Source organism: Acetobacter cerevisiae, assembly GCF_001580535.1.
GTDB lineage: Bacteria > Pseudomonadota > Alphaproteobacteria > Acetobacterales > Acetobacteraceae > Acetobacter > Acetobacter cerevisiae.
The window spans coordinates 1-41890 of sequence record NZ_LHZA01000134.1; the positions used below are offsets into that span (position 1 = coordinate 1).

The 41890-nt window shown below is 59.5% G+C and carries 40 protein-coding genes, 1 other RNA gene and 1 pseudogene; 11 read left to right on the forward strand and 31 right to left on the reverse strand.

The features are described 5' to 3' along the window. Positions 1 to 22: 22 nt before the first annotated feature. The 13 genes and pseudogenes from AD928_RS05650 to AD928_RS05705 all read right to left on the reverse strand — a co-directional run. A pseudogene (locus AD928_RS05650) lies at positions 23 to 265 on the reverse strand (transposase); the annotation flags it as partial. Further along, on the reverse strand, positions 193 to 720 hold the full coding sequence (locus AD928_RS14740; protein WP_156470109.1) for a hypothetical protein: 528 nt from the start codon (positions 718 to 720) through the stop codon (positions 193 to 195). The pseudogene AD928_RS05650 and the gene AD928_RS14740, both read right to left, overlap by 73 nt. Positions 721 to 836: 116 nt before the next feature. Beyond that, positions 837 to 2516, reverse strand: coding sequence for an ArnT family glycosyltransferase (locus AD928_RS05655; protein WP_062248966.1), 1680 nt, complete (start codon positions 2514 to 2516; stop codon positions 837 to 839). Then, positions 2510 to 3265 (reverse strand): glycosyltransferase, encoded by a 756-nt coding sequence (locus AD928_RS05660; RefSeq protein WP_061507773.1) that lies wholly within the window; start codon positions 3263 to 3265, stop codon positions 2510 to 2512. The genes AD928_RS05655 and AD928_RS05660 overlap by 7 nt, the downstream gene beginning before the upstream one ends. A 25-nt stretch (positions 3266 to 3290) precedes the next feature. Then, positions 3291 to 3785, reverse strand: a complete 495-nt coding sequence (atpF, locus tag AD928_RS05665; protein WP_043549427.1) for a F0F1 ATP synthase subunit B — start codon at positions 3783 to 3785, stop codon at positions 3291 to 3293. A gap of 33 nt (positions 3786 to 3818) precedes the next feature. Further along, a complete protein-coding gene (locus tag AD928_RS05670; protein ID WP_081894059.1) occupies positions 3819 to 4400 on the reverse strand; it encodes a F0F1 ATP synthase subunit B family protein in 582 nt (193 codons plus the stop codon). A gap of 47 nt (positions 4401 to 4447) precedes the next feature. Next, a complete protein-coding gene (locus AD928_RS05675) occupies positions 4448 to 4672 on the reverse strand; it encodes an ATP synthase subunit C family protein (protein ID WP_003624142.1) in 225 nt (74 codons plus the stop codon). 53 nt (positions 4673 to 4725) lie between these two features. Then, positions 4726 to 5475 carry a F0F1 ATP synthase subunit A gene (locus AD928_RS05680; RefSeq protein ID WP_061502640.1) on the reverse strand — a complete coding sequence of 250 codons (750 nt, stop codon included), beginning with the start codon at positions 5473 to 5475 and terminating at the stop codon, positions 4726 to 4728. A gap of 61 nt (positions 5476 to 5536) precedes the next feature. Then, complete coding sequence (locus AD928_RS05685) at positions 5537 to 5833, reverse strand: AtpZ/AtpI family protein (RefSeq protein WP_062248968.1); 297 nt, start codon at positions 5831 to 5833, stop codon at positions 5537 to 5539. Positions 5834 to 5967: 134 nt separating this feature from the next. Beyond that, the gene (gene ftsY / locus AD928_RS05690; RefSeq protein ID WP_043549340.1) at positions 5968 to 6912 is read right to left on the reverse strand and encodes a signal recognition particle-docking protein FtsY; all 945 of its coding nucleotides are present in this window, start codon (positions 6910 to 6912) and stop codon (positions 5968 to 5970) included. Between the two features lies 1 nt (position 6913). Then, positions 6914 to 8158: a tRNA (N(6)-L-threonylcarbamoyladenosine(37)-C(2))-methylthiotransferase MtaB gene (gene mtaB / locus AD928_RS05695; RefSeq protein ID WP_062248970.1), complete on the reverse strand. Its 1245-nt coding sequence runs from the start codon at positions 8156 to 8158 to the stop codon at positions 6914 to 6916. Next, positions 8155 to 8967, reverse strand: a complete 813-nt coding sequence (gene dapF / locus AD928_RS05700; protein ID WP_062248972.1) for a diaminopimelate epimerase — start codon at positions 8965 to 8967, stop codon at positions 8155 to 8157. Before dapF ends, mtaB begins: the two co-directional genes overlap by 4 nt. Positions 8968 to 9025: 58 nt before the next feature. After that, complete coding sequence (locus tag AD928_RS05705; RefSeq protein WP_062249005.1) at positions 9026 to 9427, reverse strand: VOC family protein; 402 nt, start codon at positions 9425 to 9427, stop codon at positions 9026 to 9028. Positions 9428 to 9590: 163 nt separating this feature from the next. Here AD928_RS05705 and AD928_RS05710 point away from each other — a divergent pair, with 163 nt between their 5' ends. Next, the gene (locus tag AD928_RS05710) at positions 9591 to 11549 is read left to right on the forward strand and encodes a hypothetical protein (protein WP_062248973.1); all 1959 of its coding nucleotides are present in this window, start codon (positions 9591 to 9593) and stop codon (positions 11547 to 11549) included. A 115-nt stretch (positions 11550 to 11664) separates the two neighbouring features. Then, positions 11665 to 13434 (forward strand): DEAD/DEAH box helicase, encoded by a 1770-nt coding sequence (locus AD928_RS05715; RefSeq protein WP_062248975.1) that lies wholly within the window; start codon positions 11665 to 11667, stop codon positions 13432 to 13434. Between the two features lie 70 nt (positions 13435 to 13504). On the opposite strand, the gene AD928_RS05720 is transcribed toward AD928_RS05715, so the two are convergent. After that, the gene (locus tag AD928_RS05720) at positions 13505 to 14179 is read right to left on the reverse strand and encodes a hypothetical protein (protein WP_062248977.1); all 675 of its coding nucleotides are present in this window, start codon (positions 14177 to 14179) and stop codon (positions 13505 to 13507) included. Between the two features lie 151 nt (positions 14180 to 14330). Between AD928_RS05720 and AD928_RS05725 the strand changes: the two genes are divergently transcribed. Further along, complete coding sequence (locus tag AD928_RS05725) at positions 14331 to 15893, forward strand: S10 family peptidase (protein ID WP_062248979.1); 1563 nt, start codon at positions 14331 to 14333, stop codon at positions 15891 to 15893. A 98-nt stretch (positions 15894 to 15991) separates the two neighbouring features. Here AD928_RS05725 and rpsI read toward each other — a convergent pair whose 3' ends face one another. Then, positions 15992 to 16477, reverse strand: a complete 486-nt coding sequence (gene rpsI, locus AD928_RS05730) for a 30S ribosomal protein S9 (RefSeq protein ID WP_043549344.1) — start codon at positions 16475 to 16477, stop codon at positions 15992 to 15994. Positions 16478 to 16482: 5 nt separating this feature from the next. Further along, a complete protein-coding gene (gene rplM / locus AD928_RS05735; RefSeq protein WP_025827672.1) occupies positions 16483 to 16959 on the reverse strand; it encodes a 50S ribosomal protein L13 in 477 nt (158 codons plus the stop codon). 221 nt (positions 16960 to 17180) lie between these two features. On the opposite strand from rplM, the gene AD928_RS05740 reads away from it, so the two are divergent. Continuing rightward, the gene (locus AD928_RS05740) at positions 17181 to 18530 is read left to right on the forward strand and encodes a hypothetical protein (RefSeq protein ID WP_062248982.1); all 1350 of its coding nucleotides are present in this window, start codon (positions 17181 to 17183) and stop codon (positions 18528 to 18530) included. Positions 18531 to 18602: 72 nt separating this feature from the next. Here AD928_RS05740 and AD928_RS05745 read toward each other — a convergent pair whose 3' ends face one another. From AD928_RS05745 to pstC, 5 genes are read right to left on the reverse strand one after another with little or no spacing between them, the layout of a single operon-like run. Further along, positions 18603 to 19709 carry a retroviral-like aspartic protease family protein gene (locus AD928_RS05745; RefSeq protein WP_156470110.1) on the reverse strand — a complete coding sequence of 369 codons (1107 nt, stop codon included), beginning with the start codon at positions 19707 to 19709 and terminating at the stop codon, positions 18603 to 18605. Positions 19710 to 19756: 47 nt separating this feature from the next. Then, positions 19757 to 20461 carry a phosphate signaling complex protein PhoU gene (phoU, locus tag AD928_RS05750; RefSeq protein WP_043549347.1) on the reverse strand — a complete coding sequence of 235 codons (705 nt, stop codon included), beginning with the start codon at positions 20459 to 20461 and terminating at the stop codon, positions 19757 to 19759. A 17-nt stretch (positions 20462 to 20478) separates the two neighbouring features. Further along, the gene (gene pstB, locus AD928_RS05755; protein WP_062249006.1) at positions 20479 to 21294 is read right to left on the reverse strand and encodes a phosphate ABC transporter ATP-binding protein PstB; all 816 of its coding nucleotides are present in this window, start codon (positions 21292 to 21294) and stop codon (positions 20479 to 20481) included. Between the two features lie 11 nt (positions 21295 to 21305). Next, entirely contained in the window at positions 21306 to 22190 is an 885-nt protein-coding gene (pstA, locus tag AD928_RS05760; protein ID WP_062248986.1) for a phosphate ABC transporter permease PstA, read from the reverse strand. Next, complete coding sequence (pstC, locus tag AD928_RS05765) at positions 22187 to 23170, reverse strand: phosphate ABC transporter permease subunit PstC (protein WP_062248988.1); 984 nt, start codon at positions 23168 to 23170, stop codon at positions 22187 to 22189. The genes pstA and pstC overlap by 4 nt, the downstream gene beginning before the upstream one ends. Positions 23171 to 23438: 268 nt before the next feature. On the opposite strand from pstC, the gene ilvD reads away from it, so the two are divergent. Further along, the gene (gene ilvD / locus AD928_RS05770) at positions 23439 to 25307 is read left to right on the forward strand and encodes a dihydroxy-acid dehydratase (RefSeq protein ID WP_062248990.1); all 1869 of its coding nucleotides are present in this window, start codon (positions 23439 to 23441) and stop codon (positions 25305 to 25307) included. Between the two features lie 120 nt (positions 25308 to 25427). On the opposite strand, the gene AD928_RS05775 is transcribed toward ilvD, so the two are convergent. The 5 genes from AD928_RS05775 to AD928_RS05795 all read right to left on the reverse strand — a co-directional run bounded on the left by AD928_RS05775 (position 25428) and on the right by AD928_RS05795 (position 31700). Next, entirely contained in the window at positions 25428 to 26159 is a 732-nt protein-coding gene (locus tag AD928_RS05775; protein ID WP_062249007.1) for a hypothetical protein, read from the reverse strand. A 578-nt stretch (positions 26160 to 26737) separates the two neighbouring features. Then, positions 26738 to 27721: a quinone oxidoreductase family protein gene (locus AD928_RS05780; RefSeq protein WP_062248991.1), complete on the reverse strand. Its 984-nt coding sequence runs from the start codon at positions 27719 to 27721 to the stop codon at positions 26738 to 26740. A gap of 86 nt (positions 27722 to 27807) precedes the next feature. Continuing rightward, positions 27808 to 28833, reverse strand: a complete 1026-nt coding sequence (locus AD928_RS05785) for an FUSC family protein (RefSeq protein WP_233419966.1) — start codon at positions 28831 to 28833, stop codon at positions 27808 to 27810. A 49-nt stretch (positions 28834 to 28882) separates the two neighbouring features. After that, on the reverse strand, positions 28883 to 30424 hold the full coding sequence (locus tag AD928_RS05790; protein ID WP_082779760.1) for a DegQ family serine endoprotease: 1542 nt from the start codon (positions 30422 to 30424) through the stop codon (positions 28883 to 28885). 109 nt (positions 30425 to 30533) lie between these two features. Beyond that, positions 30534 to 31700, reverse strand: a complete 1167-nt coding sequence (locus tag AD928_RS05795) for an OpgC family protein (RefSeq protein ID WP_373320590.1) — start codon at positions 31698 to 31700, stop codon at positions 30534 to 30536. A gap of 234 nt (positions 31701 to 31934) precedes the next feature. Between AD928_RS05795 and AD928_RS05800 the strand changes: the two genes are divergently transcribed. Continuing rightward, positions 31935 to 33074: an Mrp/NBP35 family ATP-binding protein gene (locus tag AD928_RS05800; protein WP_062248997.1), complete on the forward strand. Its 1140-nt coding sequence runs from the start codon at positions 31935 to 31937 to the stop codon at positions 33072 to 33074. 39 nt (positions 33075 to 33113) lie between these two features. Here the strand turns inward: AD928_RS05800 and AD928_RS05805 are convergent, their stop codons facing one another. The 3 genes from AD928_RS05805 to thyX form a co-directional block, all read right to left on the reverse strand. After that, positions 33114 to 33398, reverse strand: coding sequence for a hypothetical protein (locus AD928_RS05805; RefSeq protein WP_062141009.1), 285 nt, complete (start codon positions 33396 to 33398; stop codon positions 33114 to 33116). A gap of 154 nt (positions 33399 to 33552) precedes the next feature. Beyond that, positions 33553 to 33828, reverse strand: a complete 276-nt coding sequence (locus AD928_RS05810; protein WP_062248999.1) for a hypothetical protein — start codon at positions 33826 to 33828, stop codon at positions 33553 to 33555. A gap of 10 nt (positions 33829 to 33838) precedes the next feature. Next, positions 33839 to 34750, reverse strand: a complete 912-nt coding sequence (gene thyX, locus AD928_RS05815) for an FAD-dependent thymidylate synthase (RefSeq protein WP_061507791.1) — start codon at positions 34748 to 34750, stop codon at positions 33839 to 33841. Between the two features lie 217 nt (positions 34751 to 34967). Here thyX and AD928_RS05820 point away from each other — a divergent pair, with 217 nt between their 5' ends. From AD928_RS05820 to AD928_RS05840, 5 genes are all read left to right on the forward strand, one after another. Beyond that, positions 34968 to 35672, forward strand: a complete 705-nt coding sequence (locus AD928_RS05820) for an HPP family protein (RefSeq protein WP_082779761.1) — start codon at positions 34968 to 34970, stop codon at positions 35670 to 35672. A gap of 35 nt (positions 35673 to 35707) precedes the next feature. Next, positions 35708 to 36039, forward strand: a transfer-messenger RNA (tmRNA) gene (gene ssrA, locus AD928_RS05825). Between the two features lie 243 nt (positions 36040 to 36282). Continuing rightward, complete coding sequence (locus AD928_RS05830; protein ID WP_062249001.1) at positions 36283 to 36831, forward strand: SspB family protein; 549 nt, start codon at positions 36283 to 36285, stop codon at positions 36829 to 36831. Positions 36832 to 36873: 42 nt separating this feature from the next. Next, a complete protein-coding gene (locus tag AD928_RS05835) occupies positions 36874 to 38529 on the forward strand; it encodes a fumarate hydratase (protein WP_062249002.1) in 1656 nt (551 codons plus the stop codon). A gap of 25 nt (positions 38530 to 38554) precedes the next feature. Further along, positions 38555 to 38947 carry a VOC family protein gene (locus tag AD928_RS05840; RefSeq protein WP_043549369.1) on the forward strand — a complete coding sequence of 131 codons (393 nt, stop codon included), beginning with the start codon at positions 38555 to 38557 and terminating at the stop codon, positions 38945 to 38947. Between the two features lie 75 nt (positions 38948 to 39022). On the opposite strand, the gene AD928_RS05845 is transcribed toward AD928_RS05840, so the two are convergent. Both AD928_RS05845 and AD928_RS05850 read right to left on the reverse strand, forming a co-directional pair. Beyond that, positions 39023 to 40771, reverse strand: a complete 1749-nt coding sequence (locus AD928_RS05845) for a glucoamylase family protein (RefSeq protein ID WP_373320586.1) — start codon at positions 40769 to 40771, stop codon at positions 39023 to 39025. Positions 40772 to 40919: 148 nt separating this feature from the next. Further along, positions 40920 to 41890 (reverse strand): D-amino acid dehydrogenase (locus tag AD928_RS05850; protein WP_062249014.1); only part of this gene is annotated, 971 nt, incomplete at its 5' end.

Genomic DNA, 41890 nt, shown 5'->3' on the forward strand with positions numbered 1-41890 from the left:
GTCAGGCCAAACAATGGTTGGTATAAACCGTTTGCCATGGGCCAAAATGAACCGGAAGCATCTCCCAACCGCAGCCTGAGCGCACGAGATAGCGCAGAGCATTGATGATCTCACGGAAATCGGTTGTCCGTTTCCGACCACGCCGGTTCGCAGGGGGCATCAGAGGCGCTATGCGCTCCCATTCCTCATCTGTCAGATCAGACGGATAGCGTTTCGTCTTGCGTGTAATTCCGGCCATGCGGCCTCGTTGTGCTGGCGTCCACATCCTGCCTTTGAATCACGCTCAAAACCTCTTGAAAACCTATCATAGCGAATTTCCAAAAGGGCTCTAAGCATTCTGTAGAAAAATTTTGAAGAGATCAGGCAGGAAGACAGCCAGCAAAGAAGGCAGTATCCCAGCATATAAAGACAATATATAAATCTGGCAGGCAGATTATTAGCCTGTAAAGACCAGACCCAATTGACCCAACGCCCTTCAAAAAGCGTTTTTTGCCAGGGAGAAGCGTAAGGCACCATGCCTGGCGCCAGCTTCGTCATAAAATCCCAGTCGTCATGCTCAAAGTAGATATGTTGTGCGGCGCCAGACGAAACCAGAAAAAACAGAATAATTGCAAGAAAAACACCGAACCCTTGAAATAAGGCAGAGTATTCTTTTTGAGAATTTATTCTTCCGGGAAATGGGGCATAGAACTTCATCAAATATGAAAAACTCTGTCCCATAATTCCCTTGATCCTGATGCAGGCAATTTAAATTTCAAAGAAGAGAACCACTAAAGTTCTCAATAAAAAATAGAAATCTTTAATTCATCAAACTTTACGCACCAACAGGCGCCTCTTTAACGATCAAAACCATACAGGCTGATTGTGAGATGGTGGCCGTTGGAATAGTTCACCCCGGTCACGGAGCCATAGGTGCGCACGCGACTGCGGGCCGGACCGAGTGTTGCGAGGAATGCTTCGCTTTTCTGGACATCGACAAGTGCTACGGCACAGGCCTCATTGTCCAGCATCCGGCGGGCAGCGTCTTCTGGCCCTTCCAGATGCACCTTGCCGCCCATGAGGAACACAAGGCTCGGCTCGGAAAATGAGACGGACGAGACTTCTGTCTGCGCACAGGGCTGGTGCGCCGCGACCAGAGCCGTCAGGCGCGGGGCCAGCCAGATGCTCTGCAGGTGGGGCACAACCACCAGAAACAGCCCGGTATAGAGCAGCATGGCGCAGGCAGCACTGGTCAGGACGGCCTTGCGCAGCTCGGACCTGCAGATGAAGACAACGGACAGGGCGATCAGCGGCAGGCTCCCACCCGCCAGAATCAGCGCTGCGGGAGAGACCACATACTCCAGCTTCCAGAGCAGCACTGGACCGGCCAGTGCCAATGCAACGCCGGCAATGGTCCACAAAACGCCATAAGCCCCCAAGGCCAGACGCGCCCAGACCGCACGCGGCCAGCCAGCCCAGACCGGCGCGCCCTGTGCCAGCATGCCAGCCGTCAAAATGGCAATGGCGGGATAAGTGGGCAGCACATAATGCGGCAGCTTGGTCGCAATGGCCTCAAACACCACCCAGTGCGGGATAATCCAGCACAGCAGATATTTGATCGGCAGCAGCTTCCGGCTTTTCCAGACAGCAGGCAGAACCGCCGCTGCAAAAAATGAGCCCGGCCAGAACGCAATCAGGAAAACCAGCAGGTGATAACCCGGCGGCAGACCATGTGCCTGCTGGCCAGAGGCCACCTTACCCAAAAAATTGGTGCCTACAGCACGGCGGAAAAACTCGCCATGGCTGACCACGCCAATCGCGATGCACCACGGAAGCAAAATAGCCAGAGAGACCAGCCAGCCCCATGCGGGCCGCAGCCTGCGCCACAGGCTGAAATTCCGCTCAACAGCAGCCAGACACAGCGGCGTGGCCAGAGACGGAATGAGAATCACCGGGCCTTTCAACATCAGGCCACAACCGATCGCGCCCCAATAGAGCAGAGCCGTGCTTAACGGCGTAGCGCGTGCAGCCTCACGGTCACACAGCGCCCGCAACAGGCCAGCCTGCGCCAGCAGAACACTGAGCAGCAGAGTGGAATCGATCGTGCCCATCCGGTTCTCTGCCGTCACCAGCACAGACACCATCAGCAGCAGCCCTGCCCCCAGCCCGGCCATTGGCCCGAACAGCGTGACACCCATCCAAGCCGTCAGCACCACTGCGGCCGTCATGGCCAGCAGAGAAGGGAGACGATACGCCCAGACGGCGCGGCTTTTCAGCGTGCCTGTGGCTGCAACGGAGGCCGCTTCAAGCCAGTAAATCCCGGCAGGTTGCAGATAGCGGGGTTTGTCCTGAAAGCGGACATCCACAAAATTGCCGCTCTCCAGCATTTGCGCCGTCGCTTCCATGTAGCGCGGCTCATCACGGTCGAACGGCGGGGTGGAGGCCCGCCCCGGCAAAAACAGGAAAAATGCAAGTAAACCGAGCAAAGCCAGCGCGCGCCCGGGCAGGCGTTGCTGGCCCCAGCGTGGATTTAGCATTCGCGAACCGAGCGCGGCAGGCGAGTGCGGTTCCGCAGCCAGATCACACCCAGCAGATCGCGAATGCCAACCAGAGCGCGGTTGAAATTGGTGTATTTAGACTGCCCATGCAGGCGTGGGCGATGCTTGACCGGGTGGCACAGCAGCGGCACGCCGTAAGACGCAAATAGTGCAGGCAGGAAGCGATGCAGCCCTTCAAACTGAGGCAGCTTTAAAAACGCATCACGCTGGAAGAGTTTGATCGGCGCACCTGTATCCGGGCATTCATCCCGCAGCAGGCGACGGCGGAGGCCGTTGGCAAAGCGAGTTGCAAACCGGCGTGACCAGCCGTCTTTCCGCTTTTTCCGCACACCGACCACAAGTGGGGGCGTGCCGTTGGCGGAACGAGCCAGCCGCAGCAGATCAATCAGTTCACGCGGGTCATCCTGACCATCACCATCAATGGTCGCAATCCACTCACCACGTGCGGCAGTAATGCCGGTGCGCAGAGCGGCTGATTTTCCGCAGCAATGATCATGGGAGAGAACGCGGAGACCGGGAAGGACATCGGTCCGCATTTTCTGGAGAATGGCTACGGTATCATCCCGGCTGCCATCATCCACAAAAACAACTTCAGTTTCCGGCAGATGCTCAAGGGCTTCCGCCAGTTCCTGACAGACAAACGGGAGGTTATCCCGTTCATCGAGAACGGCAATGACAATGCTCAGAACCGGAGCGTCACCACTCCGGGAGGAAGAGAGCGCGTTCAAGCCAGATCAATCAGCAAACACGCGCTCAGGCTGCGTGACGCGCAAGAGCGGTCGGCAGGTTGGCAATGGCCTGATCGACCAGAGCTTCCGCCTTCTGCTGGTCCAGAGACTGACCCAGCACACCGCGTGCGGCTTCAACAGCCACATCAATAGCGGCCTGACGCACTTCCTTGATCGCTGCACGTTCTACGGCAGCAATCCGGTCACGTGCCATCTGCTCATGGCGTTGCACAGCAGCTTCTGCTTCTGCGCGGGCTTTTTCAGCCAGTTCTGCAGCATGCTGCAGAGACTGCTCAACCATGGTTTTGGCTTCAACCAGAGCCTGCTCACGCTCACGCGTGGCATCTTCCAGCATCTGCTCGGCTTCCCGGCGGAGCTGGGCGGATTCGTCCAATTCCTGACGGATGCGGGCGGCACGGCTATCAAGGATAGTCGCGATGGGTGCCCAGACCTTGCGGCCAAAGAAGACGAAAAACAGAACGAAGGAAACAGCGACCCAGAAACCTGCTTCGTGAAAAATGCCAGACATGACTTTAAGTTCTCCCGGAGCCGGTCAGATATTCTGGTGCGCGATCGCGCCGTCAACCTTCTGCGCCACAAGCTGGGCGTCGGGCGTGACACCTGTCAGGCGAGAAACGAGCGCCTGCGTGGTATCAGCAGCAATTTCTTTGAGCGTACCGAAAGCCTGAGCTTTTTCGGCAGCGATACGTTTTTCAGCGTCAGCAATTTCGGCTGAAAGACGGGCATTGATTTCTGCCAGCTTCTGATCTGCAGCCTGCTGTTCAGCGTCCAGCGTTTTCTGCAGATTGGCCTGAGCTTCAGCCATGGCGTCTTTACGCGCCTGCTGGAGTTCCGCCACCGCTTTGTCTGCATCCTGTTTTGCAGAGCGCGCAACATCAAGGTCACCCGAGATACGCTTGCTCCGGTCTTCCAGAACGCGGCCAACGCGCGGCAGCATTACCTGGCTCAGCACCAGGTAAAAGCCCAGGAAGATCACAGCACCCCAGATTACCTGACCGGTAACCAGGGGGTTGTGAAAATCAAGCTGAGGCATCCCTGCGGCGTGTGCACCAGGTGCAGCCATTACCAGAAGAGACACGCCGGATACCGTAGCGAGTAAACCGGCACGGACAATCTTCATCATGACACCCACAGGAAGGCCTCCCTTTTCCTACCGTTTTCTCAGACGAACAGGATCAGGAACGCGATGAGAAGCGCGAACAGCGCGATAGCTTCTGTCAGCGCGAAGCCCAGCATGCCCAGACCGAACACGTGCGGACGAGATGCGGGGTTGCGAGCAATGCTGCTCACCAGCGTTGAAAAGATGTTGCCGAGGCCGATACCAACGCCGGCGAGGGCGATTACGGCGATACCTGCACCGATTTCCCGGGCTGCAGCGATGTCCATATCAGTCACTTCCTTGTTAAAAAGTACAGTTCAAACGAAACGGGCAAAGCAGCTCAGTGAGCCACGGCCTCCCGCAGGTAGATGCACGTCAGAATGGCAAACACATAGGCCTGCAGCACACCAACAAGCAACTCAAGAGCCACCAGCGCCATGTTAATGGCAATAGGCCCTATCGCAAACACATCACCCACCACACCAAAACCGGCGAGCATGATGACGAAGCTTGCGAAAATATCGAACATGACGTGTCCGGCGACCATGTTTGCAAACAGTCGGATGGACAGGCTCACGGGGCGAGAGAGAAAGGACAGGATCTCAATCGGGATCAGCAGCGGCGCGAGGAACATGCTGGCACCAGCCGGCATGAAGTGCGCGAAGAAGCGGAAGCCCTGCACCTTGAGCGACACGATCACCGTCAGCAGGAACACCATCACGGCAAGGCCGAGGGTCACTGCGATATGGCTGGTGAAGGTGAAGGAGAAAGGCAGCAGGCCGATGTAGTTCCCGGCCAGAATGAAGAAGAACAGCGTGAAGATGAACGGGAAGAACGCCGTGCCTTCCGGCCCGATGGTGTCCACCGCCATGCTGTGAATGAATTCGTAGCACACCTCGGCAGCAGCCTGGAAACGACCAGGCACCACAGCAGCAGGGCGCATACCGAAATACAGGAACGCCAGAACCAGGCACGCAGCCAGGATCATGTAGAGAGGTGACTGACTGAAGCGCAGTGCCTCACCAAGCCCGCCGAGAACGGGATGAAGCTCGAACTGACCAAGTACGTCGATACTGGAACCGCCCGCCAAAACCGTTCTCCTACTCCACTGTGCCCGGACTATCCTGCCGGGCCTTCAGCTTTCCAACTCACTATTCCGGTGGCTTTACCAGCCGCCAGACATTCAGCACTCCTGCACTTCCGCCCATCAGCGCGAAGATAATCAGGAAAATAGCGCGGGTATGGAACCAACGGTCCAGTCCCCACCCCACAGCAACCCCAACCACCAGTGCGGAAATCATTTCCGTCCCGGCTCTGAGCGCCAGTGCCGGGAGGGACTGTTCATCCTTCTCAGACTTACTGGCTTTTTCATCCTCTTCTACCCGACCGGAGCGGCGTTCTGCCTCTCTCAATCGCTTAGCAAAAGACTCGTCGCTGTCTTCACCCATACTTCGCACTCCCAGAAGGGTGCAGGCGCTTGCTAACGGCGCTGCCATATCCTGTCAAGGAAGCATCCGTAGCACTGAGCGGAAAATCCGTCACGCATGCAAAAAAAGCGCACTAACGGACTCTTCCGCCTGCGTCAGGATGCGGTTTCGGCCTCAGCTTCAGCCGAGCCGACCAGCCCCTTGGCAAAGTCCTGCGCGGAGAAGGGCCGGAGATCTTCCACCTGCTCCCCCACACCCACGGCATGCACCGGCAAACCAAAGCTATCCGCCAGCGCCACCACAATACCGCCACGGGCCGAACCATCGAGTTTGGTGACCACAAGGCCGGTCACATTCACCAGCTCACGGAACACGCGCACCTGCTCCATGGCGTTCTGCCCGGTGGTGGCATCCAGCACCAGCAGAACGGAATGGGGCGCGGTCTCATCAAATTTCCGCATGACGCGAATAATTTTGGCCAGCTCTTCCATCAGCGCGCTTTTGTTGTGCAAACGGCCCGCCGTATCCACAAACAGCAGGTCCGCATCCTGCGCCTTGGCGCGCTTCAGGCCTTCAAACGCCAGCCCCGCAGCATCCGCATTAGGCGCTCCGGCAATCACCTGGCAGCCGGTGCGCTCACCCCACACCTGCAACTGCTCCACGGCAGCGGCGCGGAAGGTATCGCCCGCCACCATCATCACTTTCTTGCCCTGATCGCTGAAAGAGCGGGCCATTTTGCCAATGGTAGTGGTTTTCCCCACGCCATTCACGCCCACTACCAGCACAACATGCGGCTTGTGTGCCGGGTCCGGCTCAAACGGAATGGCGACCGGCTCCAGCACGCTGGCAATTTCATCCGCCAGAGCCGTGCGGATTTCCTCATCCGTCACTTCCGTGCCGAAGCGGGTGCGGCGGAACGAGTCGATAATGCGCTCTGCCACAGCAGGGCCGAGGTCTGCCGTAATCAGCAGGTCTTCCAGCTCTTCAAGCGCCTCATCATCCAGCTTGCGCTTGGTGAAGACGGATGTGAGGCCACCGCCCAGCTTCTGCGTTGAGCGGGAGAGGCCCTTCTTGAGCCGTGAAAAAAAACCTAGCGCCATCTCAAACCCTTTCCGCCAGCAGACCCGCGGCATCCACCGCAACAGCCCGCAGACTGATAATCTCACCCGTTTCCGCCTCACCCTCCGCAAGACGGACGGGGGCAAACTGTTCACTATGCCCGGATGTGGGCGTTTCCATCAGCACGCGCAAAGTCTGCCCCAGCAGACTCTGATAATACCGTTCGGCCGACGCCGCCCCCACCTCCCGCAGGCGCGCCGCCCGTGCCTTGCGCTCGGGCACCGGCACAGCACGCATCCGCGCCGCTGGGGTGCCCGGACGCTCGCTGTAGGGGAAGACATGCAGATACGGCACACCCTGCGCCTCCAGAAAAGCGCGCGTTTCTTCAAACAGCGGCTCATCTTCAGTCGGGAATCCGGCAATTACGTCCGCGCCGATACCGATATCGGGGCGCAGTTTGCGGGCACGCTCAATCACCCGCGCGGCATCTTCCGCCAGATGGCGGCGCTTCATGCGCTTGAGGATGAGGTCCGACCCGGCCTGAAGTGAGAGATGCAGATACGGCATAAAGCGCGGCTCATGCTCCAGCAGACGCCAGATGTCCTCGTCAATTTCCACCGGATCGACCGAAGACAAACGCAGGCGCTCCAGCTGTGGCACCAGCCCCAGCACACGACGGCACAACTGCCCCAGCGACGGCGTACCCGGCAGGTCCCCGCCCCATGAGGTCATATCCACACCGGTCAGCACCACTTCCCGGTAGCCCGATTCGACAAGGGCGCGCACCTGCTCGACCACCACGCCAACAGGTGCGGAGCGAGACGGCCCGCGCCCGAAGGGAATGATGCAGAAGGTGCAGCGATGGTCACATCCCTGCTGAACCTGCACAAAAGCGCGCGTTCGGCCTGCAAATTCCGTCACCAGATGCGCAGCGGTTTCCTTCGCGGCCATGATGTCGGACACCGCGAGCGGCTCGTTCATGGCGGCGGGAGCCCAGCTTTCCGCTTTCAGCTTTTCTTCATTACCCAGTACGCGCGTCACACCCGGCAGGGTGGCCCAGCGGTCCGGGTCAATCTGCGCGGCACAGCCCGTCACTACAATGCGGGCGTCCGGGTTATCGCGATGCGCACGGCGGATGGCCTGACGGGCCTGCCGTTCAGCCTCGCCCGTCACGGCGCAGGTGTTAACGATAATCACGTCTTCCAGCGCCGCCGCATGCTCGCGCATGACTTCGCTTTCCCACGTATTCAGCCGACAGCCGAATGTCAGAATTTCCGGGCGGGTCATGAGGCGTAGGTGGCCAGATCCACCATCCCGTAAAACGCTGTCGCGGCAGGGCCAGTCATCAGCACGTGGCCGTTTTCGGCCCATTCAATCTGCAGAATGCCCCCATCCAGCTCCACCGTGCAGCGGCGCTCCACCAGCCCGCGCCGCACAGCATTGACCACCGCCGCACACGCGCCGGACCCGCAGGCTTCCGTCACCCCCGCCCCGCGTTCATGCACTTTCAGGCGCATGCTCTCAGGGCTGTCTATGCGGGCAAAACCAATATTGGCGCGATCAGGGAAGAGCGGGTCATGCTCCAGCGCACTGCCATGGCTGAGCATCGAAAAATCTTTCACAAAAAAAGTTGCGTGTGGGTTCCCCATGGAGGCCGCGGCCGGGTCTCCGTCCAGAGGCAGATGGAGGGTGTCCATCTCCGCCGCAAGAGGCACAGCCTGCCAGTCCAGCTTTGGAGTGCCCATGTCGACTGTCACCAGCCCGTTCTCTTCAATCCGGGCAGGCAGGGTTCCGGCCCGTGTTTGCAGCACGGGGGTGCGGTTGCCGGTCTGACGAAACACCAGATCCGCCACACAGCGGGACGCATTGCCGCAGGCCCCGGCTTCTGACCCATCGGGGTTGAAGAAGCGCACAAACACATGCGCGCCCTCCGCACAGGCAGGGCGGAGCGTTACCAGCTGGTCAAAGCCAATCCCTCTGCGGCGGTCTGCAAGGGCTGCAATCCGCGCGGGGGTGAGGGACAGATGGCCGGCACGCTCGTCGAGAATGACAAAGTCATTCCCAAGCCCGTGCATCTTGGAGAAGGAGGTCTGCATACCGCGCCTTATAAGGCAGATCAGCCCCTAATACCATGAGGGAACAGGGCTGTGGGACTTAGAGAAAACGCCCCGGCTCACCACGGCCCAGCACTTCAATTTTATACCCGTCCGGATCAGTCAGGAAAAAGAAGGTGCCGATAATGCGGTTATCGGTTTCCAGCGTCTTGATGGGCGTGGGCGAGAAGCCTGCCGCATCCAGACGGGCATGCTCGGAGGCCAGATCCTCAACAGAAACAGCCAGATGGCCGTATCCATCCCCCAGCGCATAAGGCTCGGTGCGGCCGTGATTGATGGTCAGTTCCAGCTCAAACGTCTGCTCGTCATTGGCCAGATAGATCAGCGTGAAGCTGTCAAACACCAGCCGATCGACCGGCCTGAGGCCAAAAGCAGTCTCGTAAAATGCCAGCGAACGTTCTTCATCAAGAACACGCAGCATGGAATGGATCACTTTTGCCACAAGACAGTCCCCCTGACACTCAGCTTCATCAAAATTTGCAGTGCTCATAACGCGGAAGCCGGTCCTGCTGAAATTATTTTTTAAAAAAATAGTCTTTACGCAAGGCTCGGCAAAATGGTTTCAAACAATAAATGAACCTGCTCCGGGGATAATATTTAAAGAAATGACCACCTTTTCTCTTCTGCCTGCGCCGGCATCTCGCCAGATGCGGACATGGCTTTGTGTTGGCACTATTCTGGCGACAGGGCTGCTCAGCATGCAGCTTTCCGGCACGGCCTACGCAGCAGAAGATGAAACGGCCTCTCTCGAAGCGCTGGAACACCAGATGGCGCAAATTCAGGAGCAGCAGAAAGCCCTCCAGAAAGCGCTGATGGGCATGCAAAAGCAGATTGCCGCCCACCGGGCCGCGCTGACGCATGGTGGAGGCAGTTCCGCCACACAATCCGCAGTCAGTGGCAGCAGCCACCACACGCTGACAACAGCGCGGAACACGACCACGGGCAGCGGCAGCGGCACGGGCCATAAAGGCTGGTCTCCGGAAACCGGGTCTGAAGACGTGGGCATTGAATCTGCCGGCACGACCGCAACCGCCATGAACACACCGCACACCACTGGCCGCCATGTCACAGGGCCAGATGCGCAGCCTGTATTCTCGGGGCAGGATGATCACCCGGACGTGGAAGCTGTGATTGGCCACCGCGCGGAAGATATGATTTCCCGCATTGCCGAAAACAGCGTCGGCCCGCATGCGCGTGAAACAGCGGGCGGACAGGCCGCCGGTGCGCTGGGTGACCACGGCGTGTTCCATATGGGGCCGGTCACCCTCATTCTGGGTGGTTTTCTGGATGCTGCCGCCGTGGTGGAAAACCGGCATATCGCGTCCGGTACCTTCAATTACTGGCAGGCGATGCCGTATCCCAACGAGTCCCGCTACCACACCAATAATTTTGAAGGCAGCGCGCGCTACAGTCGTATCTCGCTCATGGCGCGTGGGAATGTGGATACGCACTCCACCATTTCCGGCTTTTTTGAAATGGACTTTGGGGCCGGTGCCGCCACGACCGATGCGTATGAAAGCAACAGCTATGCCTTCCGCATGCGGCAGGCCTATCTGGCGTATGATAATAGTGACCTGAACTTCCACTTCCTCGCTGGTCAGGCATGGAGCATGCTCACGCCGGGCCGTATCGGTATTATTCCGCGTCAGGAAAGTTTGCCGGAAACCGTCGAGTCTTCCATGCTGGCAGGCCAGACATGGGCGCGGCAGTTGCAGTTCCGGTTTGTGAAGGATTTCCTCCAGCACCGTCTGTGGCTGGGGCTTTCCATCGAAAACTCCGCCACCTTGTATGACACCACTGGCTTTACCAGTTCCGACGGCACCGTCACGCTGCCCAATGGCAAAACCGCCACCGTCAGCAGCAACGGCACGGGCCTGACCAATGATGCCCCCTTTTCCAACGAGATTGCGCCGGATGTCATCGGCAAGGTGGCGTGGGACCCGCACTGGGGCCATTACGAGGCCGTGGGCATCCTGCATTTCCCGCATGACCGCGTGGCCTCCCTCGGGCAGGGCCACAACAATACCGCCATTGCGGGCGGCGGCGGTGGCTCCATGGTGCTGCCGGTTCTGCCGCATAAGGTGGAAGTCCGTCTGGCCGGGCTGGCTGGCGTTGGCATAGGCCGCTACGGCTCCGTGCTGCTGCCTGATGCCACACTGAAAGCCGATGGCGATGTTGCCCCCATCCCCTCCATTCAGGCCACGGGCGGCGTGATTGCCCACCCCACGCCGCGTGTGGATGTGTATGGCTTCTTTGGCTATCAGGAAGCCGGACGCCGCTATTCCAACTATGGCGGCGGGGCGTACGGCTACGGAAACCCCAATTATTCCAACCTCGGGTGTGAGACCGAATTGTCCACTCTGGGCTGCACGGCCAACACCCGCAGCGTGATGGAAGCGACCGTTGGTGCATGGTATCGCTTCTTCAAAGGACACTACGGAACGGTGGAAGCCGGAGCCCAGCTAGCCTACTCCCGCCGGGACGCCTGGAAGGGTCAGGGCGGTGGTCCGGATACAAGCATGAGTCAGATATTTCTGGACTTCCGTTACCTGCCGTTCCAGTAACACATCACGCTTACCGATAAGCGCTTAGGGCAAAAGTTCTCCGGCCAGGCCTCTGGCCATTCATGCGGGGAACCTTTATCCCCCCATACATCTTGTTGCCTGGACCTAAAGTAGAATGCCTTTTCAGAATGCCCCCGCCTCTCTTGCGAGCGCTCTTGCCGCTCGCGGGTACGAATCCGCAACTCCAGTTCAGGCTGCCGTTCTGGCACCTGACGCCGAAGGTCGGGACCTTCTTGTTTCAGCCCGCACTGGCTCCGGTAAAACCGTGGCCTTTGGTCTGGCTATGGCGAACACCCTGCTGGATGACAACGGCCGCTGCCCCCCGCCGGGCGCGCCGCTGGCTCTGGTGATTGCCCCTACGCGTGAACTCGCCCTGCAGGTGCGTAATGAGCTGGAATGGCTCTATGCCTCCAGCGGTGCACGCATCGTCTCCTGCGTTGGTGGTATGGAGCCCCGCGTGGAAGCCCGCGCCCTGAACGCTGGCTGCCACATTGTGGTCGGCACGCCGGGCCGCCTGTGTGACCATCTCTCCCGTGGCCAGCTCAAGCTGTCCAGCCTCCGTGCCGTGGTGCTGGATGAAGCAGATGAAATGCTTGATCTCGGCTTCCGTGATGAGCTGGAAACCCTGCTGAAAGCTGCCCCGCCGGAACGCCGCACCCTGCTGTTCTCCGCCACCATTGCGCGGGACATTGCCAATCTGGCCCGCCGTTATCAGACGGACGCCCTGCGCATTGATACGCAGAGCGGCAGCGCACCGCACACGGACATTACCTACCGCGCGGTGCTGACGGACCAGTCCGACATGGCGAACACCATCGTCAACGTGCTGCGCCAGATGGAGTCTCCCTCCGCCATTGTGTTCTGCCACACGCGTGAAGCTGTGCGGCAGTTGCAGGGAATCCTGACGCAGCGTGGCTTCTCCTCCGTCGCCATCTCCGGTGACCTCGGGCAGAACGAACGTAGCCGCGCCATTGAAAGCCTGCGTCATGGTCAGGCACGCGTCTGCGTGGCGACCGACGTGGCCGCCCGTGGCATTGATATTCCGGACCTCGGTCTGGTGATCCACGCAAGCCTGCCGTCCAACCCTGCAACCCTGCTGCACCGTTCAGGCCGCACCGGGCGCGCCGGGCGCAAAGGTACCTGCGTGCTGCTGGTTCCGCCCTCACGCAGAAGGCTGGCTGAACGCCTGCTGGAAGGCGCGAAGGTTACGGCAGAATGGGGTGGCGCACCGACGCCGGAAGATATTGCCCGCGCTGATGCCGAACGCCTGCTGTCTGCACCGCAGCTCTCCATTGCTGTGCCGGAAGCCGGTGGCATGCATGACCTGATCACCAAGCTGACGGAAGCCCATTCGGCTGATCAGCTTGCGGCTGCTCTGATTGCCATGTGGCGCGCCAACCTGCCGGAACCCTCCAGCGTACGCGTTATTTCTCCGGGCTCTGTCAAAAAAGCACCGCGTGAACGCACCCGCCGGGATGACGAAGAGGGTGACCACCGTGGCCCGCGTGAGCCGGGTTCATGGTTCCGCCTGTCTGTTGGCCGTGAAGATCGCGCTGACCCGAAATGGCTGGTGCCGATGCTCTGCCGTCTGGGCGGTATCCGCAAGCAGGATATCGGGGCGATCCGTATTCAGCCGGACCACACGCTGGTGGAAATTGCACAGGATAAAGCCGAGCGCTTCCAGTCTTGCGCTGCTGGCGCCGATGCTGATGAAATCACGGTTGAGCCCTCCGCTCCGCCGCGTGGTGGTGCCAGCCGTGATGGTGGCCGTCCGCCGCGTTCCGGTGGCCCGGGTGGTGCCCCCGGTGGCCGCCCGCCCCGTAAAGGTGGCGGCGGTGGCTTTAGCAAAAGCGGCCCGTCCAGCCGGAAACGCAAAGCCTTCTGATCTGCATCAGATGCAAAAAAGGCCCCTCCCGAAAGGAAGGGGCCTTTTTCTTGCTTAAACGCTCAGCGCCTTACAGCTTGGGCAGAGAGGTTGCATCTTTCCAGTCGGAATTGATGCGGTCTTTCTGGCTCTTCCAGGCATTTTTCGCATTCTGCCCGGCATTGTTCCATTTGTTCTGCGCGTTTTTGCCGGCATTGGTCACGCTGTCACGCTGAGCTTCCCATTTTTTGCGGGTTTCCTCGCTTGCGTTGTTCCACTTGTCCTTCGCGTTCTGTTCCGCGTTGGTCACCTTGTCACGCTGCGCTTCCCATTTTTTGCGGGTCTCTTCGTTCGCGTTGTTCCACTTGTCCTTCGCGCTCTGCTCCGCGTTGGTCACCTTATTGCCCTGAGCTTCCCACTTTTTGCGGGTTTCTTCGCTTGCGTTGTTCCACTTGTCCTTCGCGTTCTGTTCCGCGCTGGTCACTTTATTACGCTGCGCTTCCCACTTCTGGCGGGTGGCATCACTGGCATTATTCCAACGCGTCTTCGCCTGATCCTGTGCGGACTGGCGGGCATTTTTCAGGTTGGATGAAAATTGGTTGGTATCAGTCTTGACGGCATTCCGCGTATTCTCCACTCCCTGCTGCACCTGCTGCTGTGCGCAGGAGGTAAGGGAGAGGCAAGGATCGGCGTAGGCGGCTGTGGCTGAAACCAGAGCCGTTGCAAGCGGCAACCCCATAATGGCGATTTTCCGAATGAACTGCATAAATATTCCTTCCATAGTTCCTGAGCATCCTCAGGAAGGCAGGCATGGTTTAGACAGAACATTTTGTCAAAAAATGGCCCATTCCGCCTCGGCAGGGCAGAGTTGCTCTCATGCCTTCATATCTTTTTCTGTGTTTGGAGAATAAACCCTGATGATCAAGCCTTCTTTACTCTGCAAACACATACGCAGACCTCAAAAACGGGCCAGCCTTGCTTTGGCCACGGCGCTTTGCCTGTCTGCGGCCCCGGTCTACGCCGCCCCTGCCGCGCCGCCAGCCGCACCACATGCCGATGCCCCCAAAACGGCCCCTAAAGAATTCACCAATGCTGCCGCGCTGCTGCCGGATGATGCCATAACCCATCACACGGACACGTTTGCCGGCCACAAGATCAGCTACACCGCCCACACCGGCACGCTTATGCTGCGGGATGATGCTGGCAAACCCACGGCCCGCATTTTTTACGTCGCCTATACGCAGGATGGCGCGGACCCGGCAAAACGCCCGGTCTCCTTCTTCTTCAATGGCGGTCCCGGTGGTGCTACGGCGTATCTGCATCTGGGTGCCGCGGGCCCCACGGCGCTGACCTTCCCGGCAGGCAACCCGACCGATGGCGCCAATGCCCGTCTGGCGATTAACCCCGATAGCTGGCTGCCCGACACCGACATGGTGTTTATTGATGCCCCCGGCACCGGCTGGTCCACGCCGACCGACCCAAAAACAGCCGACAAAACCTTTTATGGCGTCAAGCAGGATGCCAAAGCTTTTGCCAAGACCATTCAGCTCTGGGCCAACACCAATGGCCGACTGACCTCTCCGCGTTATCTGGTTGGAGAAAGCTATGGCGGCATTCGCTCCATTGAGGTAGCTGAGGCGCTGGCACAGCAGCAGAATCTGATGGTGAACGGCATCATCATGATCTCGCCCGCGCTGGACATGGGGCTTCTGGATACCAGCAACAGCATTCTGGCCTCTGCCCTCACGCTGCCGTCTTTTGAGGCCGCCAAACTGGCCATGCAGCATAAGCTCGCGCCGGAAACGGCAGCACATCAGTTAGATGAGGCCTATCACTACGCGCTTGGCCCGTATCTCTCCACGCTGGCCAACACCCCGCCAACGGGTGATGCCGCGCGTGATTTTTATGAAGACGTCGCCAAGCACACCGGCCTGCCGGAAGAGGTCATCACCAAGGAACGCGGCCAGCCGCAGCCCATGGCGCATGATATCCGCAGCCGGGATGGACGCCTTTACACGCTGTATGACGCAACCGTCTCCATTGCGGACCCCTTCCCCGAAGGTGTAGATAATGGTGACAGCCCGGACCCGACCCTCTCCGGTTTTGGCCGTGCCTATGGCAGCGCGTTTGAACAGTATGCCAGCAAGACGCTCAACTATCGGACGGATCTGTCTTACGAACTGCTGAGCATGAAGGTGAATGCCGCGTGGGACTTCCGGGGCGATGGCGAGCCTATGGCACACCAGATCCCCGTTCTGCGCCGCCTGCTGGCCTTAAACCCGACCCTGCGCATTTTTATTGCCAACGGCTATTACGATCTGGCCTGCCCGTTTGCCAGTGCGCGCTGGGTGGCGGAGCATATCCCTGTAGGCCGTAACCGCATTGGCCTGCACACCTATCCCGGCGGCCACATGCTCTACACCCGCCCGGACAGCCGGGCCGCTCTGGCGCGGGATGTGAAAGCGTTTCTGGCACCCTGAGGCAGCCGGACCAAACCCGCCAGAACACAAAAAAGGCGGGAGAGGTTTCCCTCTCCCGCCCTTTTCTGACGTTGCTGTAAGCGGACGTCCTTGCCGGATCAGCGCTTGCTGAACTGGAAGGAACGACGTGCTTTGGCGCGGCCGTATTTCTTACGTTCAACCTGACGAGAGTCACGCGTCAGGAAGCCGGCAGCTTTCAGAATGCTGCGCAGGCCGGGTTCGTAATGCGTCAGCGCGCGGCTGATGCCGTGACGAACAGCGCCAGCCTGACCGGACAGACCACCACCAACGACGGTGCAAACCACGTCGAACTGGTTGTAGCGGTCAGCCACCAGGAAGGGCTGCGTCAGCAGCATGCGCAGCACAGGGCGAGCGAAATACGTGCCAACGGGACGACCGTTAACCGTGATGTCGCCTTTACCGGGCTTGATCCACACGCGAGCCACGGCGTCTTTACGACGGCCCGTTGCGTAGGAGCGGCCCTGCGCATCGCGTTTTACTTCATACACAGGGGCTTCCGGAGCCGTGGCAACCACGTCTTTCAGATCAGCCAGCGTGCCTGTACGTTCCTGAGTTTCAGACATGATGCTCAGCCTTTCTGCGCGTTAACGACGTTTTTGCGATTCATAGCCGCAACGTCCAGCTTCTGCGGCTGCTGGCCGTCATGCGGGTGCTCTGCACCAGCGTAGACGTGCAGGCTGCGCATCTGCTGGCGCTGCAGCGGACCACGGGTGATCATGCGTTCAACAGCCTTCACCACAACATGGTCAGGGTTCTTGCCACCCAGACGCTGTGCAATGGTGCGGGTCTTGATGCCGCCGGGATAACCCGTGTGGTAGTGGAACAGCTTCTGACCAGCTTTATTGCCCGTCAGCGCCACTTTTTCGGCGTTGATGACAACAACATGGTCACCACAGTCAACATGCGGGGTGAACTGAGCTTTGTGCTTGCCGCGCAGGCGGTTCGCGATGATGACGGCCAGACGACCCAGAGCGAGGCCTTCGGCATCGATCAGGATCCAGTTCTTCGTCACCTCCGCGGGTTTCAGCGAGAGGGTGGTCTTCATGAGAGTGTGATTCCGTTAAGACTATAAGCTTTGAAGATGGGCGCCTTATGCGTGCGCAAAAGCCCTTCGTCAAGAGCAATCGGCGTTCACCCCCGTAAAATCAACAGTTTTTCACACGGTAACATATTACCGCAACCAGACTTGCAGCACCCCCACCCGTGCATTACACGGGGAGATGCGTTGAAGACTTTCTTTGTAAAAACAAGCAGGATTCCTACCTGGTGAAGAAACATGTTCCTGTTACGGTTGCTGGTATTGCAGCCCTTGCCTGTGTTGGATGGCTGGCCGCGCGCCATGCCGAGCATGTTATGCTGGAAAAAAGCATCAACAGCTTCCGTCAGACCTTAGGGCCGGACGCATCCCTCACCTATAAAAAGGCGTGGCCCGGCCTGCTTGGCCGGAGTGTGAAGTTTACCGCACTGGTATTCCGGCAGGGGCAGGAAAGCATTACGGCGGATGACGCGGAAATTTCCAAGGTCAGCACCACCGGGGATGATGCCAGACGAATCGGCCATCTGATCTTCCACAAGTTCCAGATGACAGACACATCCGGCAACCTGCGCATGGATGATCTGGCGTTGGATGGCGTCACGCTGCCCACCAACGGGGATGACAAGCACGGCACTCCGCCGCAGGGGCTGGAAATCAAGCATGTGGATGCCAGCAAGCTGCACGGCTTTATCAGCAGCCTGCAATCGGACATCTCGGCCACACGCCTGACGGTGGATGATTACGGCAATGATGAAGCCTCCCATCTGGACGCCCGAGACGTCCGGCTGGCCACCAATGTTGCACCGCAACGCCAGATCAGCGCCAAATCCGTGCTGGTGGACGGTGTGGATCTGGCCGGCCTTTATAATAACCTCACCTACAATATGCCTTATACGCCGCGTAACGGCGTACGGGACATTCAGGTGGACGGGCTGGCGATTGATGGCACAGGCCCGCTGATGCATGTCGCCAAAGTGTCTTCCCACGCGACCCATTCCGAGGCATCGGAACAGGAAGTCTCAAGCGTTCAGGGGCTGGAGCTGTGGCCCTCTGTGCCCAACCTCTCCCTGCTGCCCACGCTGGGCTATGACCATTTCCGTGGGTCGCTGGTGCTGAACCTGACACATGACTACAAAGCCGAAAAACTGCACATCGACACCTTCAGCCTAGATGCCCCCGATATGGGGCGCCTGACGCTGGATGGTAATTTCAGCGAGGCCAATACCCTCGCCCTGCTTTCTGCCGGTGCGGCCGACATGCAGGTGATGAGCATGAACCTGTCCTACAAAGACCACGGGCTGGTGCCGAAAGTGCTGGCAAACTCCGCCAGAGCGCGTGGCGTGACGCCGCAGGAATTCACAACCTCCCTCCAGACCGATCTGGTCCCGCAGGGCAGTGACCCGAACGCGCCCGTGCCGCAGTTTATTAGCTATCTGGCCCATCCGGGCAGCGGCCCACTGACCATCACGCTGCGCCCGCAGCAGCCGGTGCCGCTGATGGCCATTGCCGCCAGCCTGAGCATGCTGCCCTCAGCGCCGCAGATCGCACAGCAACTGGGCCTGACGGTTCACGCCCCTTAACGTCTGCCTGAAAGGGCCTGTCAGATTAACCTGAGACAGACCCTTTCGCGCCCGACGCGACGCTTCAAAACCTTACGGCGTGGGAGCTGGTAAAACTGTGACGGGTGCGCCAGCCGGCGTGCTGGCCGCAGGCGCACTCCCGGGGGGAGGCGCGTCCTTCAGCGAAATACGCGGGAAGGGCGCGGACAAAGGCACTGCCGGTTCAGCACCCGCTCCGGGCACATTTTTCGGCTTGATGCGCAGGTCAAACGTATGATCCTGCTCCGGTGGCCTCAGGCGCTGGATATAGAGTTGCTCATGCCGGTAGGACACCCATACCCGGTTGTGCCGCAGGAAATCCGCCCCCAGCAGAGCGTAGCCGTCCGTTTCAATGGGGGAGATGCCAAGCAGCGGATTCGGATACAGCTCATCCCCTATCTGCAGGCTGGCAAAACGGTGCAGATGGCCGCCGTCTCTGCGTTTGCCGGAAACACCGGTGGACGTGAACGTAATATCCTGCGCCAGATCGTCCTTTGAAACGCCTGCTTTCCGCGCCTGAGATGGCAGCACGGACGTGTGCCAGGCACCACTATCCAGCATGGCGTCAATCTTCTTGCCGTTCAGGCGGATGGTCGTGCCAATACGGAGCCCATTCGTCCCCAGACGATACCAGTCGAGCTTTGAAGACGGGCCGTCCCACGTAGGCGTTGGGGTTTTGCACGCGCTGAGCTGGTAGAGCGCAATCTTCCCGCCGGGCAGGTCGAACATCACATCATAAGAGTGCAGAAAGTCCGCCCCAAACAGCCCAACCACTGGCCGGCCCGCAATGGTGCCGCCAAAAGAGCGTTTGGCCTGCGTCAGATAGACTTCACCACTCGTGCCGGACCCAAGACCCATTTTATCCGCCTGCATGACGGGGGAGAACATCTCTCCCGTCACGCCGCTGATATTGAGGACGTGCCCGGTATCCACGAGGCCGAAATTTTTGCTGGCCTCTTCCGAAATCATGGAAATATCGGCTCCGCTATCCACAATCATCGCAGCATCATGCCCGTTGATTGTGACCCCAACGATGGGAGAGCCAAATTTATTCAGAACGGGAAGGTCCCCCAGCGTCGAGACCTGACACACCCCGTTCTGTTCTGCACAGCCGGCCAGCGCCAAAAGAGACACTATGCCGATCCAACCTGATTTATGCACGCCCTGCCCTTCTCTCAGTCTGCACGGCAGGACGCACTCAGGTCGCCTCAGCCGCTCTTTTTTGCGGCCCCGCCACGCGGACGCAGCGCGGGAAGCATTTCCCCCGTTACCGCGTAATAAACACGCTCGGCAATATTGGTGGCGTGATCGCCAATACGTTCTAAATTTTTAGCCACGAAGAGCAGATGAATACAGGGGCCGATCTTGCGCGGATCTTCCATCATATACGTCACCAGTTCACGGAACATGGCGGTATAGAGTTCATCAATAGCCGTATCAGAGCCCCAGACCTGCATGGCGCATTCACTGTCATTATTGACCATGGCCTCAATGGCGCTGTGCAGGTTTTCCTGCACCAGCCGCGCCATGTTGCGCAGCGCGCCAAAAGACAGCGCACCATCCAGCGGTTCCACCTTCAGCGCCCGGCGGGCAATGCTGGAGGCGTAATCGCCAATCCGCTCGAAATCGCCGGTAATTTTCAGCACGGCGATAATCACACGCAAGTCAACCGCCATGGGCGCACGCAGGGCCAGAATGCGGATGGCAAGGCTTTCCGCCTCGCGCTCCAGAGCATCCACTTCCACATCCAGCTCGGGTGGCTCCAGAGCGGCTTCTTCATCCTGATCCACCACGGCGGCAATAGCCCGCGCCGTCTGGCGTTCCACCAGACCACCCATGCGGGCCACCAGCCCACGCAGACGGTCCAGCTCCTGATCATATCGGGTGACGGTATGCGCGGGTTCGTTCCCCATGAGTGTGTCCTCCCTGTTCAGCCAAAGCGGCCGGTAATGTAATCCTGTGTACGGCTTTCACGCGGGGCGGTGAACATCCGCGCCGTGCTGTCCACTTCCACCAGTTCACCCAGATAGAAGAAGGCCACCTGATCCGCACAGCGGGCAGCCTGCTGCATGTTATGCGTGACGATGGCGATGGTGAATTCGGTTTTGAGTTCGTCCAGCAGTTCTTCAATGCGTGCGGTAGAAACCGGGTCCAGCGCACTGGTCGGCTCGTCTAGCAAAATCACTTCCGGGCGCACAGCAATGGTGCGGGCAATGCACAGACGCTGCTGCTGGCCGCCGGACAGTGCGGTAGCGGACGCCTGAAGACGATCCTTCACCTCCGGCCACAGAGCCACGCGGCGCAGAGCATCTTCTACCCGCCCGTCCATTTCGGACCGGGACACACGCTCATGCAGCCGGATGCCGAAAGCGATATTGTCATAGATCGACATAGGGAACGGGGTTGGCTTCTGGAACACCATGCCCACGCGGGAGCGCAGGGCGTTCAGGTCCAGCCCGCTACCGAGAATATTCTGGCCGGAGAACATGACCTCGCCCGTAGCGCGCTGGCCCGGATACAGATCATACATCCGGTTCAGCACCCGCAGCAGGGTGGATTTGCCGCAGCCGGAGGGGCCGATCATCCCCGTTACGCTCCGCTCAGGAAAGCCCAGCGTAATGTTATGCAGCGCATGGGTCTTGCCGTAATAAAAATCCAGATTGTTCACCTGGATGGCAATCGGGCGACCTGACACGGCAGAGGCTGATGCCTCCACTTCCACGTCAGCCGACGGCGTAGCCTGCATGGTGTTCTCGTTCATGTCCGTCCTCCGCGGATGCCAACCCGCACCACAATATTAATAATGAGCACACCCACCGTAACCAGCAGGGCACCGGTCCATGCCTGCTGCATCCAGTCCTGATAAGCGGAGCCTGCATACTGATAAATCGCCACCGGAAGGCTGGCCATCGGCCGCCGCATATCCAGAGACCATTCGGAATTCCCCAGTGAGGTGAACAGCAAGGGAGCCGTCTCACCCGCCACGCGGGCAATGGCCAGCAGCACGCCGGTCATGATGCCACCGCGCGCGGCCCGCACACAGATAAACAGAATAACGCGCCATTTGGCCGCACCCAGCGCAATACCCGCCTCACGCATGGAAACGGGGACAAGCCGCAGCATGTCTTCCGTTGTGCGTACAATAATCGGCATGGCCATCAACGAGAGGGCTGCTGCACCGGAAAAGCCGGAGAAGTGACCGAACGGCTCCACCAGCACCATGTAGATAAACAGGCCGATGAGAATGGACGGCGCAGAGAGCAGCATGTCCGACACAAACCGCACTGTCCGGGCCAGTTTGCTGTCCGCCCCGTATTCCGCCAGAAAAATCCCCGTCAGCAGGCCGGCAGGCGCACCCAGCAGAATGGACAGGCCTGTTTGCAGCAGACTGCCCACAATAGCGTTAGCCAGACCACCACCCGTCCCCGGCGCGCCCATGGAATGGGTGAACAGGGAGAGCGTGAGACCCGGCAGGCCGTTTTTAAGCAGGGTCCAGAGAATGGAGCCGAGCACAAACACCACAATCAGCATGGCCAGCCAGCTCATGCCGGTTGCCAGCTTGTCGATGATCTTGCGGCGCAGAGCCAGAACGCCGGACCGCTGAGGCCGGTCTGCGGCCTGCGAGAATACCGGGCGCGTCATGAGCGTTTTCCTGCGCGTGCTTCACCCCGCGCCAGAAAAATACGGGATACCCAAAGGGTCACAAAGGAAATTGCCATCAGAATGGCACCCAGCGCCATCAGTGAGGACAGCTTGAGGCTGCCTGCCGGGCTTTCCGGAAATTCCAGAGCAATCAGGGAGGCGATGGTATTGGCCGGTGCAAACAGAGACCAGCCGATATGGTTGCTGTCACCAATCACGAACGTCACCGCCATGGTTTCCCCCATGGCGCGGCCCATGCCCAGCACAATGCCGCCCACAACACCCTGACGGGACCAGGGCAGCACAACCTGACGCATCACTTCCCAGCGGGTCGCCCCCAGCCCGTAAGCGCTCTCACGCAGCACAGTCGGCATAGACACAAAAACATCGCGCATCACGGCGGTAATGGACGGCACAACCATAACGGCCAGCACCAGCCCGGCTGTGAGCAGACCCGTGCCAAACGGTGCACCGCTGACCAGCGCGGACAGCACAGGCACATGACCAAACATGTGGCGGGCGGTGGGCTGCACGTAATGCGCCATGACCGGCACCAGCACAAAAAAGCCCCACATGCCGAAAATGATGGACGGCACAGCGGCCAGAAGCTGCACGGCCATCCCAATAACGGAGGAGATCGTCGGCGGTGCGAGTGCTGTCAGCCAGAAAGCAGTGCCAAACGCCAGCGGCACGGCAATCACCAGCCCCAGAAAACTGCTGGCCAGCGTGCCGAACACCGGGGCCACAGCCCCGAAATGCTGGGTGACCGGGTTCCAGATGGCGGTGACAAAGAAGCTCGGCCCAAAAGTGGAAAAGGCTTTCCACCCCCCTGTAACCATAACGGTGATGATGGCGCCCAGCACAATGAGCACGCTGATGCCTGTCAGAACGACCAGCGTTCTGAACAGGGCGTCACCATCCCAGCGCCGGGTTATCTGAGGCGGTTCAGCCTGTGTGGGCTGCTCTGCGGTTCCGTCCATCTGCACTCCGTTCCGATCTACAGGTCGGGAATGGGGAGCAATACTGAACCCCCCGGCTGCCTGCAACCAGAGGGACTCACAATCTCCCCCATACGCAACAAATGTCATGAAACTGTAGCACTTTTACACCGAATATGTCCCTCCCCCCTTCCCCACACCCTGACACAGCACCACTTATGGCGTAGGATGCGCGCCCGCATTGTCGGCCTGCCTGAGATCGGGCCGTTCATTTCTACCCTTTGTTGTATTGACCAGAGAGACCCCCGCAATGGCCGGTTACCGTTCCCGCACCACCACCCATGGCCGCAACATGGCTGGCGCACGCAGCCTGTGGCGCGCCACAGGCATGAAGGATTCCGACTTCGGCAAGCCGATTATTGCCGTCGCCAACTCCTTCACGCAGTTTGTGCCCGGCCATGTGCACCTTAAGGACATGGGCCAGCTGGTGTGCGAGGCCATTGCGGAAGCCGGTGGTATTGGCCGCGAGTTCAACACCATCGCGGTGGATGACGGCATTGCCATGGGTCATGGCGGAATGCTCTACAGCCTGCCCTCGCGTGAACTGATTGCCGATGCCGTGGAATATATGGTCAACGCACATTGTGCGGATGCGTTGGTGTGCATCAGCAATTGTGACAAGATCACCCCCGGTATGCTGATGGCCTCCATGCGGCTGAACATTCCGGTGATTTTTGTCTCCGGTGGCCCGATGGAAGCTGGCCGCGTCACGCTGGATGATATCGAACAGCGGGCCGACCTTGTGACCTCCATGGTCGCAGCTGCCAACCCGAGCGTGAGCGAAGCGGATTCGCAGACCATTGAACGCTCAGCCTGCCCGACCTGCGGCTCCTGCTCCGGCATGTTCACCGCCAATTCCATGAACTGCCTGACGGAAGCCCTCGGCCTCTCCCTGCCCGGCAACGGCACGCTGGTGGCGACGCACACCGCACGGCGCGAGCTGTTTGTGGAAGCTGGCAAACGGATTGTGGATCTGGCGCGCCGTTACTACGAGCAGGACGACGCCAGCGTGCTGCCACGCAGCATCGCCACGATGAAAGCGTTTGAAAACGCGATGTCTGTCGATATCGCCATGGGCGGCTCCACCAATACCGTTCTGCATCTGCTGGCCGCAGCGCATGAAGGTGAAGTGCCCTTCACCATGCAGGATATCGATCGCCTGTCCCGCAAAGTGCCGCATCTGTGCAAGGTCTCCCCGTCCCGCCCGGATGTGCATATGGAAGACGTGCATCGGGCGGGCGGTATTCCCGCCATCATGGGCGAACTCGACCGCCTCGGCCTGCTGCATAACGAAATCCCGATGGTCCATGCCCCGTCCCTGAAAGACGGTCTGACTGCGTGGGACATCCGCTCCGCTGAAGGGGCAAGCAACGCCAACGCCCGTGACTTCTTCCGCGCGGCCCCCGGTGGTGTGCGCACCACGCAGGCGTTCTCTCAGGCCAGCCTGTATAAAGAGCTGGATACGGATCAGGAAAACGGGGCCATTCGTGATGAGGCCCATGCCTATAATCAGGATGGCGGTCTGGCTGTGCTGTATGGCAATCTGGCCGAAGACGGTGCGATTGTGAAAACAGCGGGTGTCGCAGCTGGTCTTGAAACCTTCTCTGGCCCGGCTCGCATTTTTGAAAGTCAGGATGACGCCGTTTCGGCCATTCTGAGCGACAAAATCAAAGCCGGCGATGTGGTGGTCATTCGGTATGAAGGCCCCAAAGGCGGCCCCGGCATGCAGGAAATGCTCTACCCGACCAGCTATCTGAAATCCAAAGGGCTGGCTGAGAAATGCGCCCTGATTACCGATGGCCGCTTCTCCGGTGGCAGCTCGGGCCTGTCCATTGGCCATATCTCTCCGGAAGCCGGGGAAGGCGGCGTGATTGGTCTGGTAGAAGAAGGCGACCGGATTGAGATCGACATTCCCAATCGCCGCCTGTCCGTTGCCGTGCCGGATAGCGAACTCTCTGCCCGGCGTGAGCGGATGGATGACAAGGGTGATGCCGCATGGCAGCCGAAACGCGACCGCGTTGTGTCTACCGCCCTGAAAGCCTACGCAGCCCTCACCACCAGCGCCGCCCGCGGTGCCGTGCGTGACCTGAGCCAACTGACCCGCCGCGTGCCGCGGTAAGACGGATTATCAGGGAGGCTGGCCCTGTGCCGGTTTCCCAGTTCTCCTCCCAGCATCCCAACAAAAAAGGCGGCCCCCAAAGGGCCGCCTTTTTTACATACCCTGAAAATAACAGAAGTTTTACTGAGCCGGAGAGACTGCCGGGGCAGATGGCGCAGCAGGTGCTGCCGGCACGGCGGGAGCAGCGGGAACGCCCGGTGCAGCCGGAACGGCAGGCACGGCCGGAACCGTTGCCGCAGCGCCCGCAGCCGCATCAGCCGGAGCCTGAACCGGCGCATTCGGGTCCACTGCCGGAGCAGCCGTGTCGTTCAGAATGACGTAGGAGATGGATTCCGTACGGGTAATGTCGATGACGTCGCCAACCTTCAGCGTCGCCATGAAGTCCTGCATCGCCTTGATGCGCAGCACGGCAATGTGAGACTCACCATCCGTCGTCACGAAGGACAGGGTGTGAGTTGTCAGATCAATGCTCTGCACAGTTGCGCGTTCACGACGGAAGGCTGCAATCACGCCGCGCGGGTGGCCATGCACGTAGCCTTTGGCGGTCGTCAGCGTGGATTCCGGCAGCGGGCTGTCCGGCGGCGCAATCACAGCGCCCAGCGTTTCCACGAAGCGGATGCTCAGCTTGTCACCCGCATTGACATGCGGCAGATCGCGCACGGCAGAACCGTATTCGATAGTGATGAGGTGACCATTGGCTTCACGCAGCAGCAGCTCACGGGCATCATGGTCAACAGTTTCCACAACGGCCTTGGCGGACTGGTTCTTGAGCAGAACAGAAGCCTGCGCATGGGCTGCTGACGGCAGACCAGCAGCAACAACGCCGCCAACTGTCAGCGCACATGCAGCCATGGACCCTGCAGCCAGAGAAGCAAGACGGGAGACGATAGGATGCAACGCCCTTATCCTTTCTTAAATCAGTCTGACAACACAGGGATGCAGACAGCAGTTACACTGAATTTAGTCTGATACAGGGCCGGCACCATAACACAACCCACGGCCAGCACATTGCTCTACCTCAATGGAGCGTTGGCTGCCCCTGCCCTTTAAACCCGGCAGAAAAAAAGCCCGTCCGGCTTGCACCGGGCGGGCTTTGGGTCTGGCCATGTCTGGTCAGAAAATCAGATTTAGCCGCAGCACTTTTTCTTGCGGAAGAAATAAACCGCCGCAGCAACCAAGCCAGCAATCAGCAGACCACGCATACAGGGGGATTTCGGGCATTTTACCGGACATTTCGGCATATCAGACTATCCTTGCATTCTTTTTCGTCCACCCGATGTGCCGGGCAGACGTCTCAATCTAACCGATCCGCAACACTCCGTCATGCGCTAACAGCCGCATGCCAGCGCCTTCGCGCGCACCTCTTTAAAAAACGCCCTGCACACCCCATCGTTCCCGGTCCATGCAGGCCGGAGGCCGCAAGACACCGTTTACGGCAGCAGAATGGTGCTGCCGGTTGTCTTGCGCGACTCCAGAGCACGATGGGCCTCTGCGGCCTCCGTCAGCGCAAAACGCTGCCCGATGGAGGGCCTCAGCACACCCTGCTCCAGCGCGCTGAACAGGGCTGCGGCTGAGGCCTGAAGCTCTGATTTGTCCGCAATATAAGTCATCAGGGAAGGCCGGGTGAGATACAGGCTGCCATGCGCGCCCAGCGTCCCCACATTCACGCCCGTCACGGGGCCGGAGGCGTTGCCGTAGCTGACCATCAGGCCACGCGGAGCCAGACAGGACAGGCTGGCCTCAAACGTATCCCGCCCGATGCTGTCATACACCACCGGCAGCATGGCGCCGTCTGTCAGCTCCCGCACGCGCTGGGGCAGATTGTCCGTGCCCACCAGCACCTCCGCCGCACCGCAGGCACGGGCCACATCAGCCTTTTCCTGCGTGGAGGTTACGCCGAGCACCCGAGCACCCAGATGCTTACCCCACTGGCAGAGCAACTGCCCAACCCCTCCGGCAGCGGCGTACACCAGAATGGTCTCACCCTTGCGCACCGGATAAACCTGCCGAAGCAGCATGTGCGCAGAAAACCCGCGGAGAGTTACAGCCGCAGCCGTCTCGAACGACACGCTTTCAGGCAACTCCACCAGACGATCCGCCGCAATGGTCCGATACCGCGCATACCCACCCGGCACACCGGCATAGGCCACCCGCATGCCGGGTTTGAGGTCTGTTACATCCGGCCCCACGGCCTCAATCACGCCGGCCCCTTCCGAGCCCGGAATGGCTGGCAGAGACGGAAATTTATAAAGGCCTGAGCGGAAATAGGTATCAATGAAGTTGACGCCAATCGCCTCCTGCCGCAGCAGGACTTCCCCCGCACCCGGCGTAGGCACGGGCAGGCTTTCCACCTTCAGCACATCCGGGCCACCTGTTTCATGCACCCGGATAACGGTGTTGGTTTCATCACTCATGGCAAAATACTCCCTGCGCTGAAAAAGCCTCAACCGGGCCTGAGTTCGTCAAAACCTGAAAGATTTATCCCAGCCGTCAGCCAGCCTCAGGCCTTTTTGGTGTCGTCTTCCGCCAGCAGCTGGATCAGGGTTTTCAGGTCCGTGCGGAGAACGCCCATGACGAAGCGCATGATTTCCTCACCCTGCGCGTCATCATCCGGCAGCGCCGTAATGACCCCGGCCGCCACACGATATTCCTCACCCGTGCGGGCCACAACCTCGCTCTCGCAGCGCTGGATAATCCAGTCAAACGCCCGCATCAGGGCGGGGCTGAGCGGGTCCGTCGCCTCGTCCTTCCCCTGCACAGGCTGATGCTCGGCCAGCAGAACAGCGCGAGTGACCACCAGCGCATCCATCTGCAACTGCCGCAAGGCCTTGGGCAGTTCCGCCAGCATGGGGTCCCGCTTTTCCAGCGGACGCCAGTGTTCACGCCGTGCTTCCTCCACCGCACTCTGCACTTTGCGCAGAGAGGCCACACTGGCGTCATTCAGATCCTGAATCTGCGCCCAGTCCATTTCATGATTGTGGGCCTGCGTCAGCATCTCGACAATCTGGCGCACGGTGGTCGCCGCATTGCGGAAGGCATCCCGCCGCGCCTGCTCATGCAGCACAACGTAGGTCACCAGCATGGAAACACCCACGCCCATCAGAATGGACAGCACGCGCTCAACCGGCAGCAGATAGGGGTCATTGGGCGTGGCGAACAGGGTCGCGATCATCAGCGTGACCACCCCCATCCGCGTGCCCGGCTTCCAGGATGCCAGAATGGCCAGCGGCACAAAGGCGATCGCAAAGGATTCCCAGAGCGGCCAGTGATACAGCATGAGCGTGATGGGCAGAATGCTGGCCGCAGCACCGATCAACGTCCCGACAAGCTGATACCGCCCGCTGGACAGCGTTTCTGTAATGCTGCTCTGGGTGACAATCATTGAGGTAATCAGCGCCCAGCCCGGTTCCTGCAGATTGGTGATCCACGTCACAAACCCGCACAGCCCGACAGACACCAGAAGCCTGATGGTCTGCCGCACAACCGGGTTCCCAAGCCATGGGGCAGACAAAATTTTAAAATGCATCAAAAGCCCGCTCTGCTTTTACAAGACCGGCAGAAAACGCAGAACCAGCTCAGGGGGTGTCCTCACCATTCAGTGGGAACGGCACCCAGCGCAGGCCATCGGCATCATGCACCAGCAGCAGCACGGATTTCTTGTGAGCTTTCTGCGCATCTTCAATCCGTTTTTTGAGGTCTGCCGGGCTGGTGACTTCCGCCTGCTGCACTTCCGTCACCACATCGCCTTCCCGCAGGCCACGATCAGAGGCCAGACCACCGTCCTTCACGGAGGTGACCAGCACCCCTTTCTGGCCGGACGGCAGGCTGTATTTCTGGCGGGCAGCGGCATCCAGCGGCCCTACGGAGAAGCCGAGTTTGGAGAGGCTGACTTCCGCAGCCCCTTTGGGAGTCGCCGCGGGTTTAGCTTCCGGCTCAGCGGCCGGTTCCGGCAGCATGCCGATGGTCACGGGCACATCCACCATCTTGCCATGACGCCACACACCCAGATGCGCCACTGTGCCCACCGGCAACTGGGCGGAGAGGCGCGGCAGAGCCTTGCCTTCAATCGGCTGGCCATCCAGCGTCTGGATCACATCACCGGTCTGAAGTTTGGCTTTAGCGGCGGGACCATCTTTTTCCACACCGGCCACCAGTGCGCCGCGTGCCGGGTTCAGGCCCAGACCATCCGCAATATCCTGCGTCACGTTCTGAATGCGCACACCCAGCCAGCCACGGGAGACTTTCCCGGTTTTGCGGAGCTGTTCCACAATCCCGCGCGCCTCGTTGGCGGGAATGGAAAAGCCAATCCCAACAGAGCCACCAGATGGCGAGTAAATGGCGGTGTTCACACCAATCACATTGCCGTCCATGTCAAACAGCGGACCACCGGAGTTGCCCTTGTTGATGGGCGCATCCGTCTGGATGAAGTCATCATACGGGCCCTGATCAATATTGCGCCCGCGTGAGGAAATAATCCCGGCCGTCACCGTGCCGGACAGGCCGAACGGGTTGCCAATGGCCAGAACCCAGTCCCCCACCCGGCGCTTGTCACTATCCCCAAAATGGACAGCGGGCAGCGGCTTCTTGCTTTCCACTTTCAGCAACGCCAGATCGGTCCGGTCGTCATGCCCCACAGCGCGGGCGGTCAGCACCGTATTATCCTGCAGGGTGACCGTAATCTTGTCGGCATGGCGGATAACGTGATTGTTCGTCACGATATAGCCTGCCGGATCGATAATGAAGCCAGAGCCCAGCGCCTGCATGCGGCGCGGCGGGGCGTCCGGGCTGCTCTGCCGGTTCATGAAGTCATGAAAGAATTTCTCAAAGGGCGAGCCCTGCGGGAAGTTCGGCATCTGGGGGAGTTGGTCATCCCCGCCATCGCCGTCCTCATCATCCTCATCAGAACCGCTTTTGACAGTCTGTGTGGTGGAGACGTTGACCACGGCAGGCAGCAACTTCGCGGCCAGATCAGCAAAGCTGTCCGGTGCTCCGTTCAGCCGCCCGGCAACCGGAGCTACCGCCTGAGGTGCTGCCGGCAGAGCAGCCCCCTCCGCAGCCCATGCAGCAACCGGGCCGCCCCCCCCGCCAGCAGCAGGCAGGACAAAGAACAGGCACAAAGGAGATGACTGGACAGGCGCATGGGCGACAATACTCTCAAACGTCAGAAATCACATCGGACCTTAGTCTATCGCACGATCCTGTTCCACCGTCAGCCTGTTTCGAACATCAGGCTGGCCGCGCAGCCCGCTGGCGTTTGCGGTAGCCATCCAGCCAGGCGGCCAGCGCGAACAGAATGCTCAGGCCTGCCACATTCACAACAATCTGCAACAGCCAGCCATCGCCAAAGGTGCTGAACAGCAGGCGCGCATACAGATCCAGCACTGTGCCCACCACAAAAATTTCCAGTGAATGCCGCCCCACGCGGGCCAGAAGCTGACCGCTACGACTTTCCGCCGCCCATTTCCGCGCTGCGGCGGAGGACTGCACCAGATAGAAAATGGCCATCACATCCAGCAGGCGCAGGGGGGAGAGCCAGCTTTTTTCCGGCATGATCATTGTGCCAAATGGCCGCAGATCCGGCAGTCCCCACTGCGCCCAGGGGAAGGCCTGCAGGGCGGAGAACGCCAGATACAGCACACAGCACCCGGCCAGAATATCCAGACGTGGGAAGTCCGCCCCACGCCGCTCCGTCTCAGCAGAGGCAGAGGCCCCGAGGGCGAACAGGAACTGCCAGGCAAACGGGTTGAAATACCAGCCATCCGGGTCCAGCCAGTTGGGCAGGTTCAGGCCGGGGTCCAGATTGACAAGCATCCACATGGCACCGGACAGCAACAGCGCCAGAGAGCGGTGGATGCGCATCAGCACATAAAACAGCGGAAACCCGCCCAGAAGGATGATATAAAGCGGCAGGATGTTCAGGTTACTGGGCAGCGCATCAAACATCATGACGCGCCAGACCCAGCTGAGGCCATGCGCGAGTTCTGGCTCCAGAAAATCCACCGGCACCAGCGTATAATGCCGCCAGACCCGCACCGTGATGACATAGACCACCACCATAATGGTCTGGCCGATATAAAGCTGCACACAGCGGCGAAAGATACGCCCCAGACAGACGGCCACCCCGTATTTCCGAAAGCCCCGCCCATAGGCCAGCCAGGACGCATAGCCTGCCAGCAAAACAAAGATTTCCGCCGCATCGGCAAAGCCAATATTCCGCATGGTAAAGCGATTGAGCAGGTTTTGCGGAATGTGGTCCACAAACATCATCAGCAGCGCGACACCCCGCATGGCGTCAATCCGATGGTCCCGCACGGAGCGGGCCACCGGCGGCGCGGACGGGGGCACGGCGGGGGATGGAACCGGTTTTTCCATGGTGGACGGATCGTGCGGCATGGCGCTCATAATAACGGATCGGCCCCTTTTTCCATCAGACTCTGGCGCACACCAGATATTGGGCGACCATTTCCTTCTTTACGCGCCCCGAATTCCTGAAAAAAGCGTCAAAACGATGGGGAACCGCAAAACAGCCCCCGCTCTTCCCCCTTGACGGCAGCAGCCTCATGCTGTTGCCAACAGGGCAACAGGCCTCTTGTGCCGCAGAGACAGCCAGAGTCAGGACGAAAAACAGTGGTACACTCTTCCCCCCTCCATCATGATGACGTTGCCCGTGTGCTGGATTCCGTACGGGATGCGCAAACCGGCCACTCCCTGCTGGCCCTGAGCAAGCTGGACGGCTTCCGGCTGGAAGAGGGACGGCTGAGTGTCGCACTGGCTGTCAGCAAGGAGCAGGCCGCCACCCTTGCCCCGCTGTGCAACGAGGCCAAACCCGCGCTGGAAAAACTGCCGGGCGTGCAGACGGCCACCGTCATTCTCACCGCCCATCGCGCCCCTTCGGCTCCCGGTGCGGCCCCCTCCGCCCCGGCTCGCCCCAAAGCGGGAGGGGGTGGGCATCGTCCGTTTGGTGGCCCCGCCCCGGCCCCGGACGCGCCCGTGCTGCCGAATGTGAAAGCCATCATTGCCGTGGCCTCCGGCAAGGGTGGCGTCGGCAAATCCACCACCGCCACCAATCTGGCCATTGGTCTGGCGCAGGAAGGGCTACGCGTGGGGCTGATGGATGCCGATATTCACGGTCCCTCCCTGCACCGCATGCTGGGCACGGAAGCCAAGCCGGAAGTGCGGGAAGGTCGCCTGCAACCCATGCAGGTGTGGGGCCTGAGCGCTGTGTCCATCGGTATGCTGGTGGATGAAAAACAGGCCATGATCTGGCGCGGCCCGATGGTGATGGGCGCCATTAATCAGTTTCTGACAGACGTGGACTGGGGCCCGCTGGATGTTCTGGTGGTGGACATGCCGCCGGGCACGGGGGACGCCCAGCTTTCCCTGATGCAGAAAGTGCCACTGGCCGGGGCCGTCATTGTCTCCACCCCGCAGGACATTGCTCTGATTGACGCCCGACGCGGCGTGAGCATGTTTGAGAAAATGAAGGTGCCTGTTCTCGGCCTGATTGAGAACATGTCCTATTTCTGCTGCCCGAACTGCGGGCACAACACAGAACTCTTTGGCCACGGCGGCGCGAAGAAGGAAGCTGAAACCATGGGCGTGCCCTTCCTTGGGGAAGTGCCGCTGCTGGCAGATATCCGCTCTACAGCAGACGAAGGAACCCCGATTGTAGCCAGCGCACCGGAGAGCGAAGGGGCTAAAGCCTTCCGCCGCATTGCTCAGGCCACGGCTGCTGCCCTTAAAGACAAACTCAACACGGCTGGCTGACTCTACGAGGCGGGTCCGCCCGCCTCACCCCGCTCAGACTTAGTGTTTTTTAGCAGGCACTTTCTTACCGCTGGCCGGTTTATTATCGAAGAACGCGCGGCACTTCGGGCTCAGCTTGTCCTTCTTGCGCTCCATGCAGGCGGTAATTTTCTTTTCATTGGGGATCGCCAGCGCGCAGAGCTTGAGCGCATCGCCCTTGCAGGCTTCCGTCTGTTGCTGACGCAGAGAATCCTCTGCATGGGCCGGGGTCAGCGTGCCGAGCAGCGCCGCGCCACCTGCGGCCAGACAGAGCGTGCGTAAAAATTTTGATGATAAAATAGACATCTCACTGCAATCCATCTTCTGTTTAAAAAGGCCCGTCAGCCGCTAAAAACGATGACATTTGTGACGATACAGAAGAGTGCTGCCGCGTCACCACACCTCATGCTGAGAGGCTGACCTGCGCAGAAAACAAGGAACTTGACGATTCTGTCAAATTTTAGTGAAGGCAGAGTGTCTTATGGCTATCCGGCCCCTGTGTTTCACACACATGCAAATGCTGGGGCTTCATATCCTTCGGGGCTGTAAAAAACAGATACGCCCACACACCCACCAGCAGAGCCGCCACCACAATAAACGGGGTGAAGTTTGGCAGGCGGTCAGAGGGCGGACGCAGCCCTTTCAGGTCATCCGACGTCGCCAGAAAAGGGGAGGATGCTGGCTTTGCGCCCTCATCCTCCACAAACGGTTCGTCATGGAATGAAGAGTCCTTCATGGGCTGGAAATCAGCCCTTCAGGACCGCCATCATTTCATCCCACTCGCGCTTGCTCAGCCCAGAGCCGGCCTGCTCTACCTGCTCGCCCGCCAGCATGCGGCGCACAATTTTCAGCATTCCGGCAGAGAACGTCACCGCACCGCGGCGATAATCCTCAAACGCCGCCGCCGTCTGCGGCACCCAGGCGTGCAGGATTTTCAGCATGGCTTCCGCATAGACGCGGATTTCATACTGCGCATGCGGGTCCAGCCGCAGGGCCAGAAAGTGCATCAGGTTGTGCAGGTCGATCTTCCAGTACCACTGGGTATAGGTGTTGACCGTCAGATTGATGCGCGCCAGTTCACGGGCCAGACCGTAGCCGTCCCCTTCCGTGCTCAGCATCGTCTCATAATTACGGTAGGTGCGGATGGCGTCATCACGCAGGATGTCCATCACTGCCGCCGCATCATCCGGAGCCAGCACATCGCCACGGCCCTGACGGTTCACCGCACTCTGGGCGGCCATGTGTTCCGGCGCAGGGATGTAGAATTCGCTGTCGAGAATCGAATAGCGGGCAGAATATTCATTCACGCTGGCCATCCGGTGGCGGATCCACTGCCGCGCCACAAAAATCGGCAGTTTGACGTGGAATTTCATCTCGCACATTTCAAACGGCGAGGAATGACGATGCCGCATCAGATAGCGGATCAACCCGGCATCTTCAGACACCTTGCGGGTGCCGCGCCCGTAGGAGACACGCGCTGCCTGCACAATGGCGGAATCATCCCCCATATAGTCGATCACCCGCAAGAATCCGTGGTCGAGCACTTCCTGCGGTTCATACAGCATGGCCTCCAATGCCGGCACCGTGGGGCGGCGAGTGGAGCTGGTTTCTTGGGCGTGCGCCGCAATTTCGGCGCGCTGGGCATCGGTCAGTGACATGCCTCCTCCCTAGCGCAAAATACACTGGGCGAAAATGCCTGATCTCACGCAACAGCGCTCTCCCGCCTCATCATAAGAGAAATTTATAAATTAATAATGTTATTCAATTAGACGGCATCAACCAGAGTATGACACGCAGGCAGAGAAAGCACTGACCTCCTTACTCGCAATAAAAACACAAAATTAATTATAACGAAGTCGAACGGATACTTCAGGTATGGGTCAATTTTTCTCCTCCGTGCTGCCGTTTACGGCACGGGGCGGCTACACGTCTTTCTTGTCTCTGGCTGTTGGCCTGGGGGCCGTCTGTGGCATCCTTGCCAGCCTGACGCTGACAGGCCTGATAGCGCCCGCGGCTCTCCCCGCCATTGTCGCTCCCATAGGCGCCTCTTCCGTTCTGGTTTTTGCTATTCCGGCAAGTCCGCTGGCAAAACCGTATGCCGTTATCATGGGAAATATTTTGTCTGCCGCAATCGGGGTGCTGGTCAGCATCGCCATCCCGCATCAGATGCTTGCTGCGGGGCTGGCTGTCGGGCTGGCCATCATAGCGATGACTGCGACTCGTTCACTTCACCCTCCCGGTGGGGCCGCGGCCTTAACAGCCGTTCTGCTACACCCCTCTTCAGCCGGACCGACCGCTGCCCTCCTGTTTCCACTGGTTCCGGTTGGGCTTAATTCGCTCATTCTGGTCTGTGTGGGCATAGCGTTTCACCGGCTTTCTGGCCGTAGCTACCCTCATCACGCCATGCCCCCTTCACCCACGACAGAAACCGCAACCGAACTGCGTCGGGAGGATATCCTCGCCGCACTTCATAAAACCGGTGAAGCCTTTGACATTGAACTCGAAGATCTGGAACGCCTGCTCACGCTGGCTGAGGAACACAGGGACGGGCGAGGCGCCGTCCGTATTGCGCCAAACTAAACGCGTCGTGCTGCGGACAGATGTCCCCTTTCTCTGCTCTTGCAATCCGCCCCCGTGCTCCTTATGTTCATCAGTGCCGGAGGGGCTTGCTCCTTGGCTATGGTGATAAACGGAACGTGGAATAATCGTTGTGGACCCGGGGGCAGTACCCGGCGTCTCCACCAATTCAATCCGGCCTTGCGGCTCGGATAGATGGGGACGAAACAGGCTCGACACGCGTGGTAAAGACCTTCCTTTTGCCCGGCATTGTACCGCCGTTATCGGGCTAAACTTACAAGTGCCAATGATAACACTGAGGTGCTCGCTGTCGCTGCATAAGCGATAAGCGCGGTTCGGGAGGGCACCGGGCAACAGAAGCCCTCCCACTTTGCAGCCATGAGATCAGCCGGACGCAGCCCTTACCGTCCCGCACCCTGCAAAACCGCAAAAAGCCCGGTCAGGCACAGTTCAAGCACATTTGATCCTTACCCGGCAGACCATTCAGCCTCCTGCCGTGTTGCAGAATCATAACTTGTCGACTTGCACTTGCCCCCTCTTTCACGCATGGCTGACAGCAGAGTGATATTCAAGACGCCGACATGTCCAACCGGCGCGAGCGAGGAGAGCTTTCATGGCGGATGACCACGATAACACCCCGGAAAATGGCGCTTTTCCGCCCGAAAGCCTGCTGCCTTACGAAACATGGCTGGAAGACGCCTATCGCGGCGTGATGCTCAGCGCGCTTGAATATGTGAGCCGTGAAGGCCTTGCGGGCGAACATCACTTTTACCTGACATTCCGCACGGACGTCCCCGGTGTGGTGATCCCGGATCGTCTGCGTGCACAGTATCCGCATGAGATGACCATCGTGCTGCAGCATCAGTTCTGGGATCTGAACGTGGACCGCACAGCCGGCAAGGTCTCTGTCGGTCTGTCCTTTGGCGGCGCAGGCTCCATTCTGGAAATTCCCGTGCGCGCCTTTACCGGTTTTGCAGACCCCTCCATCCATCTCAGCCTGCATTTCATGGCGGCGGAACCGGCAGAAGAGTCCGCACCCGAAACAGACGCCACCCCAGCCCCGTCGGCCGGGAAAGAGGCTGAAAGCTCAGCGGAAAGTGACACCTCCTCACAGGTTGTCAGTCTTGACGCCTTTCGCAAGAAGGGGCCATCACCCGGTTAAGCCCCACTTTTCGGGGCAGGCCGACGGAGAGTTCAGCACATCATGACCAGCCAGCCCCCTCGCCCCCCGGTACCCGCCTTCACCTATTCCCCCATTTTTCCGCTGGGGGAGGACACAACGTCCTATCGGAAGGTGGATATCGCCGGTGTCAGCACATCGGAATGCTGCGGAAAGACCATCCTGCACATCACGCCGGAAGCTCTGACGGAGTTCACGGCGCAGGCCTTTCATGAAGTCGCGCATTATCTGCGCCCTGCCCATCTCAAGCAGCTCGCCAGCATCCTCAAAGATCCCGAAGCCTCGGACAATGACCGCTTCGTGGCACTGGACCTGCTGAAAAACGCCTGCATTGCCGCAGGCGGCGTGCTGCCTATGTGTCAGGACACCGGCACCGCCATTGTCTTTGGCAAAAAAGGCCAGCGCGTGTGGGTGGAAGGCGATGAGGAAGTCGCGTTTTCCAAAGGCGTGTATGAAACCTACACCCGCACCAGCCTGCGTTATTCGCAAATGGCCCCCCTCAGCATGTTTGAGGAAAAGAACACCGGCACCAACCTGCCCGTGCAGTGCGATATTTTCGCAAGCCCCGCCACGCATCATGATGAACAGTTTGACCTGATGTTTGTGGCCAAGGGTGGCGGCTCAGCCAACAAGACCTTCCTGTTTCAGGAAACCCGCGCCCTGCTCGGCTCTGAGCAGAAGCTACTGGACTGGCTGGACGTGAAGATCAAAACCCTCGGCACGTCCGCCTGCCCGCCTTACCATCTGGCCATTGTGATTGGCGGCATGTCCGCCGAGCAGACGCTCAAGACCGTCAAGCTGGCCTCCACCCACTGGTATGACAGCCTGCCCACCAGCGGCAGCATGGCAGGCCATGCCTTCCGGGATGTGGAGATGGAACAGAAGGTTCTGGAACTCACCCGCAAGCTGGGCATTGGCGCACAGTTTGGCGGCAAATATTTCTGCCACGATGTCCGCGTAATCCGCCTGCCCCGCCACGGCGCCTCCCTGCCGGTGGGCATGGGTGTGTCCTGCTCGGCAGACCGGCAGATCAAGGCACGCATCACGGCAGACGGCTTCTTTCTGGAAGAGCTGGAGCATGACCCGGCCCGCTTCCTGCCGGAAACCACGGATGAGCATCTGGAAGGCGAGGCCGTAAAAATCGACCTTAACCGTCCGATGGATGAAATCCGCAAGGAACTCTCGCGCTATCCGGTCAAAACCCGCCTTGCCCTGACGGGCACGGTGGTTGTGGCGCGTGACATTGCCCACGCCAAATTCCGGGAACGACTGGAACGCGGTGAAGGCCTGCCGCAGTATCTGAAAGACCATCCGGTCTATTACGCTGGCCCCGCCAAAACGCCGGAAGGCATGGCAACCGGCTCCTTCGGCCCCACCACGGCCGGACGCATGGACTCCTACGTGGCCGAACTTCAGGCTGCTGGCGGCTCTTACATCATGCTGGCCAAGGGCAACCGCTCCAAAGCTGTGAAGGACGCCTGTCAGACCTATGGCGGCTTCTATCTCGGCTCCGTCGGTGGCCCGGCAGCCCGGCTGGCGCAGGACTGCATCCGCAAGGTTGAAGTGCTCGAGTATCCCGAACTGGGCATGGAAGCCGTGTGGAAAATTGAGGTCGAGGACTTTCCCGCCTTTATTGTTATCGACGACAAGGGGAATGACTTCTACGCTGAACTCAGCTGAACATTAAAGGAGCTGTGTTGACCTCATGCGCTTTACTGTTGACCGGATGGACCACGCGGTCCTGACCGTAAGAGACCTCGAAATTTCTGCCTCCTGGTACCAGCGTGTGCTGGGCATGGAGCGCGAGGAATATGGGCGCAACAACCGCACAGCTCTGCGTTTTGGCGGGCAGAAACTCAACCTTCGCCCGCAGGACGCAACCGGGTGGGAGACCGCCGTGCATGCCCTGCCCGGCGGGAACGATTTGTGTTTTGTCACCGCCGTAACCAGTGACGACGTTGTTGAACATCTGGAAAAATGCGGCGTCAGCGTTGTGCAAGGTCCCGTAGCCCGGCTGGGCGCACTGGGGCCGATCACATCCGTTTATTGCCACGACCCGGACCAGAATCTGATCGAGATTGCGTCTTATCAGGGATAAGCGCCTCTCCCATCAAAGTCTGGAACCTGCTGTGACAATAGGCCGGTCTCACCTGACTAACTTTGCAAACGAAAGTCAGCCCGACTGCTGCTGCCCACTCTGAGCCGAATGCTGCGCATTGGCATGCTGGCTTGCGGGTGCAGAAACCTCTGCCTCGTTCCCAAGCCAGCCACCCCGGAAACCTGCTTTCAGCAAGCCCTGCCGGATAGCGGGGTTCCGCTTCATGGTGTTCCACACCAGTCCGCTGCGCCAGTTTTCAATCATCAGCAAAATCGGCCCCTGATCAATGCCCAGATAGGCTGTGTCAGACCAGAACGACTTGTCTGCGGTGTGGAAGCTGGGGTTGAACGCATCCACAAACCCGTAACGGCTATAAATGTGGTTGCCATAACGGTGTTTCATTTCCCGCAGAGCAGGAATGGCAATTTCCGGCGCAAAGGCCACGGAGCCACCCGCTGCCGTCGGGGCAATGGTACCATCATCCTGCGTGTAGTCACGCCCTGTGCCGCGGGCGGAATAGGACATGAAGTGGCGCGGTGTGCCTCCCACAGTCTGCGTCAGCTCACCCGGCCCGTCACTGGCTGTCAGGCCCCACACATCTTTCCCGTAATCCTGCCATTTGCCGGGATTGGTCATGGCGTAGGTGCGCTGGGCATAAGTGGCACGGCGGCTATTTTCAAAATAGTCGATGCCTTTTTCCCGGTTCCAGTCATCCTGAATTCCCCGGAAATCAATCCAGGAATGGGTGTACTGATGCCCGAAAAGTGGTGCAAAATTCAGCATCGTCTGGCCGTAATACTCGCCCCATCGCCGATCATTCGTCGTGAGCCATGCCTGCCAGGAGGCTGGTTCCAGCGGATGCTTCTGCGAGCCAAGGGCCAGAATATAAGCCATCATGCCTTCGCTGTAGCCTTCCCAGTAATTGGGCAGGAACTGATGCTCAGGTGACCACCCCATGCTCAGCCGCATATCCGGTCGACGCATCCACGCCCAGTCAACATTCTGATAAAGCTGATTAGACAGACTGCGAATTTCCGCTTCCTGCGGCGTGTCCTGCGTATAATAGCTTTCCGTAAACAGAATACCCTGCATCAGCAAAGCCGTATCAATGCTGGACAGTTCAATATCTTTATTAAAACGCAGGCCAGTCTTGTTGTTCAGGAAATGATAGAAAAAGCCGTGATAGCCTGAGGAATTTTCTGCACTGTCATTCTGCGGGAGTTTAGTCAGATAACGCAGGGTATTCAGCGTGCGCTCAATGGCCTGCTGGCGGGTAATATAGCGCCGTTCCGCCCCAATGCCATAAGCTGTCAGACTAAAGCCGATGGACGCCACACTGGCCTGCGTCTGATCAGACGGATAACGGTCGGGCACCAGCCCCGTCTGCGCATCACCGGCTTCCCAGAACCAGAGGAACGTGCGGTGCTCCAGATCCTCAATCAGCGCCATATCAGTGCGGGTGGGTTTGAACACAACGCTGGTGGAAAGGCGGACGGCCTGCCGCTGCTGGCTGGCGGAAGGCGGGGCCGGAATGGCCGCCGCACTTTGTGGGGAGGACTGTTGTACATCCGCTGCCTGTGCAACCACAGGATGTGCAGTCAGCCCACCGACAACAGCCAGCAGGCTAACTCCAAGGGTCAGCCTCTGGGCACAGAGGGGAACCGGTCGGCAGGCACGGCGGAAAGACGAGACAAAGCGCGAAGGCAAGAAAAACCAGTCTGGCAGCATAACGACCAAAGCCCACCCTATGAAAGCATCAGGAGCAACATGAACATCCCTGTTCGCTGGCCATCTCACCAACCAAAAGGGGCATATCCATGTCATACGCCAGCGGAAAATATGTTTTTTCAGAAGAACATTTTTTCTGCCTGACCGGTTTTACAGTTTTTTGAAAAAACGCAGACCATACGCTTCTGCATGGCCTGCATGCCCCGCTTGCAGGCACAAAAATGAGCAAATCATGACAAAGGTTTTATGAAAGACCGTAACGGAAAATATTCAGGTCTTCATACGCAATATCGGGTTTCTTGCCAGACATGACATCCGCCAGCACCCGGCCCGAGCCACAGGCCATGGTCCAGCCCAGCGTACCATGACCCGTATTGAGGAACAGATTTTCCAGGCCGGTGCGACCGATAATAGGCGTGCCATCCGGCGTCATGGGGCGCAGGCCAGTCCAGAAGGATGCTCCCGGCACATCACAGCAACCGGGGAACAGATCCGTCACGGAATGTTCCAGCGTCGCCCGGCGCGGAGCACGCAGACGGCGGCTGAACCCGGCCAGCTCTGCCGTGCCCCCCACACGCACACGATCACCCAGACGGGTCATGCCGATTTTAAAGGTCTCATCCATAATGGTGGAAACCGGCGCGCGGTCAGCCTGTGTGATATTTGCTGTCAGAGAATAACCTTTTACCGGATAGATCGGCAGCTTCATTCCCAGAGAGCGCACCAGAGCCGGAGAGAAGCTCCCCAGAGACAGAACATAGGAATCTGCCGTCAGCACACCGTTACTGGTGTCCACCCCGGTAATCCGGCCCCCTTCGGATAAAAGCTGTTTGATACGGGTATTATACAGAAATTTTACACCCGCTTCTTCCGCCATTTTGGCCAGACGCTGCGTGAATTTGAAGGCATCCCCCGTTTCATCACCCGGCAGACGCAGGCCACCGACAATCTTGTTGGCGGCATCCGCCAGGCCGGGTTCAGCCTGCACACAGGCCGCCCGATCCAGAACTTCGTAGGGCACCTGATACTGTTTGAGAACAGCAATATCCTGCGCCGCACCATCAAGCTGCTTCTGGGTGCGGAAGACCTGCAGAGTGCCCTGCTGGCGGTCATCATATTCAATGCCGGTTTTTGCGCGCAGGTCCATCATCACGTCCCGGCTATATTCCGCCAGACGCACCATGCGGCCCTTGTTCCGGTCATACGCCGCAGACG

Excerpts from the sequence above, each read along its gene's own strand:
- AD928_RS14740 (WP_156470109.1), bottom strand. The coding sequence starts at position 720 with ATGGGACAGAGTTTTTCATATTTGATGAAGTTCTATGCCCCATTTCCC.
- AD928_RS05655 (WP_062248966.1), bottom strand. The coding sequence starts at position 2,516 with ATGCTAAATCCACGCTGGGGCCAGCAACGCCTGCCCGGGCGCGCGCTG.
- AD928_RS05675 (WP_003624142.1), bottom strand. The coding sequence starts at position 4,672 with ATGGACATCGCTGCAGCCCGGGAAATCGGTGCAGGTATCGCCGTAATC.
- AD928_RS05685 (WP_062248968.1), bottom strand. The coding sequence starts at position 5,833 with ATGGGTGAAGACAGCGACGAGTCTTTTGCTAAGCGATTGAGAGAGGCA.
- ftsY (WP_043549340.1), bottom strand. The coding sequence starts at position 6,912 with ATGGCGCTAGGTTTTTTTTCACGGCTCAAGAAGGGCCTCTCCCGCTCA.
- mtaB (WP_062248970.1), bottom strand. The coding sequence starts at position 8,158 with ATGACCCGCCCGGAAATTCTGACATTCGGCTGTCGGCTGAATACGTGG.
- dapF (WP_062248972.1), bottom strand. The coding sequence starts at position 8,967 with ATGCAGACCTCCTTCTCCAAGATGCACGGGCTTGGGAATGACTTTGTC.
- AD928_RS05710 (WP_062248973.1), top strand. The coding sequence starts at position 9,591 with ATGACCACCTTTTCTCTTCTGCCTGCGCCGGCATCTCGCCAGATGCGG.
- AD928_RS05715 (WP_062248975.1), top strand. The coding sequence starts at position 11,665 with ATGCCTTTTCAGAATGCCCCCGCCTCTCTTGCGAGCGCTCTTGCCGCT.
- AD928_RS05720 (WP_062248977.1), bottom strand. The coding sequence starts at position 14,179 with ATGCAGTTCATTCGGAAAATCGCCATTATGGGGTTGCCGCTTGCAACG.
- AD928_RS05725 (WP_062248979.1), top strand. The coding sequence starts at position 14,331 with ATGATCAAGCCTTCTTTACTCTGCAAACACATACGCAGACCTCAAAAA.
- rpsI (WP_043549344.1), bottom strand. The coding sequence starts at position 16,477 with ATGTCTGAAACTCAGGAACGTACAGGCACGCTGGCTGATCTGAAAGAC.
- rplM (WP_025827672.1), bottom strand. The coding sequence starts at position 16,959 with ATGAAGACCACCCTCTCGCTGAAACCCGCGGAGGTGACGAAGAACTGG.
- phoU (WP_043549347.1), bottom strand. The coding sequence starts at position 20,461 with ATGGGGAACGAACCCGCGCATACCGTCACCCGATATGATCAGGAGCTG.
- pstB (WP_062249006.1), bottom strand. The coding sequence starts at position 21,294 with ATGCAGGCTACGCCGTCGGCTGACGTGGAAGTGGAGGCATCAGCCTCT.
- pstA (WP_062248986.1), bottom strand. The coding sequence starts at position 22,190 with ATGACGCGCCCGGTATTCTCGCAGGCCGCAGACCGGCCTCAGCGGTCC.
- pstC (WP_062248988.1), bottom strand. The coding sequence starts at position 23,170 with ATGGACGGAACCGCAGAGCAGCCCACACAGGCTGAACCGCCTCAGATA.
- ilvD (WP_062248990.1), top strand. The coding sequence starts at position 23,439 with ATGGCCGGTTACCGTTCCCGCACCACCACCCATGGCCGCAACATGGCT.
- AD928_RS05775 (WP_062249007.1), bottom strand. The coding sequence starts at position 26,159 with ATGGCTGCATGTGCGCTGACAGTTGGCGGCGTTGTTGCTGCTGGTCTG.
- AD928_RS05780 (WP_062248991.1), bottom strand. The coding sequence starts at position 27,721 with ATGAGTGATGAAACCAACACCGTTATCCGGGTGCATGAAACAGGTGGC.
- AD928_RS05785 (WP_233419966.1), bottom strand. The coding sequence starts at position 28,833 with ATGCATTTTAAAATTTTGTCTGCCCCATGGCTTGGGAACCCGGTTGTG.
- AD928_RS05795 (WP_373320590.1), bottom strand. The coding sequence starts at position 31,700 with ATGCCGCACGATCCGTCCACCATGGAAAAACCGGTTCCATCCCCCGCC.
- AD928_RS05805 (WP_062141009.1), bottom strand. The coding sequence starts at position 33,398 with ATGTCTATTTTATCATCAAAATTTTTACGCACGCTCTGTCTGGCCGCA.
- AD928_RS05810 (WP_062248999.1), bottom strand. The coding sequence starts at position 33,828 with ATGAAGGACTCTTCATTCCATGACGAACCGTTTGTGGAGGATGAGGGC.
- thyX (WP_061507791.1), bottom strand. The coding sequence starts at position 34,750 with ATGTCACTGACCGATGCCCAGCGCGCCGAAATTGCGGCGCACGCCCAA.
- AD928_RS05820 (WP_082779761.1), top strand. The coding sequence starts at position 34,968 with ATGGGTCAATTTTTCTCCTCCGTGCTGCCGTTTACGGCACGGGGCGGC.
- AD928_RS05830 (WP_062249001.1), top strand. The coding sequence starts at position 36,283 with ATGGCGGATGACCACGATAACACCCCGGAAAATGGCGCTTTTCCGCCC.
- AD928_RS05835 (WP_062249002.1), top strand. The coding sequence starts at position 36,874 with ATGACCAGCCAGCCCCCTCGCCCCCCGGTACCCGCCTTCACCTATTCC.
- AD928_RS05840 (WP_043549369.1), top strand. The coding sequence starts at position 38,555 with ATGCGCTTTACTGTTGACCGGATGGACCACGCGGTCCTGACCGTAAGA.
- AD928_RS05845 (WP_373320586.1), bottom strand. The coding sequence starts at position 40,771 with ATGACATGGATATGCCCCTTTTGGTTGGTGAGATGGCCAGCGAACAGG.